General features: G+C 62.9%; 54 protein-coding genes and 1 pseudogene (1 of these 55 cut by a window edge). 35 read left to right on the top strand and 20 right to left on the bottom strand.

Annotation, left to right across the window (positions count from 1 at the left end):
• The 4 genes from REH59_RS22995 to REH59_RS22980 all read right to left on the bottom strand — a co-directional run.
• Positions 1-3,199 carry the 5' portion of a hemagglutinin repeat-containing protein gene (locus REH59_RS22995; protein WP_014860522.1) on the bottom strand. The gene continues 1,328 nt to the left of window position 1, outside the view, so only the first 3,199 of its 4,527 coding nucleotides appear in the window; it begins with the start codon at positions 3,197-3,199; its stop codon lies off the left edge, out of view.
• A gap of 27 nt (positions 3,200-3,226) precedes the next feature.
• Positions 3,227-4,909, bottom strand: a complete 1,683-nt coding sequence (locus tag REH59_RS22990) for a ShlB/FhaC/HecB family hemolysin secretion/activation protein (protein WP_014860523.1) — start codon at positions 4,907-4,909, stop codon at positions 3,227-3,229.
• Positions 4,910-5,069: 160 nt separating this feature from the next.
• A complete protein-coding gene (locus REH59_RS22985; RefSeq protein WP_003252119.1) occupies positions 5,070-5,624 on the bottom strand; it encodes a L,D-transpeptidase family protein in 555 nt (184 codons plus the stop codon).
• Between the two features lie 22 nt (positions 5,625-5,646).
• A complete protein-coding gene (locus REH59_RS22980; RefSeq protein ID WP_003252122.1) occupies positions 5,647-6,198 on the bottom strand; it encodes an NUDIX hydrolase in 552 nt (183 codons plus the stop codon).
• 123 nt (positions 6,199-6,321) lie between these two features.
• Between REH59_RS22980 and REH59_RS22975 the strand changes: the two genes are divergently transcribed.
• The 5 genes from REH59_RS22975 (at position 6,322) to purT (ending at position 9,605) form a co-directional block, all read left to right on the top strand.
• Complete coding sequence (locus REH59_RS22975; RefSeq protein ID WP_003252125.1) at positions 6,322-6,921, top strand: CoA pyrophosphatase; 600 nt, start codon at positions 6,322-6,324, stop codon at positions 6,919-6,921.
• 44 nt (positions 6,922-6,965) lie between these two features.
• A complete protein-coding gene (locus REH59_RS22970; RefSeq protein ID WP_004575443.1) occupies positions 6,966-7,490 on the top strand; it encodes a gamma carbonic anhydrase family protein in 525 nt (174 codons plus the stop codon).
• Positions 7,480-7,683, top strand: coding sequence for a DUF1289 domain-containing protein (locus tag REH59_RS22965; protein WP_012053591.1), 204 nt, complete (start codon positions 7,480-7,482; stop codon positions 7,681-7,683). Before REH59_RS22970 ends, REH59_RS22965 begins: the two co-directional genes overlap by 11 nt.
• A 196-nt stretch (positions 7,684-7,879) precedes the next feature.
• Positions 7,880-8,347 carry a VUT family protein gene (locus REH59_RS22960; protein ID WP_014754324.1) on the top strand — a complete coding sequence of 156 codons (468 nt, stop codon included), beginning with the start codon at positions 7,880-7,882 and terminating at the stop codon, positions 8,345-8,347.
• A gap of 76 nt (positions 8,348-8,423) precedes the next feature.
• Positions 8,424-9,605 carry a formate-dependent phosphoribosylglycinamide formyltransferase gene (gene purT, locus REH59_RS22955; protein ID WP_012053590.1) on the top strand — a complete coding sequence of 394 codons (1,182 nt, stop codon included), beginning with the start codon at positions 8,424-8,426 and terminating at the stop codon, positions 9,603-9,605.
• Between the two features lie 139 nt (positions 9,606-9,744).
• Here the strand turns inward: purT and REH59_RS22950 are convergent, their stop codons facing one another.
• From REH59_RS22950 to REH59_RS22940, 3 genes are all read right to left on the bottom strand, one after another.
• Positions 9,745-11,043, bottom strand: a complete 1,299-nt coding sequence (locus REH59_RS22950) for an MFS transporter (protein ID WP_003252134.1) — start codon at positions 11,041-11,043, stop codon at positions 9,745-9,747.
• 268 nt (positions 11,044-11,311) lie between these two features.
• Positions 11,312-12,517: a transporter associated domain-containing protein gene (locus tag REH59_RS22945; protein WP_014754322.1), complete on the bottom strand. Its 1,206-nt coding sequence runs from the start codon at positions 12,515-12,517 to the stop codon at positions 11,312-11,314.
• A gap of 9 nt (positions 12,518-12,526) precedes the next feature.
• Positions 12,527-13,336 (bottom strand): cytochrome C assembly family protein, encoded by an 810-nt coding sequence (locus REH59_RS22940; protein WP_003252138.1) that lies wholly within the window; start codon positions 13,334-13,336, stop codon positions 12,527-12,529.
• Positions 13,337-13,648: 312 nt separating this feature from the next.
• On the opposite strand from REH59_RS22940, the gene ffh reads away from it, so the two are divergent.
• The 6 genes from ffh to REH59_RS22910 all read left to right on the top strand — a co-directional run bounded on the left by ffh (position 13,649) and on the right by REH59_RS22910 (position 17,729).
• Complete coding sequence (ffh, locus tag REH59_RS22935; protein WP_003252139.1) at positions 13,649-15,025, top strand: signal recognition particle protein; 1,377 nt, start codon at positions 13,649-13,651, stop codon at positions 15,023-15,025.
• Between the two features lie 259 nt (positions 15,026-15,284).
• Complete coding sequence (rpsP, locus tag REH59_RS22930; protein WP_003252142.1) at positions 15,285-15,536, top strand: 30S ribosomal protein S16; 252 nt, start codon at positions 15,285-15,287, stop codon at positions 15,534-15,536.
• 5 nt (positions 15,537-15,541) lie between these two features.
• On the top strand, positions 15,542-16,078 hold the full coding sequence (gene rimM, locus REH59_RS22925) for a ribosome maturation factor RimM (protein WP_003252144.1): 537 nt from the start codon (positions 15,542-15,544) through the stop codon (positions 16,076-16,078).
• 3 nt (positions 16,079-16,081) lie between these two features.
• A complete protein-coding gene (trmD, locus tag REH59_RS22920; RefSeq protein WP_003252146.1) occupies positions 16,082-16,834 on the top strand; it encodes a tRNA (guanosine(37)-N1)-methyltransferase TrmD in 753 nt (250 codons plus the stop codon).
• Positions 16,835-16,876: 42 nt separating this feature from the next.
• Entirely contained in the window at positions 16,877-17,227 is a 351-nt protein-coding gene (rplS, locus tag REH59_RS22915; RefSeq protein ID WP_003252148.1) for a 50S ribosomal protein L19, read from the top strand.
• Positions 17,228-17,321: 94 nt separating this feature from the next.
• Positions 17,322-17,729: an acyl-CoA thioesterase gene (locus REH59_RS22910; RefSeq protein ID WP_004575447.1), complete on the top strand. Its 408-nt coding sequence runs from the start codon at positions 17,322-17,324 to the stop codon at positions 17,727-17,729.
• A gap of 3 nt (positions 17,730-17,732) precedes the next feature.
• Here the strand turns inward: REH59_RS22910 and REH59_RS22905 are convergent, their stop codons facing one another.
• Entirely contained in the window at positions 17,733-19,538 is a 1,806-nt protein-coding gene (locus REH59_RS22905) for a cation:proton antiporter (protein ID WP_004575448.1), read from the bottom strand.
• 68 nt (positions 19,539-19,606) lie between these two features.
• Between REH59_RS22905 and xerD the strand changes: the two genes are divergently transcribed.
• The 6 genes from xerD (at position 19,607) to REH59_RS22875 (ending at position 25,168) form a co-directional block, all read left to right on the top strand.
• The gene (gene xerD, locus REH59_RS22900) at positions 19,607-20,503 is read left to right on the top strand and encodes a site-specific tyrosine recombinase XerD (protein ID WP_014860525.1); all 897 of its coding nucleotides are present in this window, start codon (positions 19,607-19,609) and stop codon (positions 20,501-20,503) included.
• Positions 20,504-20,656: 153 nt separating this feature from the next.
• Complete coding sequence (locus tag REH59_RS22895) at positions 20,657-21,400, top strand: thioredoxin fold domain-containing protein (RefSeq protein WP_003252155.1); 744 nt, start codon at positions 20,657-20,659, stop codon at positions 21,398-21,400.
• An 83-nt stretch (positions 21,401-21,483) separates the two neighbouring features.
• Complete coding sequence (locus REH59_RS22890; protein ID WP_003252157.1) at positions 21,484-22,788, top strand: homoserine dehydrogenase; 1,305 nt, start codon at positions 21,484-21,486, stop codon at positions 22,786-22,788.
• 59 nt (positions 22,789-22,847) lie between these two features.
• Complete coding sequence (thrC, locus tag REH59_RS22885) at positions 22,848-24,257, top strand: threonine synthase (protein ID WP_014860526.1); 1,410 nt, start codon at positions 22,848-22,850, stop codon at positions 24,255-24,257.
• A gap of 130 nt (positions 24,258-24,387) precedes the next feature.
• Positions 24,388-24,807: a response regulator gene (locus REH59_RS22880; protein ID WP_014860527.1), complete on the top strand. Its 420-nt coding sequence runs from the start codon at positions 24,388-24,390 to the stop codon at positions 24,805-24,807.
• A gap of 79 nt (positions 24,808-24,886) precedes the next feature.
• Positions 24,887-25,168 carry a DUF3509 domain-containing protein gene (locus REH59_RS22875; protein ID WP_014860528.1) on the top strand — a complete coding sequence of 94 codons (282 nt, stop codon included), beginning with the start codon at positions 24,887-24,889 and terminating at the stop codon, positions 25,166-25,168.
• Positions 25,169-25,355: 187 nt separating this feature from the next.
• Here REH59_RS22875 and REH59_RS22870 read toward each other — a convergent pair whose 3' ends face one another.
• Both REH59_RS22870 and REH59_RS22865 read right to left on the bottom strand, forming a co-directional pair.
• Positions 25,356-26,231 carry a TIGR02285 family protein gene (locus REH59_RS22870; RefSeq protein WP_128573681.1) on the bottom strand — a complete coding sequence of 292 codons (876 nt, stop codon included), beginning with the start codon at positions 26,229-26,231 and terminating at the stop codon, positions 25,356-25,358.
• A 20-nt stretch (positions 26,232-26,251) separates the two neighbouring features.
• The gene (locus REH59_RS22865; protein WP_003252168.1) at positions 26,252-27,451 is read right to left on the bottom strand and encodes a CaiB/BaiF CoA transferase family protein; all 1,200 of its coding nucleotides are present in this window, start codon (positions 27,449-27,451) and stop codon (positions 26,252-26,254) included.
• A 130-nt stretch (positions 27,452-27,581) separates the two neighbouring features.
• On the opposite strand from REH59_RS22865, the gene REH59_RS22860 reads away from it, so the two are divergent.
• The 3 genes from REH59_RS22860 to REH59_RS22850 all read left to right on the top strand — a co-directional run bounded on the left by REH59_RS22860 (position 27,582) and on the right by REH59_RS22850 (position 31,419).
• Entirely contained in the window at positions 27,582-28,124 is a 543-nt protein-coding gene (locus tag REH59_RS22860; protein WP_003252169.1) for a YaeQ family protein, read from the top strand.
• Between the two features lie 8 nt (positions 28,125-28,132).
• Positions 28,133-29,842 carry a single-stranded-DNA-specific exonuclease RecJ gene (recJ, locus tag REH59_RS22855; protein WP_014860530.1) on the top strand — a complete coding sequence of 570 codons (1,710 nt, stop codon included), beginning with the start codon at positions 28,133-28,135 and terminating at the stop codon, positions 29,840-29,842.
• Positions 29,843-30,312: 470 nt separating this feature from the next.
• Positions 30,313-31,419: an NADH:flavin oxidoreductase/NADH oxidase gene (locus REH59_RS22850; RefSeq protein WP_014860531.1), complete on the top strand. Its 1,107-nt coding sequence runs from the start codon at positions 30,313-30,315 to the stop codon at positions 31,417-31,419.
• Positions 31,420-31,487: 68 nt separating this feature from the next.
• Here the strand turns inward: REH59_RS22850 and REH59_RS22845 are convergent, their stop codons facing one another.
• The 7 genes from REH59_RS22845 to ydcS form a co-directional block, all read right to left on the bottom strand.
• Positions 31,488-31,820, bottom strand: a complete 333-nt coding sequence (locus REH59_RS22845; RefSeq protein WP_014860532.1) for a type II toxin-antitoxin system HicB family antitoxin — start codon at positions 31,818-31,820, stop codon at positions 31,488-31,490.
• Positions 31,817-32,011, bottom strand: coding sequence for a type II toxin-antitoxin system HicA family toxin (locus REH59_RS22840; protein ID WP_128573682.1), 195 nt, complete (start codon positions 32,009-32,011; stop codon positions 31,817-31,819). The genes REH59_RS22845 and REH59_RS22840 overlap by 4 nt, the downstream gene beginning before the upstream one ends.
• A 188-nt stretch (positions 32,012-32,199) precedes the next feature.
• A complete protein-coding gene (locus tag REH59_RS22835) occupies positions 32,200-33,624 on the bottom strand; it encodes a gamma-aminobutyraldehyde dehydrogenase (protein WP_014860533.1) in 1,425 nt (474 codons plus the stop codon).
• Between the two features lie 17 nt (positions 33,625-33,641).
• Complete coding sequence (locus REH59_RS22830) at positions 33,642-34,448, bottom strand: ABC transporter permease (protein WP_003252179.1); 807 nt, start codon at positions 34,446-34,448, stop codon at positions 33,642-33,644.
• Complete coding sequence (locus REH59_RS22825; RefSeq protein ID WP_003252181.1) at positions 34,438-35,349, bottom strand: ABC transporter permease; 912 nt, start codon at positions 35,347-35,349, stop codon at positions 34,438-34,440. Before REH59_RS22825 ends, REH59_RS22830 begins: the two co-directional genes overlap by 11 nt.
• 1 nt (position 35,350) lies before the next feature.
• Entirely contained in the window at positions 35,351-36,382 is a 1,032-nt protein-coding gene (locus tag REH59_RS22820) for an ABC transporter ATP-binding protein (RefSeq protein ID WP_014860534.1), read from the bottom strand.
• Between the two features lie 150 nt (positions 36,383-36,532).
• Positions 36,533-37,684: a putative ABC transporter substrate-binding protein YdcS gene (ydcS, locus tag REH59_RS22815; RefSeq protein WP_014860535.1), complete on the bottom strand. Its 1,152-nt coding sequence runs from the start codon at positions 37,682-37,684 to the stop codon at positions 36,533-36,535.
• A gap of 216 nt (positions 37,685-37,900) precedes the next feature.
• On the opposite strand from ydcS, the gene REH59_RS22810 reads away from it, so the two are divergent.
• From REH59_RS22810 to REH59_RS22775, 8 genes and pseudogenes are all read left to right on the top strand, one after another.
• Positions 37,901-38,584, top strand: coding sequence for a tellurite resistance TerB family protein (locus REH59_RS22810; RefSeq protein WP_014860536.1), 684 nt, complete (start codon positions 37,901-37,903; stop codon positions 38,582-38,584).
• A gap of 169 nt (positions 38,585-38,753) precedes the next feature.
• Positions 38,754-40,376, top strand: coding sequence for a methyl-accepting chemotaxis protein (locus REH59_RS22805; protein WP_014860537.1), 1,623 nt, complete (start codon positions 38,754-38,756; stop codon positions 40,374-40,376).
• 5 nt (positions 40,377-40,381) lie between these two features.
• Entirely contained in the window at positions 40,382-40,888 is a 507-nt protein-coding gene (locus REH59_RS22800; protein WP_014860538.1) for a chemotaxis protein CheW, read from the top strand.
• On the top strand, positions 40,885-42,168 hold the full coding sequence (locus REH59_RS22795; RefSeq protein WP_014860539.1) for a CheR family methyltransferase: 1,284 nt from the start codon (positions 40,885-40,887) through the stop codon (positions 42,166-42,168). Before REH59_RS22800 ends, REH59_RS22795 begins: the two co-directional genes overlap by 4 nt.
• Entirely contained in the window at positions 42,165-42,830 is a 666-nt protein-coding gene (locus REH59_RS22790; RefSeq protein ID WP_003252198.1) for a chemotaxis protein CheW, read from the top strand. Before REH59_RS22795 ends, REH59_RS22790 begins: the two co-directional genes overlap by 4 nt.
• Positions 42,827-45,124, top strand: coding sequence for a hybrid sensor histidine kinase/response regulator (locus tag REH59_RS22785; RefSeq protein ID WP_014860540.1), 2,298 nt, complete (start codon positions 42,827-42,829; stop codon positions 45,122-45,124). Before REH59_RS22790 ends, REH59_RS22785 begins: the two co-directional genes overlap by 4 nt.
• On the top strand, positions 45,121-46,134 hold the full coding sequence (wspF, locus tag REH59_RS22780) for a Wsp signal transduction system protein-glutamate methylesterase WspF (protein WP_012053572.1): 1,014 nt from the start codon (positions 45,121-45,123) through the stop codon (positions 46,132-46,134). Before REH59_RS22785 ends, wspF begins: the two co-directional genes overlap by 4 nt.
• A gap of 48 nt (positions 46,135-46,182) precedes the next feature.
• A pseudogene (locus REH59_RS22775) lies at positions 46,183-47,209 on the top strand (diguanylate cyclase); the annotation flags it as partial.
• A 62-nt stretch (positions 47,210-47,271) separates the two neighbouring features.
• On the opposite strand, the gene REH59_RS22770 reads toward REH59_RS22775, so the two are convergent.
• The gene (locus REH59_RS22770; protein ID WP_014860543.1) at positions 47,272-47,703 is read right to left on the bottom strand and encodes a hypothetical protein; all 432 of its coding nucleotides are present in this window, start codon (positions 47,701-47,703) and stop codon (positions 47,272-47,274) included.
• A gap of 305 nt (positions 47,704-48,008) precedes the next feature.
• Here REH59_RS22770 and prfB point away from each other — a divergent pair.
• From prfB to REH59_RS22735, 7 genes are all read left to right on the top strand, one after another.
• A protein-coding gene (gene prfB / locus REH59_RS22765) for a peptide chain release factor 2 (protein WP_061405587.1) occupies positions 48,009-49,104 on the top strand; the annotation gives its coding sequence in 2 pieces (ribosomal slippage) (positions 48,009-48,080 and positions 48,082-49,104; 1,095 coding nt in all).
• A 93-nt stretch (positions 49,105-49,197) separates the two neighbouring features.
• Positions 49,198-50,700: a lysine--tRNA ligase gene (gene lysS, locus REH59_RS22760; protein WP_003252208.1), complete on the top strand. Its 1,503-nt coding sequence runs from the start codon at positions 49,198-49,200 to the stop codon at positions 50,698-50,700.
• A 178-nt stretch (positions 50,701-50,878) separates the two neighbouring features.
• Positions 50,879-51,583 carry a TetR/AcrR family transcriptional regulator gene (locus tag REH59_RS22755; RefSeq protein ID WP_003252210.1) on the top strand — a complete coding sequence of 235 codons (705 nt, stop codon included), beginning with the start codon at positions 50,879-50,881 and terminating at the stop codon, positions 51,581-51,583.
• 30 nt (positions 51,584-51,613) lie between these two features.
• Positions 51,614-52,162 (top strand): hypothetical protein, encoded by a 549-nt coding sequence (locus REH59_RS22750; RefSeq protein WP_003252213.1) that lies wholly within the window; start codon positions 51,614-51,616, stop codon positions 52,160-52,162.
• A 139-nt stretch (positions 52,163-52,301) separates the two neighbouring features.
• Complete coding sequence (locus REH59_RS22745) at positions 52,302-53,579, top strand: flavohemoglobin expression-modulating QEGLA motif protein (protein WP_014860545.1); 1,278 nt, start codon at positions 52,302-52,304, stop codon at positions 53,577-53,579.
• Positions 53,551-54,474: an alpha/beta hydrolase gene (locus REH59_RS22740; protein ID WP_021785892.1), complete on the top strand. Its 924-nt coding sequence runs from the start codon at positions 53,551-53,553 to the stop codon at positions 54,472-54,474. Before REH59_RS22745 ends, REH59_RS22740 begins: the two co-directional genes overlap by 29 nt.
• Positions 54,471-54,797 (top strand): hypothetical protein, encoded by a 327-nt coding sequence (locus tag REH59_RS22735; RefSeq protein ID WP_003252219.1) that lies wholly within the window; start codon positions 54,471-54,473, stop codon positions 54,795-54,797. Before REH59_RS22740 ends, REH59_RS22735 begins: the two co-directional genes overlap by 4 nt.
• A gap of 177 nt (positions 54,798-54,974) precedes the next feature.
• Here the strand turns inward: REH59_RS22735 and REH59_RS22730 are convergent, their stop codons facing one another.
• Both REH59_RS22730 and REH59_RS22725 read right to left on the bottom strand, forming a co-directional pair.
• Positions 54,975-55,766 carry an OmpA family protein gene (locus REH59_RS22730; protein WP_003252221.1) on the bottom strand — a complete coding sequence of 264 codons (792 nt, stop codon included), beginning with the start codon at positions 55,764-55,766 and terminating at the stop codon, positions 54,975-54,977.
• A 50-nt stretch (positions 55,767-55,816) separates the two neighbouring features.
• Positions 55,817-56,230 carry a DUF4398 domain-containing protein gene (locus tag REH59_RS22725; RefSeq protein WP_003252223.1) on the bottom strand — a complete coding sequence of 138 codons (414 nt, stop codon included), beginning with the start codon at positions 56,228-56,230 and terminating at the stop codon, positions 55,817-55,819.
• Positions 56,231-56,441: the final 211 nt, after the last annotated feature.

The raw sequence follows: 56,441 nt of genomic DNA, 5'->3' as shown, positions 1-56,441 counted from the left end.
CCCAGGCATTGCCATCGAGCTGGCGTGACTGCTGTTCGGCCTGGTCGGTCGCCTGGGGTAGGGCCAATGACCCTGCACTGTGCATGACCACGCTGCCTTCACCGCCATCGATGCGGGCCCCTTCGTAGCGGCCATCGCTGCCCAGCTGTACCTGGATACCCTGTTGCCCGTAAAGGCTGCCGGGCACGGCGGTGCTGGCGATATCCTTTTTATCCAGCGACCCTCCTTTGCCGGCGGCGCGTACATTCAAGTCTTCGCCGGTGCTGGTGTCCAGGCGCGCGTCGCCACCATAGGCCAGGCGTTGAACGGTGGTTTCCTGGGTATTTTCGGCGGCGCTCACCTGGTGCTGCTGCGCCTCGATTTTCAGCGAGCCGGCATTGGCCCGCCAGGCTGTGCCCTGGTCGGCCAGTGTGTCAGCCTTGACCTCGACCTTTGCTGCGGACAACTCGCTGACCTGAGCAATGCCACGGCGCTGGTTTTCCAGGCGCTTGAGGTGTTCAACCGTCATGTCGGCACCCACGCTGGGCGGTGCCATGGCGTCTTCGGGCGAGGCTTGCTGGAAGCGCGCGGCTTCCTCACCCAGCACCAGGCGTTCGATAGGGCGGGTCAGGTCGCGGTATTCGATACTGGCGCCCAGGCTACCCGACCAGTCGTCACGGCTTTGTTCATGTTCATGGGTATCCTGCACTGCACGGTTGTCGATGCGTTTGGCGGTCACCTGCAGGGTGTTGCCGGCCTCGACGTGCGCGGCCTCGGTGAGCAGTGCATCACTGCGCAATTTCAGATCGCCGCTGGCCTGCAACTCGCTGCGCTGCACCTTGCTTTCGCGTTCGGCTTGCACCTCGCGGTTGTGATGGCCTTCGAACAAACTGCCCAGGCGGTCGATGCCACCGGTTACCGTCAGCCCGCCACCACTTTCGGTGGTGCTGGTGACTACGTCACGGTCGTTGCGGGTCGCCCCCAGTGTCACTTCCCGCGCCTGCACATCGAGGTCGCCGGCAGTGGCCTGGACCTTGCTGCCGTTGACCTGCAGGTGCGCGCTGCTGCTCATGCCCACCGAGGCACCCTTGAGCTCACTGGCAATCTGGCTGGTCGCGCGCTGCTTGCTGGTGGTGGTCACGACCTCATACGCCACGCCAGCCGCGTATTGGCGAGACTCGGGCTTGCCATCCTCGGCTTCCTGGGTCTGTCTGGCGCTGGCCGTGAAACCGCGTTGTTGGTCGCGGGTTTCGCGTTCATCGACCGATTGCGCACTGCCAATCAGCAGGTCGCCTTTGGCTTCGACTTGCAGATGCTTGCCCGCTTCGACCTTGGCGCCCTGGATGCGCATCTCTTCGGCGCTGGCCAGGCGCAGGTTGCTGATCGAGCTGACGTCGCTGACCAGTACCTGCTGTTTGCGGTCCGTGCTTTCGTGCGTGCTGCCGATCAGGCCGAACAGCTTACTGTCACTGGTGCGCTGGGTGGAGGTCGTGCTGCCATGGTCCGCCTCGATGGCCAGCGAGCCGTTCTCGCTGTAGAGCACCGCGTCCTTTTTACCGAACACGGTACTGCCTTTGATGGCGACCTGGTCGGCTCTGACTGTGAGCTCGCCATCGCTGGTTATGGTGCTGCCCGCGACGACCTGGCCCTCGGTGTCGTTACCTTTTCGATCGCCAAAGAATGTACCGGATACCAGGTCGCCTCGGTAATCGCGTTGGGTACCGTGTTCCTGCAACGTGGTGGTGCCGATGTCGGCCTGTTTTGCCTGGATAGCCAGATCGCCGCGGCTGTGCAGGCTGCTGCCCTGCACGTTAAGGTTGTCGCTTGCCTTTATCGACATGTGCCCGGCGCTCAGGGTACTGCCCTTTGCGGTTTCCTTGAGCTGGTCGCTATCGCTGTCACCGCGCCATAAATCCTTGCGATGACGCACCTGCTGTTCGGTGCGTTTGCTGTCGATGCCGGCGAGGATGTCCAGGCCGGCACCGCTGTCGACCGTCAGCTCGCTACCGGCGTCCACCTTCGCTGCGGTCATGCGCATGTCGTCGCCGGACTGCAACAGCACGCTGTCAGTGCCCAGCAATTGACTGCCCTGTTGCTGCTGGTGGGTGGTGGTGGTTTTGCTGTTGTAGGTTTCGCGGGTGACGAACCAGAACTTCTTGTTCCAGCTGTCACTCTCGTGCTTGATGTGCTCGATTGTCTTGGCGTCCAGTGTGAGTTTCTTGCCCGCCCGTGCTTCGATTCGCGGGGCCTGGCCGTCGACCGTTTCAAGCATCAGGTCATCGGCAGCGGTGAGTTTCAGCACGCCGCGCTCGCTGCGCAGCTCGGTCGGGCGGTCGGCACTGCCACTGACATGCAGGCCCCCGGCCGAGCTGATGTCGACCCCCTCGGCGCCCAGAATCTGCGAGGCCCCCACACGCACACCCGCGCCTTCGGCAGTACTTACCACACGGATACGCCCGGCGCGCATGGCGCCGAACAGGCTGGCATCAATGCTCGACGAGGGGCTGGGCAGGTGTTCGACCACCTCGCCGCTGCGGCTGTCGATACGGTTGCGACCGACGGTGATGTCGAGCGTTTCGCTGGCCATGAGCAGGCCTTTGCTGTCCACGCGTGGTGCGATCAGTTCGAGTGCGCCACCGGCATTGCCCTGGCCATGCTCCAGTACCTGCAGGGTGCCACTGGCCGTGAGCGTATCGAGATACCTGAGCTGTTGTTCCTCGAATTGCGGGGTGCCCACCACGAAGCCTGCGCGGGTGGTGTTGATGAAACTGCCGCCATTGAGGGTGATGCCATTGGGGTTGGCCAGTATGTAGTCGGCCGGGCGCCCGAAGATTTCCTGCGGCCCCTCGATCAGCGAGGCGTTGCGGCTGACCACTTCGTTAAGAATGGTCGAGGCGGCCTGGCCCTGGAACTGCGGGTTGGCCGCCAGGGCACCGGCCAGTTGCGACTGCCCGGCTGCGGTGGCGTTGTTCAGCACCAGGCCAGGGGTGGCAACGTTGTAGTCGATGAACTGGTTGTGTGACAGCCCCTTGGCGTTGGGCGGCACGATGTCGATCACCGGCACCCCGTGGCCATTGTGGATGACCGGGGTCCCCCCGGGGCCGCTGGCTGCTTCCAGTCCTGTCTGAGCCAGTGCGGCGCTGGGCCCGAGCACGGCGAGGAAGATTGCCCAGCGCAAGGTATCCGGGCGAACAGGCGGTAACTGCGAGAGTGTTTGCATTTTCTCGTTCTCTTTGTTGTGGGTGAATCAGATGTTCAGGGTCCAGTCCAGCACCCAGAAGCCGGGCTCCAGCAGCGGGCGGGGCAGGTCACTGGTGTACAAGGCGCGTTGGTAGTCCAGGCGCAGGCGGCTGCCGGGCAGGCTCAGTTCCAACCCTGCGGCGGCCCCGGCCAGGCGCTGTGACGGTTTGCCTTCGGCGGTGCGAACCCAGCCCAGGTCCAGGCCGATGTAGGGGCGTATCTCGAAGGGGTGTGCCAAGATCCGTGGCAGCGCTTGGCTGAACGTATTGCGCCAGACGGCGCTGCTGGCACCGGAGTAGGTGTGCAGACGAAAGCCGCGGACAGCCGAATCGTCGCTGACCAGCAGCTGTTCGACGGCAGGCAGCGGGTCGCGGCTGTACTGCATGGCCAGCTCGCTCTGCCAGCGCCAAGGGTTGGGTGCCGGGCCCTGACGCAGGTGCAGCAGGTTGGCGCGGTATTTGCGAAAGTCCGGGCGCAGGCGTTGAGCACCCAGGGGCGCGCGGTCGGCACCCAATGCGTCAATGCCTTGGGCAACGCCGAAGTAGCCGTTCCACAAGCCATTTTCGAGCCACAGCAGGTTGAGGCCGGCCTCTACCGTGGCCAGCGTCGGGCTCTGCTGGACGATAACTGCGCCAGCGCTGCGGTTGATCAGCTGCTTGCGGTCCAGCCGGGCGCTGGCGCTGAGCATGCCTTGCTGGTTGCGCCACAACACCCGCTCGACACTCAGGCCCTGATAGCTGCTGCTGCCGTCGGCAGCCTTGTCGCTGTAGGGGAGTGGGGCTTGATAGCTTAGCTGGCTGGCGCTGAGGGCAAAGGTCCAGGCGCCGTAGGGGATGCTGTAGTACAACGATATCCCTTGGCTTTGGCCGGGCGTATCGAGCACCGTGCGGGTCCACGACAGGCGCAGCTCATCATTGAGGCCAAGCGGGCTGTCCAGGCCAATGCCGAGGTTGACGCGGTGGCGGCCCGTCAGCTCGCTGCCCCGGTTGTCGAAGCGGCTGTCCAGGTGCCAGCGTGAAGCAACCTTGCCCGGCTGCACGACCACGCGGGTGCCGCCTTGCAGTTCGCCGGGCAGCAAGGTGGCGCCCAGTTCATAGGCGCGTAGGCGGTTGAGCTGGTCCAGGCCTTGCTCAAGGTCGGGCAGGTACAGTGGCTGCCCGAGCAGGCCTGGGAAGGCACTGGAGAGGGACAGGGGCAGGTCGGGCCCTGCCAGTTCGATGGTTTCGACAAAGCCTTCGACAATGACGATGTCCAACGGCATGCCTTGTTCTGGGGGCTGTCGCAGGTAGGGTCGGCTGGTTGGGTAGCCGGCTTGTACATAACGTTGGGTGATGGCTTTGAGCAGCCGATTGATGTCGGCGATGCCCATGCAGGCAGGCGTGAGCGCACGGAGGGTGGGCGCCAGTGCCGAGCTCGAAAGCCGGTGCATGCCCGCCACGCGCACGCCATCGACTGCCCAGCAGCGATCATCGTGCGGGCGGTGGGAAGTGCTGTTGGTCGGTTCAGTCGGGGCGGGTATACGCCGCCAGCGCTCCAGCCGCTGCTGTTGCTCCAGTTGCCGCAGCCCATGCTGTTGATCGCGTAACTGCTGGCTGGCAGGGTCGTCGGCCAGCACCTGGGGAACGGACAGCAAGCCTGACAGGCAACTGGCCGACAGCCAATGGGCGATGCGGTGAATCAGGCACGGCATTGAAGCACCCCGCAAATGATGTACGGTTTTCGTACTCGTCTGCGTGGATGCTAGAAATTAAGCCACTCGTATGGATGCAGTACCCTGCCTAAGCACCTGTCAGGCAAGTTCTCGCTAAGTGGTGGGAAGGTTCCTACAACCTTTGTCGGAAGGCTCTATATCAAGGGCGGATCTCGATCAGCGTTCCATCCCGTACCAAGTCCCACACTTCCTGCATGTCGCGGTTGCGCATGGCAATGCAACCATCCGTCCAGTCCAGGGTATGGAAGTACCATTCCGGGTATTCATCGTTGATCGGCGTGCCGTGAATCATGATCATGCTGCCGGCACTCACCCCTGCCCGGGTCGCGCGGGCGGCATCGCTGATGTTCGGGTAGTTGATGTGCATGGCCAGGTTGAAGCGGTCGCTCTGCTTGCGCCAGTCCAGCCAGTACAAGCCCTCAGGGGTTTTCTTGTCGCCTTCGCGTTCCTTGGCGCCCTTGGGCTGCTTGCCCAGCGAGATGCGGTAGGTTTTCAGCGGCTCGCCACGGCTGATCAACTGCAGGCGGCGCTCGGACTTGATCACCAGTACCTTGTCGATCAACGGTTGCATGGCTTGCTGCGAAGGCGATGGGGTTTGCGCTGCCGGTGCAGGCTTGCGGATGATGGTTTCGGTGAAGGCCGCCTGGGACACCGAGGTAACGCAAAGGCAGAAGAGGGCAAGCAACCAGCGCATGTAACAGTATCCCTGAAGGCGTTTAGGTGTGTGGCGAAACGTTCATCGGCGGCAGGTATTCATGGCCTATGGGGTAGTGCTGGCCGATGCGGTCGCGATAGTAGCATTCTAGTGTGCGAGTGACGGTGCGGAAAGCCAGCGCGTTCCACGGTATCTCATGTTCTTCGAACAGGCGCACCTCCAGGCTTTCGGCACCCACGGCAAAGTCCAGGTCCGCCAACTCGGCGCGGAAGAACACATGCACCTGGTTGATGTGCGGCAGATCGAACAGCTGGTACAGGGACGTTGGCCCGACCCGGGCGCAGGCTTCCTCGACGGTTTCGCGACGCGCGGCCTGGTCGAGGGTTTCGCCGTTTTCCATGAAACCGGCGGGCAGGGTCCAGAAACCCCGGCGCGGTTCGATGGCGCGGCGACACAGCAACACCTGGCTGCCCCAGGTCGGTAGCACGCCGGCCACGATGTTGGGGTTCTGGTAGTGGATGGTCTGGCAAGAGCCGCAGACATACCGCAGGCGGCTGTCGCCCTCGGGGATCTGCTGAGTGACCGGTTGGCCGCACGCGCTGCAGAATTTCATGTGTGGTTCCTTATGTTCAAGGCTATCTTGGCGCGGCCACCGTGCCGCCGCAAGCGCTGGGGCTTGGGTGCTTCGCGGCTTTGGTGCATGATGCAACACAGGACCTGGATACGAGCGTGCGCAATGCTGGACGAGCTACTTCGCCGAATGAGCAACCACCAACCCGCGTCATTGGAAACCGACAGGCGGTTCCCCGAAGCGGCGGTCCTCTTGCCCATTACCCGCAGCGAAGCGCCCGAACTGGTTTTGACCCTGCGCGCCAAGGGCCTGTCTACCCACGGTGGTGAAGTCGCCTTTCCCGGTGGCCGCCGCGACCCGGAAGACCCGGACCTGGTCTTTACTGCCCTGCGCGAGGCTGAAGAAGAAATCGGCCTGCCCCCTGGCCTGGTGGAGGTGATTGGCCCGCTCAGCCCGCTGATTTCGCTACATGGCCTGAAAGTGACGCCATTCGTCGGGCTTATCCCGGACTTCGTCGAGTATCGCGCCAATGATGCCGAGATCGCGGCAGTTTTCACCGTGCCGCTGGAATTCTTCCGCCAGGACCCGCGTGACCATACCCACCGTATCGATTACCAGGGGCGTAGCTGGTATGTGCCAAGTTACCGCTATGGTGAATACAAGATCTGGGGGTTGTCGGCGATCATGATCGTCGAGCTGGTCAACCTGCTGTTCGATGCCGGTATCAGCCTGCATCAACCCCCGGAGCGTTACATCGAAAATTGAGCGGGGCCTACCCCGCCGTCTGCGTCGCAGCCTGAGGAACAAGCATGAAATATCGCCTGGGCGACCTGCGGGTCGAGAGCCACCCCACCAGTTGGGCCGCCCCCAACGCCACGCTCATTGGCAACGTGCGCCTGCAAGCCAATGCCAGTGTGTGGTTTGGCGCGGTGTTGCGCGGTGATAACGAGCTGATCGACATTGGCGAAGGCAGCAACGTGCAGGATGGCACGGTGATGCACACTGACATGGGCTCGCCATTGACGTTGGGCAAGGGCGTGACCGTGGGCCACAATGCCATGTTGCATGGCTGTACGGTGGGCGACTTCAGCCTGGTCGGTATCAACGCAGTGATCCTCAATGGCGCACGCATCGGCAAGCACTGCATCATCGGCGCCAACGCACTGATTGCCGAGGGCAAGGAAATCCCGGACGGTTCGCTGGTGATGGGCTCGCCGGGCAAGGTGATACGCGAGCTGACCGAGCAGCAGAAACGCATGCTGGAAGCGAGTGCCGCACATTACGTGCATAATGCCCAGCGTTATGCGCAAGCGTTGGTGGTTGATGATGAGTGATGTAGCAGAGCGGCCGGTGGCATCGCCGTGCGTGAGCATCTGCGCGCTGGACGAGCAGGATATCTGCACCGGCTGCCAGCGTACCGTGGCCGAGATTGGTCGCTGGGGGCGGATGGACAACGACGAGCGTCGGGCGGTGCTCAAGCGTTGCCATGAACGGGCAGTAGAAGCCGGCCTCATCTTGCAGGCCTGACGCGAACCCTTTGGGCGTAGGCGTGCCGGCGAACACCAGCGAAGCCGGTGCTATGTACCGTGGTGGCGGCTTCGCGGGCACGCCCGCTCCCACAGGTACAGCGTCAGCCTTGAGGGCTGCACAACATCTGTGGGTGCGGGTTTACCCGCGAACGGCCCGGCGGTAATCTGTACGGCTTGCCCACAGACAGCCCGCCATGTTCTATCTGATTGCCTATATCAGCAGCGTAGTGCTGATCAACTACGCCTTCTCCAGTGCCCCGCATCTGGACATCATCTGGTCCGCCTGGGGCGGCCTGGTGTTCATCCTGCGCGACATGGTGCAAACCCGCTTCGGTCACGGCGCGCTGGCGGCCATGCTGGCGGCGCTGGTGTTGTCCTATGTCACCTCGGAGCCGGCCATCGCCCTGGCCAGCGCCACTGCGTTCTTCATTTCCGAGCTGATCGACTGGCTGGTGTTCAGCATCACCCGTCGGCCGCTGCGCGACCGCCTGTGGCTCAGTTCGGCACTGAGCATCCCGGTGGATACCTTCATTTTCTTCGGCATGATCGGCGCGCTGACCCCGGCAGTCATCGGCACCGCGATGGCCTCGAAGTTCGCCGGTGTAACCGCGGTGTGGCTGGCCATGGCATTTCGCGCCCGGCGGGCCGCCGTGGCCGGTTGATGGTGTAGAATAGCGGTCCTTTTTCAGCGGGTGGCGCCTAGCCTGGCGCGGCCCCGGATGCCTTCGAGGACCTGAAATGACCCGTATCGGAACCCCATTGTCGCCCACCGCGACCCGTGTACTGCTCTGCGGCTGTGGCGAGCTGGGCAAGGAAGTGGTAATCGAGCTGCAGCGCCTGGGCGTCGAAGTAATCGCCGTCGACCGTTACGCCAATGCTCCGGCAATGCAGGTGGCGCACCGCAGCCATGTGGTCAACATGCTCGATGGCGTTGCCCTGCGCGCGGTGATCGAAGCCGAGAAGCCGCACTACATCGTTCCGGAAATCGAAGCCATCGCCACCGCCACCCTGGTCGAGCTGGAAAACGAAGGCTTCACCGTGGTGCCCACCGCCCGCGCCACCCAGTTGACCATGAACCGCGAAGGCATCCGCCGCCTGGCTGCCGAAGAGCTGGACCTGCCAACCTCGCCGTACCACTTCGCCGACACCTATGAAGACTACGCCAAGGCCGTAGCCGACCTGGGTTACCCGTGCGTGGTCAAACCGGTGATGAGCTCGTCGGGCAAGGGCCAGAGCTTGCTGCGCAGCGATGCTGACCTGCAGGCGTCGTGGGACTATGCCCAGGAAGGCGGCCGCGCTGGCAAGGGCCGGGTGATTGTCGAAGGTTTCATCGACTTCGAATATGAAATCACCCTGCTGACCGTGCGCCACGTGGGCGGTACCACCTTCCTTGAACCTGTCGGGCACCGTCAGGAGAAGGGCGATTACCAAGAGTCCTGGCAGCCACAGGCCATGAGCCCGAAGGCGCTGGCCGAATCGCAGCGCGTGGCCAAGGCGGTCACCGATGCCCTCGGCGGTCGCGGCCTGTTTGGTGTGGAGCTGTTCGTGAAGGGCGACCAGGTGTGGTTCAGCGAAGTGTCGCCGCGCCCGCATGACACCGGTCTGGTCACCCTGATTTCCCAGGACCTGTCGCAATTCGCCCTGCATGCCCGCGCCATTCTCGGCCTGCCGATTCCGGTGGTGCGTCAGTTCGGCCCGTCGGCCTCGGCAGTGATCTTGCCCGAAGGCCAGTCCCAACAGACCAGCTTCGCCAACCTGGGCGCAGCGCTGAGCGAGCCGGATACCGCCATTCGCCTGTTCGGCAAGCCGGAAATCAACGGTACCCGCCGCATGGGCGTGTGCCTGGCGCGTGACGAGTCGGTCGAACTGGCGCGGGCCAAGGCGACCCGTGCTTCGCAGGCGGTCAAGGTCGAGTTCTGATCCGAGAGTGCTGGGGCTGCTTCGCAGCCCTATCGCGACACAAGGCCGCTCCCACAGGGATAGTGCAGCTTCCAGGCTTACGCGATCGCTGTGGGAGCGGCCTTGTGTCGCGATAGGGCCGCAAAGCGGCCCCAGTGGCTTACAGCGCGGTATCCCGCGTCTCTTTCAGGCACAGCACGGCAATCAGGCTGATCACCGCTGCCGCCGACACATAACCGCCCACCCAGCTCAACCCCCCCATGCTCACCAGCTTCTGGGCAAAGAACGGTGCCGCCGAGGCGCCAACGATGCCGCCCAGGTTATACGCCGCCGAGGCACCGGTATAACGCACGTGGGTCGGGAACAGCTCTGGCAGCAGTGCCCCCATCGGCGCAAAGGTCACGCCCATCAGGAACAGCTCGATGGCCAGGAACAGCGCCACGCCCGCAGTCGATCCCGACGTCAGCAGTGGCTCCATGGTAAAGCCTGAAGCTATCGCCAGCAGACCGCCGACGATCAGTACCGGCTTGCGCCCGTAACGGTCACTGAGCCAGGCCGACAACGGTGTGGCCAGTGCCATGAACACCACCGCGAAGCACAGCAGGCCAAGGAACGTTTCGCGGCTGTAGCCCAGTGTGGTTACGCCGTAGCTCAGCGAGAACACCGTGGAAATGTAGAACAGTGCATAGCACACCACCATGGCCGCAGCGCCCAGCAGGGTTGGCAGCCAGTATTTCGAGAATAGGTCGACCACCGGCATTTTCACCCGCTCGTGGCGGGCAACGGCCTTGGCGAACACCGGGCTCTCTTCGAGCTTCAGGCGCACGTACAGGCCTACCAGTACCAGTGCGGCGCTGAGCAGGAACGGAATGCGCCAGCCCCACTCACGGAACTGCTCGTCGCTGAGCACCAGGGCCAGGGTCAGGAACAGGCCGTTGGCCGCCAGGAAGCCGATTGACGGCCCCAACTGCGGGAACATGCCGAACCAGGCCCGTTTGCCTTCCGGCGCGTTTTCGGTAGCCAGCAGGGCCGCGCCACCCCATTCGCCGCCCAGGCCCAGGCCTTGGCCAAAACGCAGCAGGCAGAGAATGATCGGCGCCCACACGCCAATGCTGTCATAGCCCGGCAGCACGCCAATGGCGGTGGTGGATACGCCCATCAGCAGCAGCGAGGCGACCAGCGTCGACTTGCGGCCAATGCGGTCGCCGAAGTGGCCGAACAACGCCGAGCCCAGTGGCCGGGCGAGGAAGGCGATACCGAAGGTGAGGAAGGCGGCCAGCATTTGCGCGGTGCCCGACCCGGACGGGAAGAACACGGGGCCGATCACCAAGGCTGCGGCGGTGGCGTAGACGTAGAAATCATAGAACTCGATGGCGGTGCCGATGAAGCTGGCAGTGGCGACCCGCGCAGGCGAGTTGACGGGTGTGGCAGGCGCTTGGGCGTAAGTGCTGCTTGTCATTGAATAGGTCCCTGACAGTCTGGTCCGGCTCCATGGGCTTGGCCCGCAGTGGCGTGCCCTGTAAAAGGCACGGTGACGCGGACGCCGGAGCGTTTTGTTGTGTGCGCCCGACTGACGATGGCCCAAGGGGGGTAGGGGCGGGGGCGGGTACTGTTCGGGGTGTTGACGCAGGACCGCAGGGCGTATCAGTGGAGCGGACTGGCCGTGGAGCGCCGGGTGCGGGTAGCAGGCGTGACGGCGGGGCTGGGTAAGCGTGACCCGAGTATAGCTATCGGGTCACGGTCCACACCAGTACCTTGCTGGCGCAATTGTCCTCTGTTTCAAGGATTTCCAGGCGATAGCGGCCTATCTTCAGGCAAACAGCGCTTTCCGGGATGCTTTCCAGCGCTTCGGTGACCAGCCCGTTGAGGGTTTTCGGCCCGCCGTCGCAGGGCAGGTGCCAGCTCAGGGTACGGTTGATTTCGCGTAACGAAGCGGTGCCATCGATGACGAAGGTGCCATCGGGTTGCGGATGCACATGCGGGTTTTCCAGGCTTTGCTCGTCCTCGAACTCGCCGACGATCTCTTCGAGAATGTCTTCCAGGGTGACGATACCCAGTACTTCGCCGTACTCGTCCACCACCACGCCCAAGCGGCGTTGCTGCTTGTGGAAGTTCAACAACTGCATTTGCAGGGGCGTGCTTTCCGGTACGAAATAGGGTTCGTAGCAGGCGCTGTGCAGCGCTTCCAGGGTCAGCTCGGCCTTGGGCAGCAGGTGGCTGATCAGCTTGGTGTTGAGGATCGCTTCGACCTGGTTGATGTCGTTGTGGTAGACCGGCAGGCGGGTGTGGCGGCTGACGATCAACTGCTCGATGATGCGTTCGATCGGCTCGTCGAGGTTGATGCCATCCACTTCGTTGCGCGGCACCAGGATGTCGTTGACGGTGATCTTGTCCAACGACTGCAGGCCGTCGAGCAGGCCATGGCGAGGTGCTTCGTGCGGTTCATCCTCATCAAAGTCGTCGGCATCCTGCGTATGCAGGGCCACAGCGGTGGGCTGTGCACGGAACGGGCGCAGCATGAGCTTGGCGGCGCCGTCCAGCAGGCAGGCCAGTGGCTGCAGCAGTGCGAGAGGCACTTTCAGCAGGCTGGCGCCAAGGCTCACGAACGCCTGCGGGTTACGTCGGGCCAGGCGCCGCGGCAGGTATTCGGCAAACACCAGCAAGGCGAGGGTCGCGGCCAGGCCCGCCAGCCAGAAGCCGTGCTCGCCGCTCTGGCGCTGGCCCATCAGGCAGGCCAGCCCCAGCACCAGTAGCTTGCCCAGGCTGGCGCACAGCACCAAGGCCTGGGCCGGCAGCACGGGATGGCCGTCTTCGCCGGCGCGCAGTGCGCCATTGAGCTGCAGGCGGGCTGCATCCACGGCGGTGAACAGTGCTGACCACAAAAGGGCCAGTGCCAGAGTGCCGAATAGCGGTGCGTACGGCAGGGTGTCCATGGGCGGCCGTCAGATATGCAAGATGAATTCGCGAACCAGCTTGCTGCCGAAATAGGCCAGCATCAGCAGGCAGAAACCGGCCAGCGTCCAGCGGATGGCCATGTGGCCCCGCCAACCCAGGCGGGTGCGTCCCCACAGCAGCACGCTGAACACCACCCAGGCGACACAGGCCAGCAAGGTCTTGTGCGCCAGGTGCTGGGCAAACAGGTTGTCGAGGAACAGCCAGCCGGAGATCAGCGACAGCGACAGCAGGCACCAACCGGCCCAGAGGAAGCCGAACAGCAGGCTTTCCATGGTTTGCAGTGGCGGGAAGTTGCGGATCAGCCCGGACGGGTGCTTGTTCTTCAGCTGGCGGTCCTGCAGCAGCAACAGCAGCGACTGGAACACCGCGATGGTGAACAGCCCGTAGGCCAGGATCGACAACAGGATATGCGCAAGGATGCCTGGTTCCTCATTGATCAGCGGCACCGTACCGGGGGGCGCGAACTGCGCCAGCAGTGCCGTTACCGCGCCCAGCGGGAACAGCAGCACCAGCAGGTTTTCTACCGGTATGCGCAGGCAGGCCAGCAATGTCAGGGTAATGACTGCCACGGCGATTAGGCTGGCGGCGCTGAAGAAGTCCAGGCTCAGCCCCAGCGGGGTGATCAGCTGGAAGAACAGTGCGCCGGCCTGGGCCAGCACCGCGAAGGCACCCAGCAGGCCAAGCAGGCGCTTGTCGGCCTTGCGGCCCTGGGCCAGGTGAGAGCCCTGGTAGATGGCCGCTGCTATATATAGGCCGGCGGCGATCAGGTTGGGAATGAGGCTGGGAGAGGAGACCATAAGTCCTGGTTGGCGAGCCTTTAAAGAGACGGAGTTTGGCATAGATTCTGCCGCTCTAGGAAGACTGAAGGGTTGTGTCAGGGCATTCGCGGGTACGCCCGCTCCCACAGGTACGGCCCAGGCCTGCAAGCCGTGAAGATCCTGCGGGAGCGGGCGCGCCCGCGAAGAGGCCAGCACAGCCACCGAATATCTACCAAGGTGTGCGTCGCCGCTGCACTTCGCTATAATCGCCGCCTTGCTGTGCCCGGCGGGTGTGTATTTCCCCCCTGGCACCTGACAAACCTCGGCTTTACTGGGCCTGAAAGGATCACCATGTTCGAAAACCTGACCGACCGCCTGTCACAGACGCTGCGCCATGTCACCGGCAAGGCCAAGCTGACCGAAGACAACATCAAGGACACGCTGCGCGAAGTGCGCATGGCGCTGCTCGAGGCCGACGTTGCCCTGCCGGTCGTCAAGGATTTCGTCAATAGCGTCAAGGATCGTGCGGTCGGTACCGAGGTGTCGCGCAGCCTGACCCCGGGCCAGGCCTTCGTGAAGATCGTCCAGGCCGAGCTGGAAAGCCTGATGGGCGCGGCCAACGAAGACCTCGCACTGAACGCCGCCCCGCCTGCTGTCGTGCTGATGGCGGGCCTGCAGGGCGCGGGTAAGACCACCACCGCCGGCAAGCTGGCGCGCTTTCTTAAAGAGCGCAAGAAAAAGAGCGTGATGGTGGTGTCTGCCGACGTCTATCGTCCGGCGGCAATCAAGCAGTTGGAAACACTGGCCAACGATATCGGCGTCACCTTCTTCCCGTCCGATATCAGCCAGAAGCCGGTGGCCATCGCCGAAGCCGCCATCCGTGAAGCCAAGCTGAAGTTCATCGACGTGGTCATCGTCGACACCGCCGGCCGTCTGCACATCGACGCCGACATGATGGACGAGATCAAGGCGCTGCACGCTGCCGTCAAACCGATCGAGACGCTGTTCGTGGTCGACGCCATGACCGGCCAGGACGCTGCCAACACCGCCAAGGCCTTTGGCGAGGCGCTGCCGCTGACCGGTGTGGTGCTGACCAAGGTCGACGGTGACGCCCGTGGCGGTGCTGCGCTGTCGGTACGTGCAATCACCGGCAAACCGATCAAGTTCATCGGTATGGGTGAGAAGACCGAGGCCCTCGAGCCGTTCCACCCCGACCGCGTCGCTTCGCGCATCCTCGGCATGGGCGACGTGCTCAGTCTGATCGAGCAGGCTGAGCAGACCATCGACAAGGCCAAGGCCGACAAGCTGGCCAAGAAGCTGAAGAAGGGCAAGGGCTTCGACCTCGAAGACTTCCGTGACCAGCTGCAGCAAATGAAGAACATGGGCGGCCTCGGCGGCCTGATGGACAAGCTGCCAAGCATCGGCGGGGTCAACCTGTCACAAATGGGCAACGCCCAGGGCGCGGCCGAAAAGCAGTTCAAGCAAATGGAAGCGATCATCAACTCCATGACCCCGGCCGAGCGCCGCGACCCTGACCTGATCAGCGGTTCGCGCAAGCGCCGTATTGCGTTGGGGTCCGGTACCCAGGTGCAGGACATCGGCCGGCTGATCAAGCAGCACAAGCAGATGCAGAAGATGATGAAGAAGTTTTCTGCCAAAGGCGGCATGGCCAAGATGATGCGCGGCCTCGGTGGGATGCTGCCAGGTGGCGGCATGCCAAAGCTGTAACCCCTGATTCGGGTGCCTGCCTTTTGTCGGGCAGGCGCCCAGAACCCCCGCTGTAGCGGGGCAACAGCCGCGAATTTCGCGGCGCAACCGGCAAATCTGGACGGCAGGGCGAGGCCTTGCCGAAAAAGTCATTTGCAAATGTCCGTGTATTCCCCGAGAATATGCGGCCTTTTGGGCACCCGTGTGCCTATTTGGCATTCAGATTTGCAGTACCAGCTGCTGTATCAACTGCAGCACCGACTATAGGAACGATGTTCACATGGTAACCATTCGTCTGGCCCGTGGCGGCTCGAAAAAGCGCCCATTCTACCACCTGACCGTGACCAACTCGCGTAACGCCCGTGACGGCCGTTTCGTTGAGCGCGTAGGTTTCTTCAACCCAATCGCTGCTGGCGCCGAAGTTAAGCTGTCGGTCAACCAAGAGCGCGTCACCTACTGGCTGAGCCAGGGTGCACAGCCGTCTGAGCGTGTTGCTCAGCTGCTGAAGGAAGCTGCCAAGGCCGCTGCCTGAATAGTATGAACGCGACGCCAGAAAAGGCTGACGACCTCATCGTCGTTGGCAAGATTTTTTCGGTTCACGGCGTTCGCGGCGAGGTGAAGGTGTATTCCTTTACCGATCCGATTGAAAACCTGTTGGATTATCCACGCTGGACGCTTCGGCACGAAGGCAAGGTAAAGCAGGTCGAGCTGGTCAGCGGTCGTGGCTCCCAAAAGGGCCTGGTCGTGAAGCTGAAAGGTCTCGACGATCGCGATGAAGCCCGTCTTCTGAGCGGTTACGAAATCTGCATCCCGCGGAGCCTTTTGCCCAACCTGGCTGCCGACGAGTACTACTGGTACCAGTTGGTAGGTCTGAAGGTTATCAACCAGGACGAACAACTGTTCGGCAAGGTCGATCACCTGTTGGAGACCGGTGCGAACGATGTAATGGTGGTCAAGCCCTGCGCAGGCAGCCTGGATGATCGCGAGCGTCTGTTGCCCTATACGGAGCAATGTGTGCTGGCAATCGACCTCGAAGCAGGCGTGATGCGGGTCGAATGGGACGCGGACTTCTAAACGATGGGTAACCTTCGCGTAGACGTCATCACGTTGTTCCCCGAGATGTTCTCGGCCATCACGGAGTACGGCATTACCAGCCGCGCGGTGAAACAAGGGTTGCTTCAGGTGACTTGCTGGAACCCGCGGGACTACACCACAGATCGTCACCACACGGTAGATGATCGGCCGTTTGGCGGTGGTCCGGGCATGGTGATGAAAATCAAGCCTCTGGAAGACGCCTTGGTTAGCGCCAGGCAGGCGACCGGAGCAGCGGCGAAGGTGATCTACCTTTCGCCACAAGGCCGCAAGCTGACTCAGCAGGCGGTCAAAGGCCTGGCCGAACAGGAATCGTTGATCCTGATCGCCGGTCGTTATGAAGGCATCGACGAGCGCTTTATCGAGGCTCATGTCGATGAGGAGTGGTCGATTGGCGACTATGTGCTTTCCGGTGGCGAGCTGCCGGCCATGGTACTGATCGATGCGGTTACGCGACTGCTGCCCGGAGCTTTAGGGCATGTGGACTCGGCGGAAGAAGATTCCTTCACCGACGGTCTGCTCGATTGCCCGCACTACACCCGGCCTGAGGTGTATGCGGATCAGCGTGTTCCCGACGTGTTGCTAAGTGGCAACCATGCACATATCCGGCGTTGGAGGATGAAGCAGTCCCTTGGTAGGACCTTCGAACGACGCGCCGATCTTCTGGAAAGTCGCTCGCTTTCTGGAGAAGAGAAGAAGCTGCTCGAGGAATATCTCCGCGAGCGGGACGATAGTTAAACGTATCGATGGTGGATCGCGTATCCATCTTAGGAGCACAGCATGACCAACAAGATCATCCAGCAGCTCGAAGCCGAGCAGATGAGCAAGGAAATCCCGACCTTCGCACCAGGCGACACCGTTGTCGTTCAGGTTAAAGTGAAGGAAGGTGAGCGTTCCCGTCTGCAGGCGTTCGAAGGCGTCGTTATCGCCAAGCGTAACCGCGGTCTGAACAGCGCCTTCACCGTGCGCAAGATCTCCAGCGGCGTTGGCGTAGAGCGTACCTTCCAGACCTACAGCCCGCAAATCGACAGCCTGGCCGTGAAACGTCGTGGTGACGTGCGTAAAGCCAAGCTGTACTACCTGCGCGACCTGTCCGGCAAAGCCGCTCGCATCAAGGAAAAACTGTCCTGAGTGCAGTTTGCCCGGTGGCCGAGGCCGCCTAGCGAGAAAAAAGCAGCCTTCGGGCTGCTTTTTTGCGTTTTGAAACCCCAAGAATGTGATTGCCATGACGACCCGAGACCAGGAAATCCAGCGCCGCACCGAACTGTCGGTTACCCGCGTGACCAAGGCGGTGTTCCCCAATACCACCAACCACCACAACACCCTGTTCGGCGGCACCGCCCTGGCCTGGATGGACGAAGTGTCGTTCATCGCTGCCACGCGTTTCTGCCGCCTGCCGCTGGTGACCGTGTCTACCGACCGTATCGATTTCAAGCACCCGATTCCGGCGGGCTCGATCGTCGAGCTGGTGGGGACGGTGATCAAGGTTGGCAATACCAGCCTGCAGGTGCAGGTGGATGTGTTTGTCGAGAACATGTACCTGGATGGCCGTGAACGGGCGATCCATGGGGTGTTCAGCTTCGTCGCCATCGACGAGGACAAGCGCCCGGTGCCCGTGCTGCCAGGCACCTGAGCATTACGGTTGCGCTGCTGGCTCGATCAATGCCACCAAGGTCCAGCCCGGTTGTGGCTGCAGCGGGTTATCAGGGCTGGCTACATGGACCCAGCCATGGCCATCGCGCGCGAACAGCAAGTTTGCCCGTTCGCCATGCAGTGCCTGGTAGGCATCCCAGCCAAAGCCTTCGGTCAGGTTGGTGCTATACAGCTCGGCGCCTTGATGCAGACGGTTGGCCAGTTGCAGGTAGGTCATCGGCTTGGCCCCCAATAGATGCCCACGGTGTTCTTCGGCCGCCCGATGCTTGTCGCTACGTTGTTTCTCCAGGCCACTGGCTAGCACGAACAGCCGGCTGTGGCCGAAATCATGACGGAACCTGGCGCAGGCCAGGGCATTGATTTCGCCGGCGGGAGAGAGGCCCAGCAAGTGCCCGAGGCCGACCAGGTCCAGATGGGCGTCGGCATGCTGCGAGGCCGGGTTGCCAAAGTAGGTCGTGAGCCCGTCCATGCGTGCGGCGCGGATGTTTTCCCAGCTGGAGTCCGTCAGCAAAACCCGGCAGCCCAATTGTTGAAGGGCTTTGGCGATGGCCCGGGCCGGTTCGTTGGCACCGACGATGAGAAACCCGCTGGGTGCCGGTTCGGCGACCTTGAGCAAGCGTGCCAGTGGCCTAGCCGTGGCGCTTTGCAGTACCACCGTGCCAATGATTACCGCGAAGGTCAACGGTACCAGCAGCAAGGCATCCTGGTGGCCGGCCTGGTGCAGGCGGATGGCAAAAATAGCGGAAACGGCCGCGGCAACGATGCCGCGCGGCGCAATCCAGGCCAGCAGCGCGCGCTCCCGCCAGTTGAGTGTCGAGCCCAGTGTGGCCAGCCAAACGTTGAGCGGGCGTGCCAGCAGCTGGATCACCAGCAGCAATGCCAGCACAGCAGGGCCAAGGCCCAGCAGGGCATGCAGGTCAAGGCGTGCAGCCAGCAGGATGAACAGGCCGGATATCAGCAGCACACTGAGGTTTTCCTTGAAGTGCAGGATTTGCCGCACATCAACCCCGCGCATGTTGGCCAGCCACATGCCCATCACGGTCACCGCCAGCAGCCCGGACTCGTGCACGATCTGGTTGGCGGCGATGAAAATGCCCAGTACCGCCGCCAGTGACGCGAGGTTGTGCAGATATTCTGGTAGCCACTGTTCGCGCATGATTTGCCCCAGTACCCAGCCCCCTGCCGCGCCCAGGGCGGTACCGCAGAAGATCACACCGGCAAAAGTGATAAGGCTCTGGCTCAGGCCGTTACCCTCGGCGCTGGCGATGATGAAGCTGTATACCACCACGGCGAGCAGCGCGCCGATGGGGTCGATCATGATTCCTTCCCAGCGCAGGATGTTCGCGATCGCAGACTTTGGCCGCACCACGCGCAACATCGGCACGATCACCGTGGGGCCGGTCACCAGCGTCAGGGTGCCGAAAAGAATCGCCAGCGGCCAGTCGAACCCGAGCAGCCAGTGGGTTGCCAGTGCAATCACCAGCCAGGTGACCAGTGCACCCACCGTGACCAGGCGATGCACCACGCTGCCGATCTCGCGCCACTGCGACAGGTGCAGGGTCAGGCTGCCTTCGAACAGGATCAGCGCCACCGCCAGCGACACCAGCGGCATCAGCAATGGGCCGAACAGCGCCTCGGGGTCGAGCCATCCCAGCGCTGGGCCGGCAAGGATCCCGGCCAACAACAGAAACAGAATCGCCGGCAGCTTCAGGCGCCAGGCCAGCCACTGGCAGGCGAGCGCTGCAGCGCCGATGCCGCCCACACTCAGAAGGATCTGCTGTTCGCTCATGCGGGCTCCCTATGCCGACGTTGTTATGAAAGACTAAGCGCCATTTCGTCGTTTGCCACCGAGATTTCATGCCCGCCCTCGACCACCCCCTGATCGACCAGTTCCTTGACGCCCTATGGCTGGAAAAAGGCCTGTCCGACAACACCCGCGTGTCCTACCGCAGCGACCTGGCCCTGTTCAATGGCTGGCTGCAGGAGCATTCGGTAGCGCTGCCGGACGCCGGCCGCGACTTGATCCTCGATCACTTGGCCTGGCGCCTGGATCAGGGCTACAAGCCACGTTCCACGGCGCGTTTCCTCTCCGGTCTGCGCGGCTTTTTCCGTTACCTGCTGCGGGAAAAGCTGGTGGCCATCGACCCGACCCTGCAGGTCGACATGCCGCAATTGGGCAAGCCGCTGCCCAAGTCGCTGTCCGAAGCCGACGTCGAAGCCCTGTTGCAGGCTCCGGACCTGGGCGAAGCCATTGGCCAACGCGACCGTGCCATGCTCGAAGTGCTCTACGCGTGCGGCCTTCGGGTTACCGAACTGGTCAGCCTGACCCTCGACCAGGTCAACCTGCGCCAGGGTGTGCTGCGGGTGATGGGCAAGGGCAGCAAGGAACGTCTGGTACCCATGGGTGAAGAGGCGGTGGTGTGGTTGGAGCGCTACCAGCGCGATGGTCGCGCCGAACTGCTCAATGGCCGTCCCAGCGACGTGCTGTTCCCCAGTCAGCGCGGCGAGCAGATGACGCGCCAGACCTTCTGGCACCGCATCAAACACCACGCACGGGTTGCCGGCATCGACAAGCCGCTGTCGCCGCACACCCTGCGGCATGCCTTCGCCACCCACCTGCTCAACCACGGTGCCGACTTGCGGGTGGTGCAGATGCTGCTGGGCCACAGTGACCTGTCGACCACGCAGATCTATACCCACGTCGCCAAGGCCCGCCTGCAGCAGTTGCACGCCCAGCACCACCCGCGTGGATGAATGTTTTTCATGTTCCGCCGACCGGTCCTTGCGACCCCCTTCACGGGCAGCGTGATGTGGTAGGCTTGAGCGGTTTGCACCAAGGGCTGCACGGTCACCGCGTATTTTCCGCAGGTGGCGCCCTCCGGCCCCTGTCCGCCTTCAGGAGTTCCCATGCGCGTGACCCAGTTTTTCGCCGCCGCCGCGTTGGCGCTGGCCAGTACCTTTGCCGTTGCCGCGGCAACCGATAGCAACGCCGGTGCCGAGCAGGCCATCCGTAAATCGTTGCAGAACCTCGAGTTGGAAGTGCCCGTGGAAAGCGTGGCCAGCAGCCCGCTCAACGGCCTGTATGAAGTCAAGCTGCAGGGCGGCCGCGTGCTGTACGCCAGCGCTGACGGCCAGTTCGTGATGCAGGGCTACCTGTTCCAGATCCAGGACGGCAAGCCGGTCAACCTCACCGAAAAAACCGAACGCCAAGGTATCGCCAAGCTCATCAACGGCATTCCAGCCGCCGAGATGGTGGTTTATCCTGCCAAAGGCGAGACCAAGTCGCACATCACCGTGTTCACCGACACTACCTGCCCGTACTGCCACAAACTGCACGCCGAAGTGCCTGAGTTGAACCGTCGCGGTATCGAAGTGCGCTATGTCGCCTTCCCGCGTCAGGGCCTCGGTTCGGCGGGTGACCAGCAGTTGCAGGCGGTGTGGTGCTCCAGCGACCGCCGTGGGGCGATGGACAAAATGGTCGAAGGTGAAGAAATCAAGGCCGCCAAGTGCACCAACCCGGTCAGCAAGCAGTTCCAGCTGGGTCAGTCGATCGGTGTCAACGGCACGCCGGCCATTGTTCTTGAAAGCGGCCAGGTCATTCCGGGCTACCAGCCGGCACCGCAGGTCGCCAAGCTGGCACTTGCCAAGTAATCCAGTTCAGTACGCCGTCGTCATGGGGTGACGGCAAGTTTCACGGTCGGCAAACGTGTCGGCCGTTCAATGGGGAGTTCACAGTGAAACCGGTCAAAGTAGGCATCTGTGGGTTGGGGACCGTCGGTGGCGGAACCTTCAATGTACTTCAGCGCAACGCCGAGGAGATTGCCCGCCGTGCCGGGCGCGGTATTGAAGTGGCACAGATCGCCATGCGCTCGCAGAACCCGAACTGCCAGATTACCGGTACCCCCATTACCGCTGACGTGTTCGAAGTTGCAAGCAACCCGGAGATCGACATTGTCATCGAGCTGATCGGTGGCTATACCATCGCCCGCGACCTGGTGCTGAAGGCCATCGAAAACGGCAAGCACGTGGTCACTGCCAACAAGGCGCTGATTGCCGTGCACGGCAACGAAATCTTCGCCAAAGCTCGCGAGAAGGGCGTGATTGTCGCTTTCGAGGCGGCCGTAGCCGGTGGCATCCCGGTGATCAAGGCCATCCGCGAAGGCCTGTCGGCCAACCGCATCAACTGGCTGGCTGGCATCATCAACGGCACTGGCAACTTCATCCTCACCGAAATGCGTGAGAAGGGCCGTGCCTTCCCGGACGTGCTGGCCGAAGCTCAGGCGCTGGGCTACGCCGAAGCCGACCCGACCTTTGACGTAGAAGGCATTGACGCTGCGCACAAGCTGACGATCCTGGCGTCCATCGCGTTCGGTATCCCGCTGCAGTTCGACAAGGCCTACACCGAAGGTATCACCCAGCTGACAACGGCAGACGTGAACTACGCCGAGGCGTTGGGCTACCGCATCAAGCACCTGGGCGTGGCGCGTCGCACCGCCGAAGGTATCGAGCTGCGCGTGCACCCGACGCTGATCCCGGCCGACCGTCTGATCGCCAACGTCAACGGCGTGATGAACGCTGTCATGGTCAACGGTGATGCTGCCGGCTCCACCCTGTACTACGGTGCCGGCGCGGGTATGGAGCCTACCGCTTCGTCAGTGGTCGGCGACCTGGTCGACGTGGTCCGTGCCATGACCTCCGACCCGGAAAACCGTGTGCCGCACCTGGCCTTCCAGCCAGACTCGCTGTCGGCCCACCCGATCCTGCCGATCGAAGCCTGCGAAAGCGCCTACTACCTGCGTATCCAGGCCAAGGATCACCCGGGCGTTCTGGCCCAGGTCGCCAGCATCCTCTCGGAGCGCGGTATCAACATCGAGTCGATCATGCAGAAGGAAGCCGAGGAACAGGATGGCCTGGTGCCAATGATCCTGGTGACCCATGGCGTGGTCGAGCAGCGTATCAATGACGCCATCGTTGCCCTGGAAGCCCTGCAGGACGTGGTCGGCAAGGTTGTGCGCATTCGCGTCGAGCAGCTCAACTAACAAATATTGCCGATGGGCCGCCCGCGCGGCCCCGGCCCCAGCATCGAAGGTTTGCACCCATGCGCTATATCAGTACCCGCGGCCAGGCACCGGCCCTGAATTTCGAAGACGTGCTGCTGGCTGGCCTGGCCAGCGACGGCGGCCTCTACGTGCCGGAAAACCTGCCACGCTTCACCCAGGAAGAAATCGCCTCGTGGGCCGGCTTGCCCTACCACGAGCTGGCCTTCCGCGTGATGCGTCCGTTTGTCGAGGGCAGCATCGCCGACGCCGATTTCAAGAAGATCCTCGAAGAAACCTACGGCGAGTTCGCCCACGCTGCGGTCGCCCCGTTGCGTCAGCTGAACAGCAACGAGTGGGTGCTGGAGCTGTTCCACGGCCCGACCCTGGCGTTCAAGGACTTTGCCCTGCAGTTGCTCGGTCGCCTGCTTGACCATGTGCTGGCCAAGCGCAACGAGCGCGTGGTCATCATCGGTGCCACCAGCGGTGATACCGGTTCCGCTGCAATCGAAGGCTGCCGCCGTTGCGACAACGTCGACATCTTCATCCTGCACCCGCACCAGCGTGTATCGGAAGTGCAGCGCCGTCAGATGACTACCATCTTTGGCGACAACATCCACAACATCGCCATCGAAGGCAACTTCGACGACTGCCAGGAAATGGTCAAGGCCAGTTTCGCCGACCAGTCGTTCCTCAAGGGCACCCGCCTGGTCGCCGTCAACTCGATCAACTGGGCGCGGATCATGGCCCAGATCGTCTACTACTTCCATGCAGCCCTGCAGCTGGGCGGCCCGGCGCGCTCGGTGGCGTTCTCGGTACCAACCGGCAACTTCGGCGACATCTTCGCCGGCTACCTGGCGCGCAACATGGGCCTGCCGGTCAGCCAATTGATCGTCGCCACCAACCGCAACGACATCCTGCACCGCTTCATGAGCGGCAACCAGTACGTCAAGGAAACCCTGCACGCGACCCTGTCGCCGTCGATGGACATCATGGTCTCGTCCAACTTCGAGCGCCTGCTGTTCGACCTGCATGGCCGCAACGGTGGTGCGATTGCCGAGCTGATGGCCAACTTCAAGCAAGGTGGCGGCTTCAGCGTCGAGCAAGACCGCTGGACCGAAGCCCGCAAACTGTTCGACTCGCTGGCTGTCAGCGACGAGCAAACCTGCGAGACCATCGCAGAAGTGTTCGCCGCCACCGGTGAAGTGCTCGACCCGCATACCGCAATCGGCGTGAAGGCTGCCCGCGAGTGCCGCCGCAGCCAGGACACGCCAATGGTGGTGCTGGGTACCGCGCACCCGGTCAAGTTCCCGGACGCGGTGGAGAAGGCCGGTGTGGGCAAGGCGCTGGAGCTACCCGCGCACCTCAGCGACCTGTTCAGCCGTGAAGAGCGTTGCACGGTCCTGGCCAATGACCTGAAGGCTGTACAGGGCTTTGTCAGCCAGCACGGCAACCGCGGCAAGCCGCTGTAATTGCATGCCGTTTGGGGCTGCAGCGCAGCCCCAACGTCTCAGCCCTTTCCCTCCGGTCTATCAGAAACATCCTATTCAGCCTGCCGGGCGCCAAGCATAAATTAGCCGGTCCTCCCATCAGGAGCGGCTCATGCACCAGCCCTATGTGTTGATTCACCAGGCTCGCCCATCCCACCAGATCCTCTTGCACCAGGCCCTCAATGGCCAAGGCGTCTTCAACGTGCGCATCAGCGAAAGCGTCGCTGACCTCGACGCCTGCCTCTGCGCTGAGCGTCGCCCTGACTTGCTGATCCTTGACCACGCCATGCCTGCCCGGGCCGGCCTTGCTTTGCTCGCCCAGCAGCGACGAGTGCGCGCATTGCTGTTCGTCGGCCAGCCTGCCCCAACGCGTCAAAACCTTGCCCAGGAGGCCAGAAAATGTGGCATGTGGGTGCTCGACGAGTTGCCCTGGCCGCTGTCGATGCCACGCCTGCAGCATGCCTTGCAAACACTGCAGGTGCGCCCAGGGAGGCGTATTCAAACTGTCATGCCAGCCCCGCATGCTCACTGAAGCGGGCGCGGTTTGACGAACTTTCTGCGGCGCCTGCTGGTCAGTTACTTTAGGTCCCACCACGCAGCGAGTGATCCGGATGGAAAGAATCTGCAGCCTGCTCAACGAAGCCCTGACGCCCTATCAGACCCACCTCGGCATCGCCGATCCCAGTGGTAATCGCCAACTGACCGTTCACGACCTTCTCTCAGGTATTACCTTGCGGCGCACGGTCAGCGAGCGCCAATTGCAGGAGCAACGCCTGCTGATCGACCTCGTAGACGGCTTGCACCGAGACTTGCAGATAGCTGAGGGGCGGTTGCAGCCTTGTGTGATCGCGGCATTGCAGCATCGCCAACAACCGCAGGGAACCTTTGCCTGAGTCGTCCATCAGACAGTGTAGGGGCAGCCAGCCAGTGCTTTGCTCCGGCGCTGGCAAGGCTGCCACGGGAAGTCCTCAAGGGCTTTCGCTTGGCCCCGGGCGTCTTCCCCAGCGCCTGGGGTTTCTTTTTCTGGGCAGGCACGTGTCCCTCGGCTGCTCCTGCAACGACGGTGCAGACCGGTTGGGCTTATTTGTCCTCAAAGAAACGCCGGCTTTCCTCCAGATAGTCCTCCCGCAATGCCAGGTCTAGCCAGCGGGCATACAACCCTGGCAACACATCCCGGCGCAGGGTGGGCAGCAACTGGTCGATGTGGGCAACTGCCGCACGCCCCAATTCGCTGTCTGAACACCCCACATGCAGAAACTGGTAGCGATCCACGCCCTGCACAGTATGAAACTGGTAGTCAGTCAGTGACCCGCCTTGTTGTTGGATCAGGTAGCGCACTTCAGGCCAGTAGCCGAGCACCAGGCGCAGGCGCCCCAACTGCTGCATCTGCAGCAGGTTGGCGGTGGCCTCGTTGCCGTAGTGGCGGCTGAGCGCGCTGTCGGGTAACTGGCGCAAGATGCTGTCAATCTGCGTGCCGTAGCTGCGTTCCGCGACAATCCCAAGCTTTAGCGGGGCCTTGCTCAGCAGGCCATGCAGGTCCACCTGCTGGCCGTCGAGGTAGGGTGCCACCAGCGCCTGGTTTTCCTTGCGCAACACCAGGCCGCCGCTGAGCACGCCCAGCGATGGAACAGAAAAATGCACATATTTGGCCCGTTCCGGTGTCCACAGCAGGGTTGGGTCGCAGGTGAAGGTGTCACGGTCTTGCAGCATCTGCAGGCTGCGGGCGCGGTTGACCCGCACGATGCTGTGTTCGTACTCGGGCATCTGCCTTATCAGCAGCGGTAACAACTGGTCGATGACCCCCCGGCCTTCTTCCGGGCCATCAAAAATGGTGAACGGTGGCAGGTCGCGTACCAGCCAGAAGAGGTGCTCCTTGGCATGTGCGGGCTGCAACAGCAATGCAGGTAGCAGCCCGCAGAGCAGGACCAGGTGGCGTAGGCAGCGGGGCGCGCACATGGAACCGGTCAGCGCCAGGATCAGACCGTGCCCGCTGCGCGCAGGCTGGCGATGGCCGCTGCGTCGTAGCCCAGGCTGCCGAGCAGCGCCTCGGTATGTTCGCCCAAGGCCGGGCCGACCCATTCGCTAGAGCCGGGAGTCTCCGACAGCTTGGGCACGATGCCGGGCATGTGGAATGGCTTGCCATCCGGCAGCTTGGCCTGCAGGAACATCTCGCGTGCCAGGTACTGGGGGTCGTTGAACATGTCTTCGGCCGAATAGATACGGCTGGCCGGCACTTCGGCAGTGGTCAGCACCTGCATCAGTTGCTCCAGTGGGAGGCTGTTGGCCCAGCGGTCGATTACCCCATACAGCTCGTCACGACGCAGGTCGCGGCCGTCGTTGCTGGCCAGGGTCGGGTCGTCGGCGAGGTCATCGCGACCGATGGCCTGCATGAAGCGCTTGAAGATCGCATCACCGTTGGCGCCGATCTGCACATGTTTGCCGTCGGCGCTTGTGTGGATGGAGGAGGGCGTGATGCCTGGCATGATGTTGCCGGTGCGTTCGCGGATGAAACCGAACACATCGAATTCCGGGACCATGCTCTCCATCATGGCAAAGATCGCCTCGTACAGGGCCACGTCCACCACCTGGCCCTGGCCGCCATTGACTTCCCGGTGGCGCAGCGCCATCAGCGCGCCGATCACCCCCCACAGGGCGGCAATCGAGTCCCCGATGGAAATCCCGGTTCGCACCGGCGGGCGGTCATCGAAACCCGTGATGTAGCGCAGGCCGCCCATTGACTCGCCTACGGCACCGAAGCCTGGCTGGTCTTTCATCGGCCCGGTCTGGCCAAAGCCCGACAGGCGCACCATCACCAGGCGCGGGTTCAGCGCATGCAGCACATCCCACCCCAAACCAAGTTTTTCCAGCACGCCCGGGCGAAAGTTTTCGATCAGGATGTCGGCCTCGGCCAGCAGGCGCTTGAGGATATCGCGGCCCTCGGGGTGCTTGAGGTTGAGGGTGAGCGACTGCTTGTTGCGGGCCTGCACGAACCACCACAGCGAGGTGCCCTCGTACAGCTTGCGCCACTTGCGCAGCGGGTCGCCGCCATCGGGCGATTCGACCTTGACCACTTCGGCGCCGAATTCGGCACAGATACGCGAGGCGAACGGCCCGGCGATCAGGGTACCGAGTTCGACAACTTTAAGGCCGGCGAGGGGTTTGCTGGGCGTCGACATGGGGTGTCCGTGGCAGTTGGGCAGAGCCGTGGTTTTATCACACGTCGGTTACGCCGGGTACTGCTGCGGGGCATGGAAGGTGCGGATGGGGTAGACTGTGCCACTTTCTTTTGCACGAAGCCCGTCGACCATGGCCCAGCCGTCCACCACCTACAAGTTCGAATTGAATCTCACTGACCTTGATCGCAACGTCTACGAAAGCGTCAAACAGACGATCGCTCGGCACCCTTCGGAAACCGAAGAGCGCATGGCAGTTCGTTTGTTGGCGTACGCGCTCTGGTACAACGAGAACTTGTCGTTTGGCCGCGGCCTGTCGGATGTCGATGAGCCAGCGCTGTGGGAAAAGAGCCTGGACGATCGCGTGCTGCACTGGATTGAAGTTGGCCAGCCTGATGCCGATCGTCTGACCTGGTGCTCGCGTCGTACCGAACGCACCAGCTTGCTGGCGTACGGCAGCCTGCGAGTGTGGGAAGGCAAAGTGGTGAGCGCGGTCAAGAACCTGAAAAACCTGAGCATTGCCGCTGTGCCGCAAGAGGTGCTGGAAACCCTGGCGACCGACATGCCGCGTAGCATCAAGTGGGACGTGATGATCAGTGAAGGTACGGTATTCGTGACTGACGACCGTGGCCAGCATGAAGTACAACTGCAGTGGCTGCTCGGTGAGCGTGGTTGAAGCAACCCATGCGTATCGAACCTCGTCCGCTGCCGCCGACCCTGCCATTTCTGGGTAACCTGCCACCCTTGCTGACCCGCCTTTACGCCGCGCGGGGCGTGCAGAGCGAGGCCGAACTGGACAAGAGCCTGGCACGCCTGCTGCCGTACCAGCAGCTCAAGGGCATCGAGGCCGGTGTGGACCTGCTGGTCGAAGCGATCGACCAGCGCCAGCGCATCCTCATCGTCGGCGACTTCGATGCCGACGGTGCCACCGCCAGCACCGTCGGGGTGCTGGGCCTGCGCCTGCTGGGTGCGGCCCATGTCGATTACCTGGTGCCCAACCGCTTCGAGTATGGCTACGGCCTGACCCCGGAAATCGTCGAGGTGGCGCTGCAGCGCCAGCCGCAGTTGCTGATTACCGTGGACAACGGCATTTCCAGTGTCGACGGGGTGGCGGCCGCCAAGGCCGCCGGGCTCAAGGTGCTGGTCACCGACCACCACCTGCCGGGCGAGCAGTTGCCCGATGCCGATGCCATCATCAACCCCAACCAGCCGGGCTGCAGCTTTCCGAGCAAGTCACTGGCCGGGGTAGGGGTGATCTTCTATGTGTTGATGGCCCTGCGCGCTCGCTTGCGCAGCCTTGGGCGGTACGAGGCGCAGCCACAGCCGAACATTGGCGAACTGCTCGATCTGGTGGCGCTGGGCAGTGTTGCTGACGTGGTGCCGCTGGATGCCAACAACCGCATCCTGGTGCACCAAGGCCTCGAGCGCATCCGCGCCGGCCGAGCCCGACCAGGGCTGAAGGCCATTCTCGAAGTGGCCCGCCGTGATCACCGGCGCATCACCTCGACCGACCTCGGTTTCATCCTCGGCCCGCGGTTGAACGCCGCAGGGCGGCTGGACGACATGAGCCTGGGTATCGAATGCCTGCTGTGCGAAGACGCGGCGCTGGCCCAGGACATGGCCCAGCAGCTGGACGACCTGAACCAGGACCGCAAGTCCATCGAGCAGGGCATGCAGCGCGAGGCCCTGGCCCAGCTCAAGGACCTGCCGGTCGAGTCCATGCCCTACGGCTTGTGCCTGTTCGATGCCGATTGGCACCAAGGGGTGATCGGTATTCTGGCTTCGCGTCTGAAGGAACGTTACCACCGGCCGACCATTGCGTTCGCTGATGCTGGCGACGGCATGCTCAAAGGTTCGGCGCGCTCGGTGCCGGGCTTCCATATTCGCGATGCGCTGGATGCCGTGGCCGCGCGCCACCCGCAGCTGATCAGCAAGTTCGGCGGCCACGCCATGGCTGCCGGTTTGTCGTTGCCAGAAGGCAACTTCCCGGCATTCGCCGAGGCCTTCGACGAAGAAGTGCGGCGTCAACTGCGTGAAGAAGACCTGACCGGCCGGCTGTTGTCCGACGGCAGCCTGGCGGTAGAGGAGTTCCACCTCGACCTGGCCAAGGCCCTGCGCCATGCCGGCCCATGGGGCCAGCACTTCCCAGAGCCGCTGTTCCATGGCGTGTTCCAGTTGGTGGAGCAGCGCGTGGTTGGCGAGCGGCACCTGAAGGTGGTGCTCAAGAGCGAGTGTGGTTCGGTACGGCTGGATGGCATTGCCTTCGGCGTCGACCGCGAAGTGTGGCCGAACCCGACCGTGCGTTGGGTCGAGTTGGCTTACAAACTGGATGTGAACGAGTTTCGCGGCAATGAAAGTGTGCAGTTGATGATTGCCCACATGGAGCCGCGCTGACGGTTTTGCGGGGCTTGCCTTGATTCTTGTGGTGTGGCGGAAATCCAGCGCCGCCCGCGCGGCGCATCGCGACGCAAGGCCGCTCCCACATTTGTTGCAACGTGCCAAACCTGCAAGGCCCTGGTTGCGCGCCTTGTCGGTCTGACGATGCCTGTGCGTTGTCGCTGTTATCGCCCCACCAGCCTTCAGTCATGCGCCAAGGCTGACAACCATGGCCTCACAGACATGGCCACGTTGCAACAAATGTGGGAGCGGCCTTGCGTCGCGATGCGCCGCGCGGGCGGCGCTCGATCTCACCGGCGACATCACCTTAGAGCCTGACACCCGCACCCCACACCCCACCCAAAATCCCATGGAACCTCCCCCCCACCCATTCTGGTCTAGTCTGAAGTTATGACCGGACCTGGGCCAGGGACGTGCAATTGAGTGTCCAGGCCGGATCACCATTGGAGTCCTTGGGAGGTGCCCTCATGAGCCTGCTGCTCGAGCCTTACACCCTGCGTCAGCTGACCTTGCCCAACCGCATCGCCGTGTCACCAATGTGCCAGTATTCAGCCGTCGATGGCTTGGCCAACGACTGGCATCTCGTCCATTTAGGCAGCCGCGCCGTCGGTGGCGCCGGCCTGGTAATCACTGAAGCCGTGGCGGTGACCGCCGATGGCCGTATCACTGCCGAAGACCTTGGCCTGTGGGACGACGCGCAGATCGCCCCGTTACAACGCATCACCCGCTTCATCACCGCCCAGGGCGCCGTGGCTGGCATCCAGCTGGCCCACGCCGGGCGCAAGGCCAGCACCTATCGCCCATGGCTGGGCAAACCAGGTAGTGTCAAACTGGAAGAGGGCGGCTGGCAGCCGGTGGGGCCCTCGAAAATCGCCTTCGACCCGCAACACACCGCGCCGCGCGAGTTGAGCCAGGACGAGATTGAGGATGTGATTGGCGCCTTCGTCGCCTCGACCGAGCGCGCCTTGAAGGCCGGTTTCAAGGTGGTTGAGATCCACGCCGCGCACGGCTATCTGCTGCACCAGTTCCTATCACCCCTGAGCAACCAGCGCCGCGATGAGTACGGTAGCAGCTTTGAAAACCGCATCCGCCTGACCTTGCAGGTGGTCGAGGCAGTGCGCAAGGTTTGGCCCCCGGAGTTGCCACTGTTCGTGCGGGTTTCGGCAACCGACTGGGTGGAAGATGGTTGGAACCCGGATGAAACCGTCGAACTGGCCCGGCGCCTGCGGGGCTTGGGTGTGGACCTGATCGATGTGTCCTCTGGTGGCACCTCGGTCAACGCCGAGATCCCCACCGGCCCCGGCTACCAGACCCGCTTTGCCGAGCGTGTGCGCAAGGAGTCGGAAATCGCCACCGGCACTGTGGGTATGATCACCGAACCGGCCCAGGCTGAGCACATTCTGCGCACCGGCCAGGCCGATATCATCTTCCTCGCCCGCGAACTGTTGCGCGACCCGTACTGGCCTCTGCATGCCGACGACGACCTGGGCGGCAACAAGGCCACCTGGCCTGCGCAATACCAGCGTGCGACCAACCGCGCCAACCCGATTCACGAGTCGGATTTGCGCGACTGACCCATGCCTTGCGCGGCCCTTGCAGGAGCGGCCGTGTTTCGCGAAAGGGCCGCAAAGCGGCCCTGGGTTCAGCTATAGGCAGCCTTGCTGAGAATATCGCTTACCCATTGGTTGATGCTTTTTTCAGCCAGCTCGGCCTTGGCCGCCACACTGGCGTGAAGGGTAGGCTCAAGGCGTAGGCTGAGTTTGCCGGAATACGTTTTCTGCGGTACCCGCCCAAGGCGTTCGCAAGTCTCAAGATAATCGTCAACGGCTTCTTCAAATGCCTGGCGCAACTCACTGATCGATTCGCCATGAAAACCTATCACGTCGCGAATACCGGCGACATGGCCGATCAGCAACTGGTCTTCGTCGCTGTATTCGATACGAGCGGCGTATCCGCGGTAAGTCATTACATTCATGGTAATACTCCTGCCTGCTCAATGAACTGGCGGGCGTCTCTTAGTGGATAGGGCTTGGCGTGCCTGTCCGGATGAGGGCGGTGGAAGGTTGCCACTGCTCCATTGAGTTCAAAGCGAACCCGTGATCCTCTTCCTTCTATGACCTTGGCACCCAGCGATACCAGCAGAGACTCCACCCGCGCCCACTCCAGTGTTCTGGGAACCGGCCTTTTAAGTAATGCTTCAAGTGTGGCTTGCTGATGATTACTCGTGGTATCAGATTATGATACCAACCATGAGAGCTCAATGAATGTGCAGTAGGAGGGAGTAGATCACGGGTGAAGGAAAATTCTGAGAAGTTGACCGAGGGGCATTCAAGCCCCTCGGTCAACGCGAGCACTTAGTGCTTGATCATCACATGCCGCACACAGGTGTAGTCCTCCAGCCCATACATCGACATGTCCTTGCCATACCCCGAATGCTTCTGCCCGCCATGGGGCATTTCGCTGACCAGCATGAAGTGGGTGTTCACCCAGGTGCAGCCGTACTGCAAGCGCGCCGCCAGGCGGTGGGCGCGGCCGGTGTCGCGGGTCCATACCGATGAGGCCAGGCCGTAGTTGGAGTCGTTGGCCCATTCCAGCGCCTGCGCTTCGTCTGTGAAGCGGGTGACCGAAACCACCGGGCCGAACACTTCGTTGCGCACGATCTCGTCGTCCTGCAGGGCGTCGGCCAGCACGGTAGGCTCGAAGAAAAAGCCATCGCCCGCTATCGGCTTGCCACCGGTTACCAGACGAATGTGCAGCTGGGCGATGGCCCGCTGCACCAACCCGGCGACCTTGTCGCGGTGCTGGGCACTGATCAGCGGCCCCAGTTCGGTTTCTTCAGACTCCTGCAGGCCCGGCTTGAGGCTGGCTACGGCTTTACCCAGGCGTTCGACGAAGCGCTCGTAGATCCCGTCCTGGACGTACAGGCGGCAGGCTGCGGTGCAGTCCTGGCCAGCGTTGTAGAAGCCGAAGGTGCGGATGCCGTCGATGGCGGCATCGATGTCTGCGTCATCGAACACCAGCACCGGCGCTTTGCCGCCCAATTCCATGTGCATGCGTTTCACGCTGTCGGCGGTGGCACTGATGATGTGCGCGCCGGTGGGGATCGAGCCGGTCAGCGACACCATGCGCACCTTGGGATGGGTTATCAACGGGTTGCCGACCGTCTGGCCGCGGCCGAAGAGAATGTTCAGCACCCCCGGCGGTAGCAAGTCCTGGGCCAGCTCGCCCAGGCGCAGGGCCGTCAGTGGCGTCAGTTCGGATGGCTTTATCACCACGGTGTTGCCGGCAGCCAGGGCCGGGGCGATCTTCCAGGCCAGCATCATCAGCGGGTAGTTCCACGGCGCGATGGACGCCACCACGCCCAACGGGTCGCGGCGGATCATCGAGGTGTGGCCCGGCAGGTACTCGCCTGCCGCCGAGCCGCCCAGGCAGCGCGCAGCACCGGCAAAGTAACGGAACACGTCGGCAATCGCCGGGATCTCGTCATTCAGTGCAGCGCTCAGGGGCTTGCCGCAGTTCTGCGATTCCAGCCGGGCCAGTTCATCGCCATGGGCTTCGATGGCGTCGGCCAGCGCCAGCAAGGCCTGCGAACGTTCTTTAGGACTGGTTTGCGACCAGCTGTCGAAGGCTTGGTCGGCAGCGCGCACGGCGCTGTCTACCTGTGCCTCGGTGGCTTCGTTGATCTGCGCCAGGGCAGTGCCCAGCGCCGGGTTGAGCACGGTCCAGGCCGGGCCTTGGCCAGCGATCAGCTGGCCATTGATCAGCATCTGCGTTTGCATCGGGGACTCCTCCAGGGTCATTTTCCACCGCCCGCGACGCTGTCTCCGCCACGGGTCAGGTAATAGGCGCCAAGAATCGGCAGCATGGTCACCAGCATCACCAGCATGGCGACAACGTTGGTCACGGGCACGTCGCGTGGGCGGCTGAGCTGGTTGAGCAGCCAGATTGGCAGGGTGCGCTCATGGCCGGCGGTGAACGTGGTGACGATGATTTCATCGAACGACAAGGCAAAGGCCAGCATGCCGCCCGCCAGCAGCGCCGAGCCGAGGTTGGGCAGGACGATGTAACGGAAGGTCTGCCAACCGTCGGCACCAAGGTCCATCGAGGCTTCGATCAGGCTTTGCGAGGTACGCCTCAGGCGGGCGATCACGTTGTTGTAGACGATCACCACGCAGAACGTGGCGTGGCCGACTACGATGGTGAACACCCCGGGCTCTATCCCAAGCGTCTTGAACGCCGAGAGCAGGGCGATGCCGGTGATGATGCCTGGCAGGGCAATGGGCAGGATCAGCACCAGCGAAATGCTCTCCTTGCCGAAGAAGCTGCGCCGATAGAGCGCCGCCGAGGCCAGCGTACCGAGCACCAGTGCGATCAAAGTGGCCAGGCAAGCCACCTGCAGCGACAGCTTGATTGCCTCGAGCACATCGGGCCGGGCAAAGGCCACGTCGATCCACTTCAGGGTAAAGCCCTTGGGCGGAAAGCTGAACGCCGCGTCTTCGGTGTTGAAGGCGTACAGGAAGATGATCAGGATCGGGAAGTGCAGGAACAACAACCCGCCCCAGGCCGCCAGGCGCAGCCCTGCCGACGCTTTTTCAGAGTGCATCGAAGGCCCCCAGACGCTTGACGATGGCCAGGTATACCGCGATCAGCACAATGGGCACCAAGGTGAACGCGGCGGCCATCGGCATGTTGCCGATCGCCCCTTGCTGGGCATAGACCATGCTGCCGATGAAGTAGCCGGGCGGCCCGACCAGCTGCGGCACGATGAAGTCGCCCAGGGTGAGCGAGAAGGTGAAGATCGAGCCGGCGGCGATGCCGGGGATCGACAGCGGCAGGATCACCTGCACGAAGGTTTGCCCCGGCCGTGCGCCCAGGTCGGCCGAAGCCTGCAGCAGCGACGGTGGCAAGCGCTCCAGCGAGGCCTGGATCGGCAGGATCATGAATGGCAGCCAGATGTACACGAACACCAGGAAGCGCCCCAGGTGCGAAGTCGACAGCGTGCTGCCGCCCACGCCCGGCACGGCCAGCACCGCCTGCAGCAGGCCGTCCAGGTGCAACTGCTGGACGAACCATTGGGCCACACCGCCCTTGGCCAATAGCAGGGTCCAGGCATAGGTCTTGACGATGTAGCTGGCCCACATCGGCATCATCACCGCGATGTAGAAAAACGCCTTGGTCTTGCCGCTGGTGTAACGCGCCATGTAATAGGCGATGGGGAAGGCCAGTACCGCGCTGGCCAGCGACACCGCCACCGCCATGCCCAGGGTGCGCAGGATGATGTCGAAGTTCGACGGGTTGAACAGTGCGGCGAAGTTGCCCAGGGTCAGGTCCGGGGTCACCGCCATGGTGAAGTCGTCGAAGGTATAGAAGCCCTGCCACAGCAGGTTCAGCAGCGAACCCAGGTAAATCGCGCCGAACCAGGTCAGCGGCGGGATCAACAGCAGTGCCAGGTACAGGTTGGGGCGCCGGTACAGCAGGTTGGACAGGGCGCGCAGTGTGCTCATGTCAGCGGCCCTCGGTTTCCTGCAGCACCGTCATGGCCTCGCGGGGCCAGTGCGCCTGCAGGCGTTGCCCGGGCTGCCAGGCCTGCACCTGCTTTTGCCAGCGGTCATTGGCCTGGCTTACTGCCAGCAGTTGACCGTTTTCCAGCTGCAGTTCGTAGCGTGTGGCGCTGCCTTGGTACTGGACATCACGCAGCACGCCGCTGACCTGTACCTCATGGCTGGTCACTACCGGGTCGCCCAGGCGAATGTGTTCGGGACGGATGGAGAAGGGCGCAGGGCTGCCGTTGAGCTGCATGGCCAGCTCGCCCCGCACCACGTTGGACGTGCCGACGAATTCAGCGACGAAGGTTGTGCTGGGCTTCATGTACAGGTTGCGCGGGGTGTCGACCTGTTCGATACGGCCGCGGTTGAACACCGCGACCCGGTCGGACATCGACAGTGCTTCGGTCTGGTCGTGGGTGACGAAGATGAAGGTGATGCCCAGTTGGCGTTGCAGCTTTTTCAGCTCGCCTTGCATCTGCTCGCGCAATTTCAGGTCCAGCGCGCCCAGTGGCTCATCGAGCAGCAGCACCCGCGGGCGGTTGACCAACGCCCGGGCCAGGGCCACGCGCTGACGCTGGCCGCCAGACAGCTGTGCCGGCTTACGCGCGCCATAGCCGGCCAAGGCCACCATGGCCAGGGCTTCTTCGGCGCGGCTGTAGCGTTCGGCCTTGCCCACGCCTTTTACCTTCAGGCCATAGGCGATGTTGTCCAGCACGTTCATGTGCGGGAACAGCGCATAGTCCTGGAACACTGTGTTGACGTCACGTTGGTAGGGCGGCAGGCCAGCGGCCTCGACCCCTTGGATGCGGATCGAGCCGCTGGAGGGTTGCTCGAAGCCTGCGATCAGGCGCAGGCAGGTGGTCTTGCCCGAGCCGGAAGGGCCGAGCATGGAAAAGAACTCGCCATCGATGATGTCGATGCTGACCTGGTCGACGGCCTTGACCTCGCCGAAGGTGCGGGAAACCTGGGTGAACTGGACGGCTAGGGGCATGCGTGGACTCCAGGTATGAATATTTCTCCTGTGCCGGCCTCTTCGCGGGCAAGCCCGCTCCTACGGGAGAAGCGCCACCCTTGCAGGCGGTGAAGAACCTGGGGGCGCGGGCTTGCCCGGGAAAAGGCCGGTACAGGCATTCAGACAACCTCAGCGACCACCCATGATCGCAATGTAGTCCTGGGTCCAGCGGCTGTAAGGCACGAACTTGCCGCCTTGGGCCTGCGGTGTTTTCCAGAAGGCAATCTTGTCGAAGTTGTCAAAGCCGTTGGTCTTGCAGCCCTCGGCCCCCAGCAGCTCGCTGCCGGTGCACGCCGCCGGCACAGCCGGCAACGAGCCAAACCAGGCCGCCACATCGCCTTGCACCTTAGGTTGCAACGACCAGTCCATCCATTTGTAGGCGCAATTGGGGTGCTTGGCCTCGGCGTGCAGCATGGTGGTGTCGGCCCAGCCGGTCGCGCCCTCCTTGGGAATGGTCGAGGCCACTGGCTGGTTCTCGGCCTTGAGGCCATTGACCATGTAGCCCCAGGAGCTGGAGGCAACCACGCCTTCGTTTTTCACATCGCTCATCTGGACCGTGGCGTCATGCCAATAGCGGTGGATCAGCGGTTGTTGCTGGCGCAGCAATTCCAGCACGGCCTTGTATTGTGCCTCGTTCAGTTCGTACGGGTCCTTGATGCCCAGTTCGGGCCTGGCCGACTTCAGGTACAGCGCTGCATCGGCGATGTAGATCGGCCCGTCATAGGCTTGCACGCGGCCCTTGTTTGGCTTGCCGTCGGGCAGGTTCTGCGGCTCGAACACCACGCTCCAGCTGGTGGGTGCCTGCTTGAAGGTGTTGGTGTTGTACAGCAGCACGTTTGGCCCCCACTGGTACGGCGTGCCGTACACCTGCTTGTCGACCACATACCAGCCACCGTTCTGCAGGCGCGGGTCGATGGTTTTCCAGTTGGGGATCAAGGCGGTGTTGATCGGCTGTACGCGCTTGCCTGCAATCAGCCGCAGCGATGCATCGCCCGAGGCGGTGACCAGGTCATAGCCGCCCTTGGTCATCAGGCTGACCATCTCGTCCGAGGTGGCGGCCGTTTTCACGCTGACCTTGCAGCCGGTTTCCTTTTCGAAACCGGTCACCCAGTCGTAGGCCTTGTCGCTTTCACCGCGTTCGATGTAGCCGGGCCAGGCGACGATGTCCAGGCGCCCCTCGCCGGCCTCCAGGGCCTTGGGCGCTTCGGCGGCCTGCAGGCTGGCGCTGGCCAGCATGGCGCAGGTGGTGGCGCCGAGCAATGCGGTCTTGTGCACTGACATGGTGTTCCCTCTTCTTGGCGATCTTGTTCGGGCAGTCATGAGGCAAGCAGTGAAGCAATTGTTATAAGCGTAGTGCGTGAGTGCGAGGTATTGGCGATATCGAGTCTAGTTGGCTTTTTGCCAGCTAACGCAACATCCTGAAGCAAATCCCTGCATGGCGTGTGCTCGGCCAAGCCTTACTCTGGCGTTTGAATCTTCTTACGTGGAGACACGCGAATGAATACCCGGGGCTTGCTTGATCAACTCCTCAAATCCGGCCAGCAACTGCTCGAGAAGCAGGGGGGCGCCACCAAGCCTGGCAACCCTTCAGGCGGGTTGGGCGGGTTGTTGTCCGGAGCAGGGGGCGGCCTGCTGGGTGGGGGCGCTCTGGGCCTGTTGCTGGGTAGCAAGAAGGCCCGCAAGTACGGTGGCAAAGCCCTGACATACGGCGGCCTCGCCGCGCTGGGGGTGCTGGCCTATAAAGCTTACGGCAACTGGCAGGCAAACCAGCGGGGGGCCGCAGCCGAGCCTCAAACCCTCGACCGCCTGCCGCCGGCCCAGGCCGAGCAGCACAGCCAGGCGGTACTGCGCGCCCTGGTGGCGGCGGCCAAGTCCGATGGGCATATCGACGAGCGCGAGCGGGCGTTGATCGAGGGCGAATTCACGCGCCTGGACAGCGACCGCGAATTGCAGCACTGGCTGCATGCCGAGCTGAACAAACCGCTGGACCCTGCCGAAGTGGCCCGTGCTGCGCAAACACCGGAGATGGCTGCCGAGATGTACCTGGCCAGCGTGATGATGGTCGATCAGGAAAACTTCATGGAGCGTGCCTACCTGGACGAGCTGGCACGTCAGCTGCGGCTGGACCCGGGCTTGCGCCAGGCGCTGGAGGCTCAGGTGAGGGATGCGGTTGCGCAGTAGCAGCGCTTATCAGGACATTTTCTGCGCTTGTCGAACCGAGCGCGGAAAATGTCACGGCAAGCCTTGCCAGCTTTTACCCAATCCGCGCATTTCGCCCGATAAACCGTAAGACCTCTGGGCTATACTTCGGCGATTTTTCCCGCTCGTTGTGAATTCCTGAGGGCTGAATGTGAAGAACTGGACCTTGCGCCAACGGATCCTGGCAAGTTTCGCCGTGATCATCGCCATCATGCTGCTGATGATCGTGGCCGCCTACTCGCGGTTGGTGACTATCGAAACCGCCGAAGAGGCGGTGGGGACCGACAGCATTCCCGGCGTCTACTACAGCTCGATGATCCGCAGCGCCTGGGTCGACAGCTACGTCACCAGCCAGCAACTGGTGGGCCTGTCCAACCATCGTGAAATCACTTCGGCCGACCTGGAACTGTTCAGAAGCTTCGATAACCGGCTGAAGCAATACATGGCCAGCTACCAGGCCACCATCCAGGACAAAGACGACCAGGTCCGCTTCGACAGCTTCGTGCAACTGGAAGAAAGCTACCTCAAAATCGTCAACCAGGTGCTGGATGCGTACGGTCAGCGCAACTACGACGAGGCCCAGCGGCTGATCACCGAGGTCCTCACTCCGGCCTGGAAGGATGGGCGCGAGCACCTCAATGAAGTCATCGAGAACAATCGGGCCTCTGCTGATGCCGCCACCAACGAGATCGTCAACGCGGTCAACACGGCCAAAGGCAGCATGGTGGTTTCCCTGTTGCTGGCAATCATCGCTGCCGGCATCTGCGGCCTGTTGCTGCTGCGCGCTATCACAGCGCCCATGCAGCGTATCGTGCATGCCCTCGACAAGCTGCGTTCCGGTGACCTGAGCATGCGCCTGAGCCTGGATCGCAAGGACGAATTTGGTGCCATTGAAAGCGGCTTCAACGAAATGGCCGAGGCACTGGCCAACCTGGTGGCCCAGGCCCAACGCTCGTCGGTGCAGGTGACCACTTCGGTCACCGAAATTGCCGCCACGTCCAAGCAACAGCAGGCCACCGCCACCGAGACGGCCGCCACCACCACCGAAATTGGCGCCACCTCGCGGGAAATCGCCGCGACTTCGCGGGACCTGGTGCGCACCATGACCGAAGTGACGACGGCGGCTGATCAGGCATCCAGTCTGGCAGGCTCCGGGCAACAGGGCCTGGCACGCATGGAAGAGACCATGCACCAGGTGATGGGCGCTGCCGACCTGGTCAATGCCAAGCTTGGTATCCTCAACGAGAAAGCCAGCAACATCACCCAGATGGTGGTAACCATCGTCAAGGTTGCCGACCAGACCAATCTGCTGTCGCTCAACGCCGCCATCGAAGCGGAAAAGGCCGGTGAATATGGCCGCGGCTTTGCCGTGGTCGCGACCGAAGTGCGCCGCCTGGCCGACCAGACCGCCGTGGCCACCTACGACATCGAGCAAATGGTGCGCGAGATCCAGTCGGCAGTGTCGGCCGGTGTCATGGGGATGGACAAGTTCTCCGAAGAAGTGCGCCGCGGCATGTTCGAGGTGCAACAGGTGGGCGAGCAACTCAGCCAGATCATTCACCAGGTGCAGGCGTTGGCGCCGCGCGTATTGATGGTCAACGAAGGCATGCAGGCCCAGGCCACCGGTGCCGAGCAGATCAACCAGGCACTGGCCCAGCTCAGCGATGCCAGCACCCAGACTGTCGAGTCGCTGCGCCAGGCCAGCTATGCCATCGATGAGCTGAGCCAGGTGGCCGCGGGCCTGCGTGGCGGCGTGTCGCGCTTCAAAGTCTGACCGCGATGAACGACTTGCGACTGCGCACCGCGCGGGCGGCGAACACCGAGGGGGCGTTGTACCTGCAGTTTCGCATCAGAACGCAGCGTTTTGCCCTGAGCGTGCACGAGGTGATCGAAGTGTTGCCGCGTCAGCCGCTCAAGCCGATCGCCCAGGCACCTGCCTGGGTCGCGGGCATCCTCGCCCATCGTGGCCAGTTGGTTCCGGTCATCGACCTTGCCGCCTTGAGCTTTGGCCAGCCGGCGGTGCAACGCACCAGCACCCGCCTGGTACTGGTGCACTACCGAGGCGGCCTGCAGCTTGGCCTGATCCTGGAGCAGGCCACCGAAACCCTGCGTTGCCAACCGGACGAGTTCCAGCCCTATGGGGTGGACACCGGTGAAGCGCCTTATCTGGGCCCGGTGCGCCAGGATGCCCAGGGGCTGCTGCAGCGCATCGAAGTCAATGACCTGCTGCCCGACACCGTGCACGCATTGCTGTACACGCAAGACCCGACAGGGATGCCAACATGAACGAACAGCGTTTCTTCCGCTTCTTGCGCGAGCGTATTGGCCTGGACGTGGAGTCGGTGGGCGCGCCCATGGTCGAACGCGCGCTGCGCCAACGTTGCGTGGCTGCGGGCGCGATGGACCTGGACGATTACTGGCTGCGCCTGCAGCAGTCGGCAGATGAGCAACAGGCGCTGATCGAAGCGGTGATCGTCCCGGAAACCTGGTTTTTCCGTTACCCCGAATCCTTCACTGCGCTGGCCAGCCTGGCCCATAAACGCCTGGCTAAACTGGCTGGCGCGCGCCCGCTGCGATTACTCAGCCTGCCGTGTTCTACTGGCGAGGAGCCCTATTCGCTGGCCATGGCCTTGTTTGACGCCGGCATGGCGCCTGGGGCATTCCTTGTCGATGGAATGGACATCAGCCCAAGTTCAGTAGCCAAGGCCGTGCAGGCGTTGTATGGGCGCAATGCGTTCCGGGGTAGCGAACTGGGTTTTCGCGAGCGCTACTTCGATGCTCTGGACGAAGGCCACCGCCTGCATGAGCGGGTACGCCAGCAAGTCAGCCTGCGGGTGGGCAATGTGCTTGACCCGGCGCTGGCCAGCCGCGACGGCCTGTATGACTTCGTGTTCTGTCGCAATCTGTTGATCTATTTCGACGTACCGACCCAACAGCGTGTGTTCGAAGTGCTCAAGCGCTTGCTGCATCCGCAGGGTGTGCTGTTCATCGGCCCGGCCGAAGGCAGCTTGTTGGCACGCATGGGCATGCGTCCATTGGGGATCGCCCAGTCGTTTGCCTATGTGCGTCATGAAGGCGACAGCGCCCCCTTGGCAGCGGCACCCGCCCAACCCGCCAAGCGTGCGTTCACGGCGTTGCCCGCACCGGTTTATCCGCAGCCCAGTGTGCCGTTGCCGCGTCCGCTGCGTCCGCTGCGTGTGCTGCCCGTGGTGGCCAGGCCAGCGCCAGCCCGCGAGCACAGGCACGAGGGGGCCAGCGAATTGCTGGCCGACATTGCCCGGCTGGCCAATGCCGGTGCCAGCGATCAGGCCCGTAGCGAATGCCAACGCTACCTGAGCCAGTACCCGCCGTCGGCACAGGTGTACTACTGGCTGGGTTTGCTCAGTGATACCGAAGGCGATGCGCAGCAGGCGCTGAGCCACTATCGCAAGGCCCTGTACCTGGAACCACAGCACCCCGAGGCGCTGGTGCACCTGGCCGCTTTGCTGGCGGCCCAGGGTGACCTGGCCGGCGCTCGGCGCCTTCAGGCGCGCGCGGCGCGGGCTGGCCGGGAGTCTGAACGATGAACAGTGAATCCGCGATGCAGTTGCTCGCCGAGGATGACGCGCACATTGACGACTGCTGGAACCGCATTGGCGTGCGCGGGGACAAGCAGTGCCCACTGCTGGAGCGGCATGTCCATTGCCGCAATTGCGAGGTGTATGCCGCTGCGGCCACGCGTTTGCTCGACCGCTATGCGCTGGTGCAGGAGCACCAGGCTGCGGCGGTGCAGCCAGACGCGGAAAACACCGGTCGCTCCATGCTGCTGTTCCGTCTGGGCGAAGAGTGGCTGGCGCTGGCTACCGCCTGCCTGGCCGAAATCGCCCCGCTGCAGGCGGTGCATTCATTGCCGCACCAGCGCTCGCGGCTGCTGCATGGGGTTGCCAATGTGCGCGGTGCGTTGGTGCCGTGCCTGTCACTGGCTGATTTGCTGGGGGTGCAGGCCGGCTCCACCGAGCAACGCAGCGCACGGGCGATGCCCCGTATGCTGATTCTGGCCGCCGAAGGCGGGCCGGTGGTGATGGCTGTCGAGGAAATCGACGGTATTCACCGGCTCGACCCGCAGTTGCTGGGCAGTGGCCGGGACGCCACACGCTTCACCGCCGCAGTCTTGCAGTGGCGCGGCCGCAGCGTGCGGGTTCTGGACGATCAACATTTACTGTCTGCCGTGCAGCGGAGCCTGTCATGACCCCAGAGCAAATGCGCGACGCATCGTTGCTCGAACTGTTCAGCCTGGAGGCCGAGGCGCAGACCCAAGTGCTCAGTGCCGGCCTGATGGCACTGGAACGCAACCCTACTCAGGCCGACCAGCTCGAGGCCTGCATGCGCGCTGCCCACTCGCTCAAGGGGGCAGCGCGCATTGTCGGGGTGGATGCTGGCGTCAGTGTCGCCCACGTCATGGAAGACTGTCTGGTGGCGGCCCAGGAAGGCCGACTGCGGCTGACCGCCGAGCATATTGACGCGCTGTTGCAAGGTACCGACCTGTTGATGCGTATTGCCACGCCCGGCGATGCCGGTGCGCAGGCGACCTTGCCGGTGTTTCTTGCGCAAATGGCCAGCCTGCTCGACCCGGGCGCCTCTGCCATGCCTGTGGTGCCGCTGGCTGCATCCGTGCCGCCGGAGCCGCCGCTGGCAACCCTGCCGCCTGCACCTGTGGTAATGCCAGCCGGACCGCGGGAACCAGAGCCCGAACCCGCCCTGCGGCGCAAGGCTGGCAAGCGCGCTGGCGAAGGTGCTGAGCGGGTACTGCGTGTCACAGCTGACCGCCTTAATAGCCTGCTTGACCTGTCCAGCAAGTCGCTGGTGGAAACCCAGCGGCTCAAGCCATACCTGGCTACCCTTCAGCGCCTCAAGCGCATGCACGGCCAAGGTATGCAGGCGCTTGACGGCTTGCGCATGCAACTGGAAGGCACGGGGCAGGGCAGTGAGGTGCTCGAAGCCTTGGCACAGACCCAGCGCCTGCTGGCAGAGACCCAGCAGATTCTGCAGCAGCAGGCAGCCGACCTGGATGAGTTCGGCTGGCAGGCCAGTCAGCGTGCGCAGTTGTTGTATGACACCGCCCTGGCCTGTCGGATGCGGCCGTTTGCCGACGTACTGACCGGGCAAAGCCGGATGGTCCGCGACCTGGGCCGTTCGCTGGGCAAGCCGGTGCGGCTGGTGGTGGAAGGGGAGAAGACCCAGGTCGACCGCGATGTGCTGGAAAAGCTCGAAGCACCGCTGACCCACCTGTTGCGCAATGCCGTCGACCACGGCATCGAGTTGCCCGAGCGGCGCCTGCTGGCGGGCAAGCCGGACGAGGGGGTGATCCGCCTGCGGGCTTCGCACCAGGCGGGCATGCTCAGCCTGGAGCTGGTCGACGATGGCGCCGGTATCGACCTGGAGCGCCTGCGCAGCAGCATCGTCGAGCGCGCCCTGTCGCCCGCTGACACGGTGACGCGGATGAGTGAGGCGGAGCTGCTGACGTTCCTGTTCCTGCCCGGTTTCAGCCTGCGTGACAAGGTTACCGAAGTGTCCGGGCGCGGTGTGGGGCTGGATGCGGTGCAGCACTTGATCCGCGAGCTGCGCGGCTCGATCGAATTGACCCAGGTGGCAGGGCAGGGCTGTCGCTTCCATCTTCAGGTACCGCTGACCCTGTCGGTCGTTCGCAGCCTGGTGGTCGAGGTGGGCGGGGAGGCTTACGCCTTCCCGCTGGCGCATATCGAACGCACGCTGGAAGTGACCGCCGAACAGATCGTGCAGATCGAAGGGCGCCAGCACTTCTGGCATGAAGGCCGGCATATTGGCCTGGTGGCGGCCAGCCAGTTGCTCAATCGCCCGGCGGGGCAAAGCGACGAAGCCAGCTTGCGGGTAGTGGTGATTCGTGAGCGCGAGCAGCTGTACGGGGTGGCCGTGGAGCGGTTGGTGGGGGAGCGGGTGCTGGTCGTGATGCCGCTCGACCCACGCCTGGGGAAGGTGCAGGACATTTCCTCCGGCGCCTTGCTCGATGATGGCTCGGTGGTCCTGATTGTCGATGTCGAAGACTTGCTACGCTCGGTGGAAAAACTGCTCAGCACCGGCAGCCTGGAGCGCATCGAGCGCGGCAGCAGCGGAGCCCGTGGCGCAGTCCGCAAACGCATCCTGGTGGTCGACGACTCGCTGACCGTGCGCGAACTGCAGCGCAAGCTGCTGGGCAACCGTGGCTACGACGTGGCGGTGGCGGTGGATGGCATGGACGGCTGGAACGCCCTGCGCAGTGAGGACTTCGACCTGCTGATCACCGACATCGACATGCCGCGCATGGACGGTATCGAGCTGGTTACCCTGGTGCGTCGCGACCAGCGCCTGCAGTCGTTGCCGGTGATGGTGGTGTCCTATAAAGACCGTGAGGAAGACCGACGGCGCGGGCTGGACGCTGGCGCCGACTACTATTTGGCAAAGGCCAGTTTCCACGACGATGCGTTGCTGGATGCTGTGGTGGAGCTGATCGGAGGTGCTCAGGGATGAAGATCGCCATCGTCAATGACATGCCCCTGGCCGTCGAAGCGTTGCGCCGGGCGGTCGCCCTGGAGCCCGCACACCAGGTTGTGTGGGTGGCCAGCAACGGTGCCGAGGCGGTGCAGCGCTGCACCGAGCAGTTACCGGACCTGATCCTCATGGACCTGATCATGCCGGTGATGGACGGTGTCGAGGCGACCCGGCGGATCATGGCCGAGACCCCGTGCGCCATTGTCATCGTCACGGTCGACCGTAAACAGAACGTACACCGGGTGTTCGAGGCCATGGGCCATGGCGCTCTCGATGTGGTCGACACGCCTGCGCTGGGCGCTGGCGATGCCCGCGAAGCAGCGGCGCCATTGCTGCGCAAGATCCTCAATATTGGCTGGCTGGTCGGCCAGCAGCGGGCACCTGCCGCAAGGTCGGTGGCTGCGCCGCTGCGCGAGGCTTCCCAGCGCCGCGGGTTGGTGGCAATCGGGTCTTCGGCGGGGGGGCCGGCAGCACTCGAAGTGCTGCTCAAGGGTTTGCCGGCCGCGTTTCCGGCGGCCATCGTGCTGGTCCAGCATGTGGACCAGGTGTTTGCCGCAGGCATGGCCGAATGGCTCAGCAGCGCAGCAGGCCTGCCGGTGCGCCTGGCCCGTGAAGGCGAACCGCCGCAGCCAGGGCAGGTACTCCTGGCCGGTACCAACCACCACATTCGCCTGCTACAGAGCGGCCAACTGGCCTACACTGCCGAACCTGTGAATGAAATCTACCGGCCCTCGATCGATGTGTTCTTTGAGAGCGTGGCACGTTACTGGAATGGTGATGCGGTGGGCGTGCTGCTCACCGGCATGGGCCGCGACGGTGCCCAGGGCCTGAAGCTGATGCGTCAGCAGGGCTTTCTGACCATTGCCCAGGACCAGGCCAGCAGCGCGGTGTACGGCATGCCCAAGGCTGCTGCGGCTATTGATGCCGCGGTGGAAATTCGCCCGCTGGAACGCATAGCCGGGCGCTTGACTGAATTTTTCGCAAAATGACGAAATGTATTGAATCACGCCGCCAGGCCGGTAGTGATCGGGTGAACAATGATGAATGATTTACCGATCGAAGGTTTCGCGACCACCAACGAGAACTCGGCGATGGTGCTGCTGGTCGATGACCAGGCCATGATCGGCGAAGCGGTGCGGCGTGGCTTGGCCGATGAAGACAACATCGACTTCCACTTCTGCGCCGACCCGCACCAGGCGGTGGCCCAGGCCATGCGCATCAAGCCCACGGTCATTCTTCAAGACCTGATCATGCCTGGCCTGGACGGCTTGACCCTGGTGCGCGAGTACCGCAACAACCCGGTGACCCAGGACATCCCGATCATCGTCCTGTCGACCAAGGAAGACCCGCTGGTCAAGAGTGCAGCATTTGCCGCCGGGGCCAACGACTACCTGGTCAAGCTGCCTGACACCATCGAACTGGTGGCACGCATCCGTTACCACTCGCGTTCCTACCTGACCCTGCTGCAGCGCGACGAGGCCTACCGTGCCCTGCGCGTCAGCCAGCAGCAGTTGCTTGATTCCAACCTGATGCTGCAGCGGCTGATGAACTCCGATGGCCTGACCGGGCTGTCCAACCGCCGGCACTTCGACGAATACCTGGAGCTGGAGTGGCGCCGGGCCATGCGTGAACAGCAGCAGTTGTCGTTGCTGATGATCGATGTCGATTATTTCAAGGCCTACAACGACAGCTTTGGCCACCTGGCCGGTGACGAGGCCTTGCGCAAGGTCGCCGAGGCCATTCGTGGCTCCTGCTCGCGGCCCACCGACCTGCCGGCGCGCTATGGTGGCGAAGAGTTCGCCCTGGTGCTGCCCAACACCTCGCCAGGCGGGGCACGGCTGGTGGCCGAGAAGCTGCGCCAGACCGTACTGGGCCTGGGCATTCCGCATTCCGCTCCGGTGGCCGACTCGTGCCTGGCGGTGAGCATCGGCCTGGCGACCCAGACCCCGACCATCGGCAGCCATTGCCGGCAGCTGATTTCGGCGGCGGACAAGGGGCTGTATCTGGCCAAGAACAGCGGCCGGAACCAAGTGGGCGTTGCTTGAGGGGCGAATACCGCCAGCGCGCACTGTTCAGCATGTTGACGAAGATGGCTGGCGGTATCGATACCCCTGTTTTTATAACGCTCACTCCACGATTTCTATGTACCTTGTAGGGCCGTGAAAGATAACCATGTCGCCATTCTTGTAGACAAGCTGGTAGGCGACCTTGCACGGATAAATGGACTTGACCTTGAGCGTATTGTCATCGCCGTAGTAATCATAGGTGACCAATTTCTGGTCGACGCTATGTTCTATGCGGTTGATTGAGCTCGCGAAGATGAACTCCGTCCTGACTTGCTCCAGGCTTTCCTGGGACCCACCCTCGACGCCAGGGAAGAGAATATTCATCTCGAATCTGTATTTTGTAGGGGTGCCGCTTGGGTTGGTTATGGCTTTAAGGCTGAGCGAGCCGTTTCTTTCTTTCGGTATGGTCAGGGTGCCGAACTCACCTTTAAGTCTCCATTCGCTGCCTGTGGCTGATTTAGGGTAAATTTCGATGATTTTGGTGGCATTCATTTTGGCCTCGCCTGGATGGGATTGCAGGTCGGTATTACGAGGTAAGAGTTGAATAGCTGCCGCTGATGCGTGCAACTGGCAGAAATGCCAGTTCCGACAGGGAGCGCGCATGCAAAACCTCTGAAATTCCTCGTTCCAATTATTCCCAGTCAGCACATTTCTGGCGCTTGTCTGCGTTTGTGGTTTTCGCCGTGATCGGCATGCTCCAAACCTGTGGGGTTTCCCTGCCGGGCGGGTCTGCCGCCGCGCCTCCGACTGCGTTATACTCGCGGGCTTTTCACCGAATTCGCGCGAGTAGCCAGCCCATGGAAATCCAACCGATCCTGAACACCATCAAGGACCTCACCGAGCGTTCCCAGTCAATTCGGGGGTATCTTTGACTACGATCACAAGCATGACCGCCTGATCGAAGTCAACCGCGAGCTGGAAGACCCCAACGTCTGGAACAAGCCTGAGTACGCCCAGGCACTGGGCCGCGAGCGTGCCATGCTGGCCCAGGTCGTCGAGACCCTGGACAAGCTGTCCAACGGCCTGGGTGACTGCCAGGACCTGCTCGACATGGCCGTCGAAGAAAATGACGAAGGCGCCGTCGGCGACGTCGTGACCGAGCTGGAAAGCCTGGAAGAAAACCTGGCCCAGCTTGAGTTCCGTCGCATGTTCAGCGGCGAGATGGACATGAACAACGCCTACCTGGATATCCAGGCCGGCTCCGGTGGTACCGAGGCGCAGGACTGGGCCAACATCCTGCTGCGCATGTACCTGCGCTGGGCCGACAAGCGTGGTTTCGACGCCACCATCATCGAGCTTTCCGAAGGTGAAGTGGCCGGTATCAAAGGTGCCACCGTGCACATCAAGGGTGAATACGCCTTTGGCTGGCTGCGCACCGAAATCGGCGTGCACCGCCTGGTGCGCAAGAGCCCGTTCGACTCCGGTGCCCGTCGCCACACGTCGTTCTCGGCGGTGTTCGTATCGCCCGAGATCGACGACAAGGTCGAAATCGAGATCAACCCGTCCGACCTGCGCATCGACACCTACCGTTCCTCCGGTGCCGGTGGCCAGCACGTGAACACCACCGACTCGGCAGTACGTATCACTCACGTACCGACCAACACCGTGGTGGCTTGCCAGAACGAACGTTCCCAGCACGCCAACAAGGACACCGCCATGAAAATGCTGCGGGCCAAGTTGTACGAGCTGGAAATGCAGAAGCGCAACGCCGCTTCGCAGGCGCTGGAAGACAGCAAGTCGGACATCGGCTGGGGCCACCAGATTCGCTCCTACGTGCTGGATGACTCGCGCATCAAGGACCTGCGTACCGGCGTCGAACGCAGCGACTGCCAGAAGGTCCTCGATGGCGACCTTGACCAGTACCTGGAAGCGAGCCTCAAGCAGGGCCTGTAAGCCGCACACCCATGCCGCGCTACCTGGCCAGCCGCCGGTAGCGCGTGCCCTGCCCGGAACGGGCAACGAATACCTGATGGAAAGAATGACGACATGAGCGACCTGAAGACCGAATCGCAAGACCTGCAACAGGAAGAAAACGCCCTGATCGCCCTGCGCAAGGAAAAACTTGCCGCCGAGCGTGCCAAGGGCAATGCCTTCCCCAACGACTTCCGTCGCGACAGCTACTGCAACGACCTGCAGAAGCAGTACGCGGACAAGACCAAGGAAGAGCTGGAAGCAGCCGCGATCCCGGTCAAGGTAGCCGGCCGCATCATGCTCAACCGTGGCTCGTTCATGGTTATCCAGGACATGACTGGCCGTATTCAGGTCTACGTCAACCGCAAGACCCTGCCGGAAGAAACCCTGGCCGCGGTCAAGACCTGGGACCTGGGCGACATCATCAGCGCCGAAGGCACCCTGGCCCGTTCCGGCAAGGGCGACCTGTACGTCGAAATGACCAACGTACGCCTGCTGACCAAGTCGCTGCGCCCGCTGCCCGACAAGCACCACGGCCTGACCGACACCGAGCAGCGCTACCGCCAGCGTTACGTCGACCTGATGGTCAACGAAGAAACCCGCCACACCTTCCGTGTGCGTTCGCAGGTGATCTCGCACATCCGCAAGTTCCTCATCGAGCGCGACTTCCTTGAAGTCGAAACGCCGATGCTGCAGACCATCCCGGGCGGTGCGGCAGCCAAGCCGTTCGAAACCCACCACAACGCCCTGGACATGGCCATGTTCCTGCGTATCGCGCCGGAGCTGTACCTCAAGCGCCTGGTCGTGGGTGGCTTCGAAAAAGTGTTCGAGATCAACCGTAACTTCCGCAACGAAGGCGTTTCGACTCGTCACAACCCTGAGTTCACCATGCTCGAGTTCTACCAGGCCTACGCCGACTACCGCGACAACATGGACCTCACCGAGGAACTGTTCCGCGAGCTGGCGCAACTGGTACTGGGCTCTACCGACGTACCGTACGGCGACAAGGTCTTCCACTTCGGCGAGCCGTTCGTACGCCTGTCGGTGTTCGACTCGATCCTCAAGTACAACCCGGAGCTGACCGCTGCCGACCTGCAGGACGTCGACCGCGCCCGTGAGATTGCCAAGAAGGCCGGTGCCAAGGTGCTGGGCCACGAAGGCCTGGGCAAGTTGCAGGTGATGATTTTCGAAGAGCTGGTCGAGCACAAGCTGGAACAGCCGCACTTCATTACCGAGTACCCGTTCGAAGTGTCGCCGCTGGCCCGTCGCAACGACGACAACCCGGCCGTTACCGACCGTTTCGAGCTGTTCATCGGTGGCCGCGAAATCGCCAACGCCTACTCCGAGCTCAACGATGCCGAAGATCAGGCCGAGCGCTTCCTGGCCCAGGTGGCCGAGAAGGACGCGGGTGACGATGAAGCCATGCACTATGACGCCGACTTCGTTCGTGCGCTGGAGTACGGCATGCCGCCGACCGCCGGTGAAGGTATCGGCATCGACCGCCTGGTGATGCTGCTGACCAACTCGCCGTCGATCCGCGACGTCATCCTGTTCCCGCACATGCGTCCGCAGGCCTGAGTGAGCTGAACGAGCCGCCTTTCGAGGCGGCTTTTTCTTGCCTGAAGCTTTATGTTGTCAGTACCGGCCTCTTCGCGGGTAAACCCGCTCCTACAAAGGCCTTGTAGGAGCGGGTTTACCCGCGAAGGGGCCAGCACTGACGAAACACGCCCATGAGGTATCCCCCGTGACACCCGCCATGCCTGACCAAGGCGCCGCCGGCATCGCCACCGCCGTCGCCGAAAGCGTGCAATACCAAGGCCGCAAGACTGCCCGCCAAGGCAGCGAACAGCGTCGCCAGTTGATTCTCGATGCCGCCATGCGCATTGTCGTGCGCGATGGCGTGCGCGGTGTGCGCCACCGGGCAGTGGCCGCCGAGGCCGGCGTGCCATTGTCGGCCACCACCTACTACTTCAAGGACATCGAGGACCTGCTCACCGATACCTTTGCCCAGTACGTCGAGCGCAGTGCGGCTTACATGGCCAAGCTGTGGGCCAACACCGAGGTAGTGTTGCGCCAGTTGCTGGCACAGGGCGATGGCAGCCCGCAGGCCCGGGCGCGGCTGGCTGACGAGGTGGCGCGCATGACCGCCGACTACGTTCAGCGGCAACTGCTGAACCGCCGTGACTTCCTGATGGCCGAGCAGGCTTTCCGCCAGGAAGCATTGCTGTGCCCGCGACTGGCTGAGCTGGTGTGCGCTCATGAGCAGATCCTGCTGCACGGCACCCGGCAATTGCTGCAGGTCGTGGGCTCGCGGCAGCCGGAGCAGGATGCACAGATGTTGACGGCGATTATCGAGCAGTTGGAATATCAAGGCCTGCTCAAGCAAGCGAATGCGCAAGCCGATGGGCAGATGCTCGCTATGCTTACCCGATACCTGCAGCTGGTGCTGGCATCGGCCTGAGCCGAGAACGACCTTTTCAAGGAGAACCTGATGAGAGCCTGGCGTGTGGTGTTGTTGACTTTGTCATTCCTGCTGCTGGGCGGTTGTCTGGTGACCTTCCATGAGCCTTTGCCCAGCAACCAGGCAGCGCCCAAGGCCTTGCTCGGCAAGTGGAGCAGCAAGGACGCCTGGGGAGAGCCGTTGAAACTGGTGATCAGCCGTAGCGGTGGCGACGCCTACAAGGCAGTGGCCACGGCCAAGGGCAAGGCGCCTGAAGAGTACGTGTTCACCGTGTCACGCCACGGCAACCGCTGGTACTTGTCGGCTGGCGTGCCCAAGCGCCTGGGTGGCAATTTCCTGATTGGCGGCTTCGATATCGTCGACGGCAAGGAGCTGGTGGTCTACAACCTGGATGTCGAGCAGGTACAGCAGGCGGTGGACAACAAGGAACTGACCGGTCGCAGTACCGAAGTGCCGGACGACAACGGCGATGGCGTGCTGATCGATAGCCCGGCGGCGCGGGTGCTGGCCTACCTGGACGACCCGGCCAACTCCGACCTGTTCGTTGAAGTGGCGCGGTTCCAGCGTTCCGGCAAGTAGTGGCCTGTACCGGCCTCTTCGCGGGCAATCCCGTTCCTACAGGGGCCTTGCCAGGCCTGGGCTTCTTGATATCCCTGTAGGAGCGGGCTTGCCCGCGAAGAGGCCGGTACAGGTTTCGTGTACTAGAAAGGAGTCCCCGGTGGACGAATACCAGCAAACCATCCGCGCCCTGTCCGACCGCATCGTCGCGGCACAGACGCCTATCCGGGTCCTGGACGCGGTGAAGTGGGACGACAACATCCGCCAGGGCTTTTTCAAGGCCAAGGGCAAGGAGCCGCCGGCGGTTGATCGTGCCTACTACCAATCGCGTCCGCTGTCGTTCGACTCCAGCGCGGTCAAGGCCGAGTTCCAGGGCATCGAGCGCGACATCATTCGCCAGTTGGGCCAGTTCAACCCGGTCGGGCAGATCATGAAGCGCATGTGCCGCGAATACCGCATGGTGGTGCGCATGCTTGAAGCGCGCGGTACCGAGGACTTCGGCCTGATCTCCCAGGAGCTGTACGGCGCCGCCTCGGATGCTTTCCACGCCGGTGACCCGACCCTGGCCGACCTTGGCCTGATGCTGTCGGACTACCTGAACAACATCGATGGCCGTGGTGACCTCAAGGATGAGCCAAAGAATCTCACCGCCAAGGAGGCGGTGGAGATCCTCCAGCACCGGCTGAACAACGTGTTCGGCGAGGCTGAAGGGACCATTCGCGTGTTCGAATCCGACGGTATCGTCGCCGATGCCGCAGCCGGTGCCGACTACATCAAGGTGCGTGCCGATGCCATGTTCAACGCCCGCGATGTGCGCGCCCTGGAGGTGCATGAAGGGTTGGTGCATGTCGGCACCACGCTCAATGGCCTGAACCAGCCGATCTGCACCTTCCTGGCCAAGGGCCCGCCCTCATCGACGGTAACCCAGGAGGGCCTGGCGATTCTCATGGAGGTGATTGCCTTTGCCTCCTACCCCAGCCGCCTGCGCAAGCTCACCAACCGCACCCGTGCCATCCACATGGTCGAGGAGGGTGCAGACTTCATGCAGGTCTACGGTTTCTTCCGCGAGCAGGGCTTCGAGATGGCGCAGAGCTACAGCAACGCCAGCCGGGTGTTCCGCGGGTCGGTACCCAACGGCCTGCCATTCACCAAGGACTTGTCCTATCTCAAGGGCTTCATCATGGTTTACAACTACATTCAGTTGGCCGTGAAGAAGGGCAAACTGGAACAGATCCCGTTGCTGTTCTGTGGCAAGACCACGCTGGAAGACATGCGCACCCTGCGCCAACTTGTCGAGGAAGGGTTGGTCGAGCCGCCCAAGTACCTGCCTGAACAGTTCCGCGACCTGAGTGCGTTGTCGGCCTGGATGTGCTTCTCCAACTTCCTCAACCACCTGAGCCTGGATCGCATTGAAGCCGACTACGCGAACATTCTCTGAGCACTGCCGCCTGCTCGTCCTCGGCCTGGTCCTGGTGAGCCTTGGCGGCTGCAGCAGCCTGTTGTTCTACCCCGAGCGTGGTCAGGCCTTCACCCCGGAGCGCGCCAAGCTGGAATACCGCGATGTCACACTGACCACTGCTGATGGCATCCGCCTTCACGGTTGGTGGCTGCCAGCCAAGGCCGGGGTCGAGGTCAAGGGCACGGTGCTGCACCTGCACGGCAACGGCGGTAACCTGCCAGGGCACCTGGGGGGGAGCTACTGGTTGCCGGAGCAGGGCTACCAGGTGTTGATGATCGATTACCGCGGCTATGGCTTGTCTCAGGGCCAGCCGAGCCTGCCGGAGGTGTATCAGGACATTGCTGCAGCCATGGCCTGGCTGGAGCAGGCGCCCGAGGTCAAGGGCAAGCCGCTGGTACTGCTGGGGCAGAGCCTGGGCGGCGCCATGGCCATTCATTACCTGGCGGTCCACCCCGAGCAGCGTCAGCGCTTCAGCGCCCTGGTGTTCGATGGCGTGCCGGCCAGTTACCGCGCGGTGGGGCGCTTTGCGCTCAGCACCTCCTGGATGACCTGGCCATTGCAGGTTCCGCTGTCGTGGCTAGTGCCGGACGGCGACAGCGCGATCCACTCGATCGAGCGATTGAGCAGCCCGCCCAAGTTGTTTTTCCACAGCATCGACGACAACCTGGTGCCGATGGACAACGGCATCCGCCTGTATCAGCACGCGCCACCACCGCGGGTGCTGCAACTGACCCGGGGGGGGCACGTGCAGACCTTCGCCGACCCTACCTGGCGCCAGGTGATGCTGCGGTTCCTCGATGACCCCAGCCATTTCAACGGCCTGCGGCGGCTTGCCGAAGTGCCCAATTTCCCTGACGAGAAGAACAAGCAATGAGTGAAGAACGCAACGCCATCCCGCTGATCCTGACCGGCGTCGGTAGCATCATCGTGACGGTGGGGGCCTTGTGGTATTACGGTTACCTGCATTTCGCCAAGCCCGAAGATGCCCTGCTGCTGCAGGATTTCACCATGCTCAAGACCATCCCCGGCGAGGACTACAAGGTATCGCTGGACCCGGCGCCGCAAGTGGCCCAGTGCGTCGACGGCGTGCTGGTGCTGTTCGACACCCAGCAGAAAGGCCTGACCGGCGTGCTGGTGGACAACCGCAAGCGCGCGGTGCGCTGCATGGGCGAGGAAACACCGCAGCAGGTGCAGTGAGCCATTATCCCTGCTGCCTGAACTCGCCTCTTCGCGGGCACGCCCGCTCCCACAGGGTCGCGCAAAACTCGAAACTGGCGCCGTACCTGTGGGAGCGGGCGTGCCCGCGAAGAGGCCCGAACAGGCAAAAGAAAGCCCCGCGTCGATCGCGGGGCTTGTCCTTTCAGTTAGCCAGCCTTAGCGCTGAACCTGGCTCACCGAGCGTGGTGCCACCGGCTGGTTGTCGTTGGAGATGGTCACCTCCACCCGACGGTTCTGCGCACGTCCCGAGTTGCTCGAGTTGTCCGCTACCGGGTACTCCTTGCCATAGCCCTGGGAAACGATACGCGCCGGATCTACCCCGGCACGCACCAGTGCCATGCGCACGCTGTTGGCACGGCGCTCGGACAGGGTCTGGTTGTAGTTGGCCGAGCCGACGCTGTCGGTGTAGCCCTCGACGATCACCTTGCGTTCCGGGTTTTCCTGAAGGAACTGGGCCAGCTTGGTGATGTTCGGGTAAGCGCTGCTCTTGAGTTCGGCCTTGTTGAAGTCGAACAGCACGTCGCCGAAGGTCACCAGCGTTCCGCGGTCGGTCTGCTTGGCGTTGAGGCTGTCCTGCAGCTTGGCGATCTGCGCGTCGCGGGCATCCAGCTTGGCTTGGGCGCGCTGGGCCGAGGCATTCTTCAGTTCAGCTTCGGCGGTGCGCAGGGCAATGGTCTGTTTGGCCACTTCGACGCGCTGGTTGGTCAGGTAGGCCAATTGGTCGACTTTCTTCTCGTCTTCACGGTCCATGTAGGCCTTGTCGGCCTTGTTCAGCCAGTCCTGGGCGTCCTTGGTCTCCAGTGCCGCGACTTTGCTCGCTTGCGGGTCGCTCTGCAGCGAGGAGAAGTTGGTGCGGGCCGATTCCAGGTTGGCATTCGGATCGTGCGAGCAGGCAGCAAGACCGACGCTCAGGGCCAGCAGGGCGGGAATCATGACGTGTTTGCGCATAGTGTTCATCCTTTGATCGTGTGCGAAGGCTAAGGTTGGCGGGGCAGGGCTTATTGAGCGCTGCGCAGGCCTTCCTCACGTACGTCCTGAACGCCCTGGCGGGCATCCTGCACGGCCTTCTGGGCTTTAGCTGCCTGGGCCTTGCGTTCGGCGAGGCGGGCATCCCACTCGGCCTGTTGGGCCAGGCGCTTGGCCTCGTCGTACTTCTTGTCGTGCATGGCGATTTCGGCTTGCTTGAACTTGTCCTGAGCCGCTTTCATTTCCACGGCGGCGAACTCGGTACCGCCAGCGCTGACGGCGGAGTTCACGGCGGACTGGGTAACGGCATACTGCTCGGTGGGCGGATTGCCCGCACAGCCGGCCAGGACCAGGCTACTGCCCAGCGCCAGCGCGGCCAGCTTGAACCCGCGCACATGAGTGGATGACAGTTGGCTAGTGCGGGTCTTCATGGTGGTCAGCTCCATTGGATCACTCCTGATAACGACGATGTCCGTAGCAGTCCATCGCTCAATCCCTGACAAAACCGCGCGCTTCAGCTCAACGGTGCACGAGGGCAGTGTGCAGGGTTTTAGCGTGATGGCTATTGGCTCCGACTCGAACGTTTTTCGAATAGTTCAGAAAAAAGCGCTGTAATCGAATAACTATTTCTGACTGATCGGTCAGTGCGATTTACCT

The sequence above is a fragment of the Pseudomonas sp. BO3-4 genome, from assembly GCF_034044115.1.
In the GTDB taxonomy this organism is placed as follows: Bacteria; Pseudomonadota; Gammaproteobacteria; order Pseudomonadales; family Pseudomonadaceae; genus Aquipseudomonas; species Aquipseudomonas alloputida.
The sequence above is the reverse complement of the archived record's forward strand: the minus strand, read 5'-3'. Positions and strand labels throughout refer to the sequence as shown.

Bases quoted from the DNA above. Each gene is read 5' to 3' on its own strand.
- recJ (WP_014860530.1), top strand. From the start codon at position 28,133: ATGCGTATCGAACCTCGTCCGCTGCCGCCGACCCTGCCATTTCTGGGT.
- rpsP (WP_003252142.1), top strand. From the start codon at position 15,285: ATGGTAACCATTCGTCTGGCCCGTGGCGGCTCGAAAAAGCGCCCATTC.
- purT (WP_012053590.1), top strand. From the start codon at position 8,424: ATGACCCGTATCGGAACCCCATTGTCGCCCACCGCGACCCGTGTACTG.
- REH59_RS22945 (WP_014754322.1), bottom strand. From the start codon at position 12,517: ATGGACACCCTGCCGTACGCACCGCTATTCGGCACTCTGGCACTGGCC.
- rplS (WP_003252148.1), top strand. From the start codon at position 16,877: ATGACCAACAAGATCATCCAGCAGCTCGAAGCCGAGCAGATGAGCAAG.
- REH59_RS22800 (WP_014860538.1), top strand. From the start codon at position 40,382: ATGAACGACTTGCGACTGCGCACCGCGCGGGCGGCGAACACCGAGGGG.
- REH59_RS22825 (WP_003252181.1), bottom strand. From the start codon at position 35,349: ATGAGCACACTGCGCGCCCTGTCCAACCTGCTGTACCGGCGCCCCAAC.
- REH59_RS22845 (WP_014860532.1), bottom strand. From the start codon at position 31,820: ATGAATGTAATGACTTACCGCGGATACGCCGCTCGTATCGAATACAGC.
- REH59_RS22895 (WP_003252155.1), top strand. From the start codon at position 20,657: ATGCGCGTGACCCAGTTTTTCGCCGCCGCCGCGTTGGCGCTGGCCAGT.
- REH59_RS22850 (WP_014860531.1), top strand. From the start codon at position 30,313: ATGAGCCTGCTGCTCGAGCCTTACACCCTGCGTCAGCTGACCTTGCCC.
- REH59_RS22990 (WP_014860523.1), bottom strand. From the start codon at position 4,909: ATGCCGTGCCTGATTCACCGCATCGCCCATTGGCTGTCGGCCAGTTGC.
- REH59_RS22975 (WP_003252125.1), top strand. From the start codon at position 6,322: ATGCTGGACGAGCTACTTCGCCGAATGAGCAACCACCAACCCGCGTCA.
- REH59_RS22795 (WP_014860539.1), top strand. From the start codon at position 40,885: ATGAACGAACAGCGTTTCTTCCGCTTCTTGCGCGAGCGTATTGGCCTG.
- REH59_RS22785 (WP_014860540.1), top strand. From the start codon at position 42,827: ATGACCCCAGAGCAAATGCGCGACGCATCGTTGCTCGAACTGTTCAGC.
- REH59_RS22730 (WP_003252221.1), bottom strand. From the start codon at position 55,766: ATGCGCAAACACGTCATGATTCCCGCCCTGCTGGCCCTGAGCGTCGGT.
- REH59_RS22830 (WP_003252179.1), bottom strand. From the start codon at position 34,448: ATGCACTCTGAAAAAGCGTCGGCAGGGCTGCGCCTGGCGGCCTGGGGC.
- REH59_RS22905 (WP_004575448.1), bottom strand. From the start codon at position 19,538: ATGAGCGAACAGCAGATCCTTCTGAGTGTGGGCGGCATCGGCGCTGCA.
- REH59_RS22770 (WP_014860543.1), bottom strand. From the start codon at position 47,703: ATGAATGCCACCAAAATCATCGAAATTTACCCTAAATCAGCCACAGGC.
- thrC (WP_014860526.1), top strand. From the start codon at position 22,848: ATGCGCTATATCAGTACCCGCGGCCAGGCACCGGCCCTGAATTTCGAA.
- REH59_RS22980 (WP_003252122.1), bottom strand. From the start codon at position 6,198: ATGAAATTCTGCAGCGCGTGCGGCCAACCGGTCACTCAGCAGATCCCC.
- lysS (WP_003252208.1), top strand. From the start codon at position 49,198: ATGAGCGACCTGAAGACCGAATCGCAAGACCTGCAACAGGAAGAAAAC.
- REH59_RS22865 (WP_003252168.1), bottom strand. From the start codon at position 27,451: ATGTCGACGCCCAGCAAACCCCTCGCCGGCCTTAAAGTTGTCGAACTC.
- REH59_RS22870 (WP_128573681.1), bottom strand. From the start codon at position 26,231: ATGTGCGCGCCCCGCTGCCTACGCCACCTGGTCCTGCTCTGCGGGCTG.
- xerD (WP_014860525.1), top strand. From the start codon at position 19,607: ATGCCCGCCCTCGACCACCCCCTGATCGACCAGTTCCTTGACGCCCTA.
- REH59_RS22810 (WP_014860536.1), top strand. From the start codon at position 37,901: ATGAATACCCGGGGCTTGCTTGATCAACTCCTCAAATCCGGCCAGCAA.
- REH59_RS22835 (WP_014860533.1), bottom strand. From the start codon at position 33,624: ATGCAAACGCAGATGCTGATCAATGGCCAGCTGATCGCTGGCCAAGGC.
- REH59_RS22965 (WP_012053591.1), top strand. From the start codon at position 7,480: ATGATGAGTGATGTAGCAGAGCGGCCGGTGGCATCGCCGTGCGTGAGC.
- REH59_RS22790 (WP_003252198.1), top strand. From the start codon at position 42,165: ATGAACAGTGAATCCGCGATGCAGTTGCTCGCCGAGGATGACGCGCAC.
- REH59_RS22860 (WP_003252169.1), top strand. From the start codon at position 27,582: ATGGCCCAGCCGTCCACCACCTACAAGTTCGAATTGAATCTCACTGAC.
- trmD (WP_003252146.1), top strand. From the start codon at position 16,082: ATGGGTAACCTTCGCGTAGACGTCATCACGTTGTTCCCCGAGATGTTC.
- ffh (WP_003252139.1), top strand. From the start codon at position 13,649: ATGTTCGAAAACCTGACCGACCGCCTGTCACAGACGCTGCGCCATGTC.
- REH59_RS22820 (WP_014860534.1), bottom strand. From the start codon at position 36,382: ATGCCCCTAGCCGTCCAGTTCACCCAGGTTTCCCGCACCTTCGGCGAG.
- wspF (WP_012053572.1), top strand. From the start codon at position 45,121: ATGAAGATCGCCATCGTCAATGACATGCCCCTGGCCGTCGAAGCGTTG.
- REH59_RS22950 (WP_003252134.1), bottom strand. From the start codon at position 11,043: ATGACAAGCAGCACTTACGCCCAAGCGCCTGCCACACCCGTCAACTCG.
- REH59_RS22880 (WP_014860527.1), top strand. From the start codon at position 24,388: ATGCACCAGCCCTATGTGTTGATTCACCAGGCTCGCCCATCCCACCAG.
- REH59_RS22970 (WP_004575443.1), top strand. From the start codon at position 6,966: ATGAAATATCGCCTGGGCGACCTGCGGGTCGAGAGCCACCCCACCAGT.
- ydcS (WP_014860535.1), bottom strand. From the start codon at position 37,684: ATGTCAGTGCACAAGACCGCATTGCTCGGCGCCACCACCTGCGCCATG.
- REH59_RS22940 (WP_003252138.1), bottom strand. From the start codon at position 13,336: ATGGTCTCCTCTCCCAGCCTCATTCCCAACCTGATCGCCGCCGGCCTA.
- REH59_RS22910 (WP_004575447.1), top strand. From the start codon at position 17,322: ATGACGACCCGAGACCAGGAAATCCAGCGCCGCACCGAACTGTCGGTT.
- rimM (WP_003252144.1), top strand. From the start codon at position 15,542: ATGAACGCGACGCCAGAAAAGGCTGACGACCTCATCGTCGTTGGCAAG.
- REH59_RS22960 (WP_014754324.1), top strand. From the start codon at position 7,880: ATGTTCTATCTGATTGCCTATATCAGCAGCGTAGTGCTGATCAACTAC.
- REH59_RS22725 (WP_003252223.1), bottom strand. From the start codon at position 56,230: ATGGAGCTGACCACCATGAAGACCCGCACTAGCCAACTGTCATCCACT.
- REH59_RS22735 (WP_003252219.1), top strand. From the start codon at position 54,471: ATGAGTGAAGAACGCAACGCCATCCCGCTGATCCTGACCGGCGTCGGT.
- REH59_RS22985 (WP_003252119.1), bottom strand. From the start codon at position 5,624: ATGCGCTGGTTGCTTGCCCTCTTCTGCCTTTGCGTTACCTCGGTGTCC.
- REH59_RS22750 (WP_003252213.1), top strand. From the start codon at position 51,614: ATGAGAGCCTGGCGTGTGGTGTTGTTGACTTTGTCATTCCTGCTGCTG.
- REH59_RS22875 (WP_014860528.1), top strand. From the start codon at position 24,887: ATGGAAAGAATCTGCAGCCTGCTCAACGAAGCCCTGACGCCCTATCAG.
- REH59_RS22755 (WP_003252210.1), top strand. From the start codon at position 50,879: ATGCCTGACCAAGGCGCCGCCGGCATCGCCACCGCCGTCGCCGAAAGC.